Origin of the sequence: Alloalcanivorax balearicus MACL04 (assembly GCF_025532145.1) — a bacterium.
Classification (GTDB): Bacteria; Pseudomonadota; Gammaproteobacteria; order Pseudomonadales; family Alcanivoracaceae; genus Alloalcanivorax; species Alloalcanivorax balearicus.
On sequence record NZ_ARXS01000005.1, the window covers coordinates 114,846 to 172,186 of the forward strand.

A 57,341-nucleotide genomic window follows, 5' to 3' on the forward strand; every position below is an offset into this window, starting at 1 on the left:
TTGGTGGAGAACTCCATGCGCACGCGCGCATAGTTGCCACGGCGGTCTTCCTCGCGCAAAGGCAGGACTTTCATCTTCTGGCCGTCGTACAAGGTCACACCGGAGGCATAGGTGTTGACCAGGCTGTTCTCGAACACCTCCAGGAAACGGTATTTCTGATCCCGGGAGGCCTGATCGAAATAATCGCCCATCACCACCCGGGTAATCCGTTTGAAATCCACCAGATCACCCAGTTCCTCACGCACCAGTTCGCGGGCGTATTGAGGATCGTTATTCAGCTTCTGGCGTTCCGCGTCGATACGCTTGGTCATGCGCTCGACGGTCTGCTCCACCAGCTGGCGGGGATCCTGTTCCGCTTGCGCCAGACCGGCGGTCAACAGCAGCAACACGGCCGCCATCATGGAAAACAGCTGTTTCGGATAAGTCATGCACTCGCTCCCTGGTCGTTTGGTGATCCGGTTATCCGGTTGATGGCCCCGGCAAACTCACCGCATCCTACACGCGCGGGTTCCGCGCGCGCCACGGCTCTTGCACGATTTGACGGCTTTTGACAACGGAGGTTCCATGTTTGCTGCCCTTTTGACCAGCCTGATCGCCCTGGCAGTACTTTCCTGGAGCGCCGACCGTTTCGTCACCGGCGCTGCTGGCCTGGCCCTGGATTTTGGCTTGTCTCGGGCACTGGTGGGCCTGACGCTGGTCGCCTTCGGCACTTCGGCGCCGGAAATTCTGGTCTCCGCCACCGCTGCCCTGGGGGGCAGTTCCGCCCTTGGCGTGGCCAATGCGCTTGGCTCAAACATTGCCAATCTGGGGCTGGTGCTGGCGCTGACCCTGCTGTGGCGTCCGGTACCCTGTCCTGATCACAGTCGCCGGCAGGTACTGAGCGCCTGCTTGCTGGTCACGGCCCTGGCCGGAGTGGTGCTGATCGACGGCCACCTGACCCGCACTGACGGTACCATCCTGCTTATTGGCCTGGCCACGCTGGCACTGATTACCTGGCATCGCAAAACGTCACCGCCGCAGCCGTCGCAGCCACCACCGGGCCGGAGCCGGCGCCACGACCTGCTGTTGTTCTTCGGGGGGCTGGCGCTGCTTCTGATCAGCGCCCGGGCGCTGGTCTGGGGCGCCACCGAGGTGGCCCGGCAGTTGGGTGTCGGCGAGGCCCTGATCGGTCTGACCCTGGTGGCGCTCGGCACCAGCCTGCCGGAACTGGCCACCTGCCTGGCGGCCACCCGTCGCGGACACGGCGACCTGGCCCTGGGCAATGTGCTTGGCTCCAACATCCTCAATTTGCTGATGGTGCTACCCATGCCCGCTCTGCTCGGCCCCGGCAGGCTGGCCGATCCGGCACTGCTGGATCGCGACTACGCCGCCATGGTGCTGCTGACCCTGGTCATGGCACTTGGCATGATGTTGGCGGCACGCCGCCCGCTGGGGCGTGGCACTGGTCTGGCACTGTTAGGCGGATACGCGGTCTATTTGCTGGTGCTCTGGCGAAGTCTTCAGACAACATCCGGTGTATAATCGGCGGCTTCATCAGGCCCCCGCCGACAAATCCCGGCAGCGGACCGGGCCGCGACCGTGAAGGGAGATTCTATGCCTTACAACTTCATCGCCACCGCGCGCCGTGTACTGGACGAGGAAGCCCAGGCGGTGGCCGCGCTCAGTGCGCGTGTGGATAAGGATTTCGAAAACGCCTGCGAGCGTCTGCTGGCCTGCACCGGCCGCATCATCGTCACCGGCATGGGCAAAAGCGGCCATATCGGCACCAAGCTGGCGGCCACTCTGGCCAGCACCGGCAGCCCGTCGTTCTTTGTCCACCCAGGGGAAGCGTCCCACGGTGATCTGGGCATGATCACCAGCGAGGACGTGGTGCTGGCGCTGTCCAATTCCGGCGAGACTCAGGAAATACTGACCATCATCCCGGTGATCAAACGCAAAGGCAGCGGGCTGATCAGCATGACCGGCCGTCCGGAATCTTCCCTGGCGCAATTATCCGATGTTCATCTGAACGTGGCGGTGAAGGAAGAAGCCTGCCCGCACAACCTGGCGCCCACCTCCTCCACCACCGCCGCCCTGGCCATGGGCGATGCCCTGGCCATAGCGCTGCTGGAAGCGCGCGGTTTCACCCCGGAGGATTTCGCCCTCAGCCATCCCGGCGGCAGCCTGGGACGCCGGTTACTGCTCAAAGTGGACGATGTCATGCACGGCGAGGAACAACTGCCGGTGGTCAGCGCCGACACACCACTGTCCGATGCTCTGCTGGAAATGACCCGCAAGGGCCTGGGCATGACCACGGTGGTGGATGAGGACGGCAAGCTGATCGGCATCTTCACCGACGGTGATCTGCGCCGCACCCTGGAGAAAGGCGTCGATGTTCGTGTCGCCGGCATTCGCGATGTAATGTCACCGCGCCCGGTCACCATCCAGCCCGGTCGCCTGGCGGCGGAGGCATTGCAACTGATGGAGACGCGCAAGGTGAACGGCCTGATCATTTGTGACGACCGGCAGCGCCCGATCGGCGCGCTCAACACCCAGGACCTGCTACGCGCGGGGGTAATGTAATGACGCTGGGGATAAAACCGGAACAGGCTCTGCGCCTGCGCCTGATGGCCTTCGACGTGGACGGCGTGATGACCGATGGCCGTCTCTATTACGGCCCGGACGGCGAGATGCTGAAAACATTCAGTACCCTGGACGGCCATGGGCTGAAAAAGCTGGCGGCCAGCGGCGTGACCCTGGCTATCATCACCGGCCGCAATTCCGCCATGGTGGCCCGCCGGGCCCGGGACCTGGGTATCGAGCACGTGATCCAGGGCCGTGAGGACAAAGGCGTGGCTCTGTCCGCGCTGGCAGAGCAGTTGGGACTGAGCGCCGCGGAGATCGGTTACATGGGCGACGACGAACCGGATGTGCCGGCACTGGAGTGGGCCGGACTGGGCTTCGCCCCGGCCAACGCCCACGCGGTGGCGCGCAGCGCCGCCATCCATGTCACCGAGGCCCGCGGCGGCGAAGGGGCGGTACGGGAAGTGTGCGACAGCCTGCTGCGGCTGCGGGGGGGCCAGTGAGACGGCCCGGCCTGCTCAGCGCCAGCGGTGTCATCCTGCTGGGGTTAATCGTGATGATGACCTTGCACGAATGGGGGAACCCGCTGGAAGGCGATAACGAAGCGTTCCTCAGTGCGCCGGCCATCACCGCGGAAAACATCGTCGCCCGCCAGTTCAACCGCGACAGTGGCGAAGTGGAATACCGGCTTCTGGCCAACAATCTGGAACAGTACGAACGCGAAGCGCTGACGTTGCTCGATCACCCGGACCTGAGCCTGAACAACGGCAACAACCAGTGGACCATCCAGGCCGACAATGGTGAAGTACGCGACAACGGCGATCTGATCGTCTTCGAAAACAACGTCGAGGCGGTCAGCAAGAACAACGGCGTCACCCTCGACACCCGGGAGCTGCACTACCTGAGTGGCGATCGCCAGGTTTCCGCCCCGGACACCGTCAATATGCGACACAGTGAAGGCAGCACCCGGGCGGGCAGCATGGATGCGGACCTGGACACCGGGCGCATGACTCTCAAGCAAGGAGTAGTAAGTGAATTCAAAGGACCCAAGCCATAACGGTCCGGTGCATGGGCCGCTGCGCCGCTGGCGCGCGGTAATGGCCGCCGCCATTCTGGTTCCAGCGCTGGCCGTGGCCCAATCCGGCGCCGAAGGCGAGGTGGTGGTCAGCGCCAACCAGGCCGTGTTCGAACGGGACGCCGGCACTGGCGTATACCGGGGTAACGCCGAACTGATTCAGGGTAACCGTCAGCTCAACGCCGATGTCTTGCGGCTGTTCACCGAGAACGAGCAACTGGTGCGGGTGGAAGCCACCGGCAGTCCGGTGCGCATGCGTGAAGGCAAGGATCTGAACGCCCACGCCGACAAGCTGGTCTACGATCTCAAGCGCCGCCGTCTGATCCTCACCGGCAACGCCTACGTGCAACATCAGGGCAACACCTTCGAAGGGGCCCGGGTGGAATATGATCTCAACTCCCGGCGCATGGACGCCAGCAGCGAGGGCGACAAACGGGTGCGGCTGGTGATTCCGGCCGCCAATGCCTCCCAGGCTCAGAACGGCGACAGCGGCGACGAGGAGTCGCAAACAGACGAAGGCAACCAAAGCGAGGACAGCAGCTCGCCACAATCGCCCGTCAACAGCACCCCGGCCACCACGCCGGAGAACGCCCCCCCCAATGACGCGGAGACCCCCTGACCATGGCGAAACTGAATGCCCGCCAACTGGCCAAAAGTTACAAGGGGCGCCGCGTCATCGAGGATGTCTCCCTGGAAGTGGAAGCGGGCCAGATCGTGGGCCTGCTGGGCCCCAACGGCGCCGGCAAGACCACCTGCTTTTACATGATCGTCGGGCTGGTGGAAGCGGACGCCGGGCGCATCGAGATCAACGGCGAGGACATCACCCACCTGCCCATGCACGGGCGCGCCAAGCGCGGTATCGGCTATCTGCCTCAGGAGGCGAGCATCTTCCGCCGCCTGACCGTGGAGCAGAACATCATGGCGATCCTCGAAACCCGCAAGGAACTGAGCAAAGCCGAGCGTGAGCAGGAGTTGAACAACCTGCTCGAGGAATTCCACATCACCCATATCCGCGACAGCATGGGCATGAGCTTGTCCGGTGGCGAGCGGCGGCGGGCGGAGATCGCCCGTGGCCTCGCCACGGACCCTGCGTTCATTTTGCTCGATGAACCGTTCGCCGGGGTGGACCCGATCTCGGTGAATGACATCAAAGGCATCATTCGCCATCTCAAGGATCGCGGCATCGGCGTGCTGATCACCGATCACAACGTGCGCGAGACACTGGATATCTGCGATACCGCCTATATCTGCAGCGCCGGCAACATCATCGCCGAGGGCGATTCCCAGACCATCCTTGGCAATCAGCAGGTCCGCGACGTCTATCTGGGCGCCGACTTCCGGCTGTAGCCCCTTGGAAATCGCGGTCAATGGAGCACCGCTGCCTCACAAATTCAGAAGCTAGAGGAGCAGGCTCCTGAATTTGTGAGGCAGCGGTGCTCTGTTGCCCCCCATCTCCCTTACTCTTTTTCAATTGCAATTTCAACATTGGCATATATATTGCTTAAATAAATTGCGAAGCGTTGAAAGACGCTGCTATTCTGCCGCCTTGGCGATTCACCGGACCACCAAGGCAGTATGAAACCGAGTCTACAACTCCAGATCGGCCAGCAACTCACCATGACGCCGCAGTTGCAGCAGGCGATTCGCTTGCTGCAACTGTCGACGCTGGACCTGCGCCAGGAAATCCAGCAGGCGGTGGAAACCAATCCCCTGCTGGAACTTGAAGAGGGAGCCGAGGCCTACACCGAGGACGACGCCCCCGCCGATGACGATTGGGAAGCGGAGGAAATGGACCTCGAACGCGACGAGGCCCTGGACGACCTGGTGGAAGGGCCGGTGGAGAGCGACAGCGAATGGGACGACCTCTATGTGGGGCAGTCCGGTTCCGGCTCGGGCGGCGGCGAGGACGATGACGCCGACGCCTGGCAACAGCGTCACGTCGCTCCGGTCACCCTCCAGGATCATCTGCTCTGGCAACTCAATCTCAGCCCGATGAGCGACCGGGACCGTGTCATCGCCGGCATCCTCATCGACGCCCTCGACCACCGTGGCTACCTGTCCCTGCCCCTGGATGATCTGCTCGACACCGCCGAGCGGCAGATCGCCGACGCCGATGATCCGGTGGAGGAAGACGAAGTGGTGGCGGTCCTGCATCGACTGCAGCAGTTCGACCCGATCGGCGTGGCCAGCCGTGATCTGGCCGAATGCCTGGGCGTGCAATTGCGCCAACAGCCCGCCGACACCCCGCACCGGGATACCGCGACCGCCCTACTCGAGCATCTCGCGCTACTGGAGAAGCACGACTACGCGGGTCTACGCCGGGCCATGGGGGTAACGGAAAACGACCTCCTTGACGCCCTGGCGTTGCTGCGCACCCTGGATCCCGCCCCGGGCGAACAAATCGGCGGCGAAGTGGCGGAATACGCGGTTCCCGACGTGGTGGTGCGCCCCTTCCGCGGCGGCTGGCGGGTGGAACTGAACGAGGAAGTCCTGCCCAAAGTCAACCTGAACGCCCAGTACGCCCGCCTGGCCCGCCGTACCGAGGGCGAGGACGGCCAGTACCTGCGTAACTGCATGCAGGAGGCGCGCTGGTTCCTGAAAAGCCTGCAAAGCCGTAATGACACCCTGCTGAAGGTGGCCCGGCGTATCGTCGAGGTACAACAGGACTTCTTCCACTATGGCGAGGAAGCCATGAAACCGCTGGTGCTGGCCGATATCGCCGAGGCGGTGGAGATGCACGAATCCACCATCAGCCGGGTCACCAATCAAAAGTTCATGCTCACGCCCCGAGGCGTGTTCGAACTGAAGTATTTCTTTTCCAGTCACGTGGACACGGAAGGCGGCGGTGAATGTTCTTCCACCGCCATTCGTGCCATCATTAAGAAGCTGGTCGCCGCCGAGAACCCTCGCAAGCCGCTCAGCGACAATAAGCTGGCCAGTTTGCTCAATGAGCAAGGGATCAAGGTGGCGCGCCGGACCGTCGCCAAGTATCGAGAGGCGATGCGAATCCCGTCTTCCAGCGCTCGCAAACGCCTGGTTTGACGACGCGGGAAACGGCTTATAACCCGGGCCAGAGGCCGGGGTTGAATAACGAGGCAAAGGAGCCAGCTATGCAAATCAACATCAGTGGCCATCACCTGGATATCACCGAAGCCCTTCGTGATTATGTGGACGACAAGTTTTCCAAGCTGGAACGGCATTTCGACCAGATCACCAGCATTCAGGTAATCCTGTCCCCGGAGCCGAACACCCACAAAGCGGAATCCACCATCCACATTTCCGGCGGCGAGGTATTCGCCACCGCCGAGGCCGGTGACATGTACGCGGCTATTGATGCCCTGACCAGCAAGCTGGATCGTCAGATTCTCAAACACAAGGAGAAGACCGTGAGCCGCAAGCACGGTCACTAAGCGGATCTATGCGAGTACGAGAACTTCTCACCGAGGACCGCACCCATAACGGTATCGAGGTGGGTAGCAAAAAACGCCTTCTGGACCAGGTTGCCGAGCTGGCCGCGGCCAGTTGCGGTAACCTCGGTGCCCAGGAAGTGTTCGATGCGCTGGTGGCCCGGGAGCGCCTGGGCTCCACCGGTATCGGTGAAGGTATCGCCATCCCCCACTGTCGGCTCGGACGCTGCGAGCAGGCGGTGGGCCTGCTGCTGAAACTGGCCGAACCGGTGGACTTCGATGCCGTGGATGGCCGTCCGGTGGATCTGGTGTTCGTTCTGCTGGTGCCCGAACAGAACCCCGAACAGCACCTCAAGACCCTGAGTCACCTGGCCAACCTGTTCAATGACGAGGATTACCGGCGTGAACTGCGCCAGGCCACGGACGATCATCAACTCTATATTACCGCCGTGGAGTCAGAGGCCGAATTGCGCCTGGCTTCATAAGCTACGACAGGGCCCATGCGGCCGGTTCTCCCCGGCCGGGGCGTCTTTTGGGGGAAGAAAGCGTCAATCGCCATGAAACTGACCATTCTCAGCGGCCGGTCCGGCTCCGGTAAGACCACGGCTCTGCAAGCACTGGAAGACCACGGTTATTACTGCGTGGACAATCTGCCTCTGGGCCTGTTGCCGCAACTGGCCGGACAGCTGGATGACGAGGACCGGGTGCTGGAGCGGGTGGCAGTGGGAATCGATGCCCGCAACCTGCCAAGGCAATTGCTGGCCTTTCCCTCCACCCTGGCGGAACTGCGCAAGTTGCAGGTGGAAACGGAAATCATCTTTCTCGACGCCGATCACGGCACCCTGCTCAAACGCTTCAGCGCCACCCGGCGCCCCCACCCACTCAGCGGCGATGATCGCACCCTGGCCGATGCCATCGCCTACGAAGCCGAGCTGCTCTCCGATATCCGCATGCGCGCGGATCTGGTGATCGACACCAGCACTCTGGATGTCCACTCCCTGCGCAACCAGATCCGCCAGCGGGTAGCCGGCCGCAACGTCAAACTGTCGCTGTTGATCCAATCGTTCGGATTCAAGAACGGTCTGCCCAACGACGCCGACCTGGTCTACGACGTACGCATGCTGCCCAACCCCCACTGGCATGGCGATCTGCGGGCCCTGACCGGTCGCGACGACAAGGTGGCGGCCTTCCTGCAATCTCATCAGGAAACCGAAGATTTGATCGACGATATTTTCCAGTTTCTGGTCCGCTGGCTACCCAGCTACGCCGCCAACGACCGCAGTTACGTTACCGTTGCCATCGGCTGCACCGGTGGCCGCCATCGCTCCGTCTATCTGGCCGAGCAGTTGGCCCAGCGCCTGCGCAATAAAGCCATTCCCTTGCATGTGCGGCATCGGGAGCTGGAGGGATGATCGAGAGGGAACTCACCATCATCAACAAACTGGGACTGCATGCCCGCGCCGCCGCCAAAGTGGTCAGCGTGGCATCCCGTTACAGCTGCACCATTCAAGTGCTTCACAACGAGCGTCAGGTCGACGCCAAGAGCATCATGGGCCTGCTTACGCTCGGCGCCGCCAAGGGCACCAGCCTCAGAGTACGAGTGGATGGAGACGACGAGCAGCCGGCCATGGAGGAACTGGCCGACCTGTTCGCACGACGCTTCGACGAAGAAGAATAAAGAGCTGACATCACGCCCCGTTCTGGCAGAGCTCGCTACAAGGCCGCTGTGGGAGCTTGTCCGGGCGGCGGGCCGCTGCAAGCGAATGCGCAACGTTGCAAGAATTCGCTTGCAGGCAAGCTCCCACAGCGGCTTCGTAGTCCGGTCCACGGGGAGCTCCGTCACTGCCCGTCGTTCTCCTCCCTCTGGCTGCGTGCCCAGTTGATGACATGACTGCGGCTGACGCGATCGTGCAGGAGGTTCCCTTTCAGGAACAGGTTCACCAGGATTACCACTTTACTGGTCAGCGCATTGACCACTACGAACGCCATGACTCGCCATAAATTGTGCAGGAATGACAGCCGCTGAAACTCCAGATTCGTTACCCTGAGCCCCAGCATCCGTTTCCCCGGGGTTGCCTGCTTGGGTCCCGCCTCCATTACCAGCGCCATTAGCAAATAGGCCGGCACGGCGAGCACCAGAAAGAAGCCCATGAACGCCTCAATACTGATGTCGCCACCTGTTCCGTTGAAATCCGCCACCATGATGCTCACCACCCATATCGGCATGACCAGCAGTGCCGCCACCACCAGCAGATCGATGACGATAGCGGCCATACGCAGGGTCATGCCGGTGAAATAAAGGGTTTCGGGTTCCGGCTCGGCGGTGGTCTGGCGCGACGGCGGCACCGTCTCCTTACCACCACGCAGCCCCTGCAATAAGGCCTGATCGCCGGAAGAATTCGCATCCAGAGGGGCCAACACCTGATCCATGGTGGTATCGCCAAAACGGGCCGCCAGCAAGCCACGACGCCCTTCCCAATCGAACAGGCTGTTCAAATAGCCCAGCGTCACCGCATCCAGGGGCGGCTTGTTATCCTGCTGTCGAAGCCGCTCCACCAGCCGTGCCATCAGGGCATCGCCCAAACCATGGTGGAAGGTGCTGTCCAGCATCCAGGAACTGTTGGCGAGAAAACGCCATTCCTGCTCCGCAACCGGTTGCCCCTCCCGCTCCAGCAGAGCCTGGCATTGGATCAGCAGCCGTTCGTGTTCACGACTGGCCGCCAGCCACTCATCTTCTTCCGGCTCCTGGTCTTCCAGCTCCCGTGCCACGGCCCAGGCCGGCTCCGGGTCCCGCGCCGGCGGGGGAGGCTGATCCTGGAACGCCGGCTCAGGTTCCACTGGTGCCACCAGCGGATCATCCGGAACCACCGGCGCGCTCCATTCCGGCGTCTTTAGCGGGGGCGCCTGCGTCTCGGCGGCAGTGGATTCTTTTTTCGTTTGCTCCCCGGTTTCCGTTTCCGGCTCCGTATCACCGGCAACAGCGGTACGGGCACGCTGCTCGGCAAGGGCCAGGGCACGCTTGTAGGCGGCGTGCAAAGCCTGAAACTGCTGCGGATGTTCATCCGGGCGGGTGCTTTTCAGCAAGCGCGCGTAGGCACGCTTGACCGCCCGGGTATCCTCGGTGGCCTCAAGCCCCAGGACGCGCCAGGGATCCATCAGAACCAGTCCTCACTCTCCAGACTGTCCAATGCCTCCTTGAACTCCTTTTGGACCCGGGCGATGTCCAGAGGGTTTTGCCGGTCCAGAACCTGCTCGAACCGCCCCATCAGGTCCGCGATGAACTCCCGGCGGTCTCCCAGACTGGACTCATACAGTCGTTCGCCGCGGGCCAGAAGGGCACGGTTTTCCTCGCCGTCCCGGGGGTGAAACTTCAATGCCGCCAGACGTTGCAGAGATCTTGCCTTGTCGTCTTCGCTCAAGGCACCCGGCGTATGTTCGATCAACTGATAATAGGTCTTGCCGGTGGACTCCACCTTCACGTCCACTTCCAGAAGACCGTTCATGTCGTAGCTGTAACGGACAATCACGCTTTCCTGTCCACGTGGTCCCTTGGGCACCGTCACGCTCAACTCGCCCAGATAGACGTTCTTCTCCACCAGGCGGTTTTCGCCCTGATAGATCCGGATCTTCATCTTGGTTTGGTTGTTGGACGCGGTGGACAGATGGCGTTCCACACTGATCGGCACCACACTGTTGCGTTCGATGATGGGCAGAAAGTAATCGCCCAACCGAGGGTTGTCCTCGTTGATCACACCAGTACCGAGCGTGTAAGGGCAGACATCGGTAAGTACCACGTCGTCCAGCCCTTCCCCCCGCGCCAGCAGGCCGGCCTGGATAGTCGCGCCCACGGCGACCACCGTATCCGGATCCAGATGACAGGACGGCAGCCGGCCGAACATCTTGCCGACAGTGGAGCGGAACAATGCCAGACGGGTGGAACCGCCCACCAATACCACATCATCCACCTTATCAGGATGCAAATTGGCGTCCCGCAATGCCCTTTCGATGGGATGCTTCACTCTCAGCAACAAAGGCGTGACGACACGGGCGAACCACTCCGGCGTCACCTCGTGAGTCACCTCCCGGTCCCCCAGCTTCAGACTCAGAGTCTGGGCATTGCCCAACCGGCGCTTGGCGCCTTCCATTTGCAGATACAGATTCTGCATCACACTGGCCGGCAAGGCGTCCCGGCTCAGTTCATGCTCGGCCAGCACATCGTCGATCATGGCATCAACGAAATCCTCGCCGCCCAGGAAGTTATCGCCAGCGCTGGCGTGCACTTCCATCACACCGTCGAAGAATTCCAGCAACGACACATCGAAAGTGCCGCCCCCCAGGTCGAGGATCAAAAACAGCCCTTCCTGCTTCTCATGGAGACCATAGGCCATGGCCGCGGCGGTGGGCTCATTGATCAGCCGCCGAACCGTCAGCCCCGCCAGCTCCGCCGCCTGTTTGGTGGCGTGGCGCTGGTTGTCGTTGAAATAGGCGGGAACGCTGATCACCGCTTCCGTCACCGGCTCCCCCAGGTAGGTCTCGGCGTCTTCCTTGAGCGAGCGTAGAACCAGGGAGGACAGCTCGGTGGCGCTGAAGCGCTGGTCGCCAAGGGTAATCTTGTGGTCGGTGCCCATGAGACGTTTGAAGGCCGCCACCGTTCTATCACTATGATGAATCAGCCGTTGGCGGGCGGTGCGGCCCACCATGATTTCTCCGCTGGCATCCACGCCCACCACGGATGGCGTCAGCACATCGCCCAACCGATTGGAAATCAGCTCCACCCCTTGCCCGGTCCAGACACCACACGCACTGTTGGTGGTGCCCAGATCAATACCGATGATCGCCATGGCCTCTCCTTTCGCCATTCATAGCCCCAAACGAACACCGGGCGGTATCAAACCGCCCGGCGAGGATCCCGGCGCCAATTGGCATCGGGTAAGGTCATGCTGAGCGTATCAGACAGAGGCGGGCTGCCGCGGCGCGGCTTCACCCAACTCGAAGATATCGCGGAACGAGCAATAGATAGTGGCGGAGTACAGAGCCATCAGCACCAACATCACCAACAGCATCACCACACCGAACACGAACATCAGAATACCGCTGATCACGCCCTGTCCGAGCACTCCGGTAATCACTCCGACAATGATCGCCGCCGCGATACCCAGCACCAGGAAAATCAGGAAACCGATGATGCCGTACCACAGCATGGCCAGGAAATTGCGGAATACCGCGGTGAAGCTTTCCACCATGGCCGCGAACGCATTGCGCTGCCCGAAGAACACCAAAGGCACCTGGAACCAGATCGCCGCCATGTAGGGAATGATCAACAACAGAGAGACCAGGCCGAACAGGATCATCTTGGCGATGCCAAAGGCCGGGTTCATCATGGGCGCGGCGTAGGGGTCGGCAAAGGAGCTGAACATCATCATCAGCTCACTGCCAAAGAACAGTGCGCCAAGAATGCCGATCAAAACAAAAAAGACCAGCATCGCCACGATCTGCGCCAGACCGGCCATGAACAGCGGCCCGGTCTGATTGGAAAATCCGACGAAAAGGTCACCGAAGGAAAACGTGTTTTGCTCACGTACCCTGTGGGCAATGAAATACAAGCCGACGACGAATACCGGCGCGAACAGGGTGGGAATGAAAGTGCCAATAAAAGGAATAAACGCGGTGATCAGACCGATGGCCATGAAAATCAGCAGGAAGACGAAAGTGGCCAGTGCCCACATCAGCTTGTTCTGACTCACGATCTGCCACGCCTGCGCCCACCAGGCACCGCCGTTCCCCACCGGCCGCTTCTGCGCCTGCCCTACCGTCCCCGATCCCGCCTGAGTTACCAGCACATCCGCGCTGGGTCCCTGATATGGATTATTGGATTCCATAATGTATGCTCCTTGTCCTTGGTTAAGCCAAACAGTGAATAATCATTCTGAAAGACGAAAAACAGCTAGCGCCCGGCGACTTTCATGGGCGACAACAGTAACGAACCACAGTGGATATTCCCCCTTCGATCCACATCCGTGCCACTGCCCAGAACGCCTCCGAACATATCCTTCAGATTTCCAGCAATAGTAAACTCTTGCAACGGTCGCTGTATAACGCCGTTTTCCACCCAGAACCCCGCGGCGCCGCGAGAATAGTCGCCTGTGACGAGGTTCACACCTTGTCCCATCACTTCGGTGACCAGAATCCCCGTTCCCAGGCGGCGCAACAGGGCTTCCCGGCTTTCTCCCGTGTCACTCAGAATGACGTTATGTACTCCACCTCCGTTACCGGTGGGTGACATTCCCAGCCGGCGGGCCGCGTACAACCCCAGGGCATAGCCTTTGAGCTCGCCATCCTCGATGAAATCCTGGTCCCGGGTGGGCAGCCCATCGCCGTCGAAAGGGGTGGAACCGTTGCCGGCCGTCATCAACGGCCGCTCTCCCAAACGAAAACCCTCGGGTAATACCCGGGAGCCGAGTGCGTCACACAGGAAAGAGGCGCGCCGGTACAGCGAGCCGCCGCTGATGGCGCCGATCAAATGGCCAATCAGACCACTCGCCATTTCCGCCGAGAACAGCAGCGGAAACTCGCCGGTGGCGGGCACATCGGCCCCCAATCGGGCCAGCGTGCGCTCGCGGGCCTTTTCGCCAACCTGCTCCGGACTGGCCAGCCGTTCCGCGCGCCGGCCGCTGTCGTACCAGAATTGCCGCTGCATGCCGGCCTCATCCTGAGCCACCACCGCGCAACTGCGGCTGTGATGGGTGCCGGCGAAACCTTGCAGAAAACCAGCACTGGTGCCCAGCACGTACAGACTGGCGCCGGTGCTGAGCGAAGCACCCTCGGAATTGACGATGCGCGCATCGTCGCGAGCCACCGCCTCACACCGCTGCGCCTGTTCGATGGCCTGATCGGTGGTCAATGCCCAGGGGTGGTACAAATCCAGATCCGGTACCTGATGCGCCAGTAAACCGGCATCGGCGATACCCGAGTGGGGATCCTCCTCGGTATGCCGGGCGATGGCACAGGCCGCGCGCACCGCGTCGCAGAGGCTTTCGCGGCGGTCATCCGAGGTGCTGGCCTGTCCCTTGCGATGACCGAAGTAGACCGTCACCGACACACCCCGGTCGCGATGAAACTCCACCGTTTCCACCTCACCGAGGCGGACGTCCACCGACAACCCCTGAGACAGGGACAAGCCGGCTTCCGCATTGCTGGCGCCCTGCCGGCGCGCTTCTTCCAGTACAAAAGCCACGGTGTCCTTGGCCACATTCAACTGGTTTGGGCCGAGATCGGCTGACGGACGGGGGTGATCGGACATAAAATAGGGTTTCCTTCAGCTTGATGGCGGAGCGTTCGTGTCGCGGCGGACCGGCTCCCATAAACAATGACCGAGTATAACGAGCCCCTACCTCCCAGCAAAACGCAGCTCAAACAGGAAATGTCGGAGCTGCAGCAGACCGGGCTGGACATCATGGCGCTGAAACCGGCGCAACAGGCACGGCTGCCGCTCAACGACCCGCTGCGGCGGGCGCTGGAAGAGGCTCGCCGCATCACCAATGCCGATGCTCAACGCCGCCATGCGTTGTTTGTCGGTCGCCTGATCCGCGATGCCGAAACCGATGCCATTCTCTCCGCCCTGGCCGCGCTCAAGGACCCGGTACGACAGCAGCGCCTGCTGCAGTGGACCGAGCAGGTCATGGCAGCGGCCTCAGCCAAGGAAGCGGAACCGGTGATTCAGCAAATCCTTGAGTTCTATCCGCACGCGGACCGCCAGGCGCTGCGCAATCAGGCGCGCAACCTGATCAAGGCGCGCCTGGATGACCCCGGCGCCGCCGAACAGGAGCAACGTGAGCGCTTCAAGCGCGAGCGCAAGCGCTTTCTGAGCGCGCTCAACGATCTGGAGAGAAACGCGCCTTTGTATTGATTGGCTGGCACATCCACATCTTGATTCGCTGCCAGGGCAGCTTCCCGCAAAGAGAAGCTACGGAGCCGCTGTGGGAGCTGGCTTGCTGGCGATTACGGCTTCCGGCGTTGCCCCATTCGCTTGCAGGCAAGCTCCCACAGCGGCTTCGTAGCACAAACTGTGGGAGCCAGCCTGCTGGCGAATTCGACGTCAGCCGATCGGCTCGCCATCGGCGGACAGCACAGCGGCGACAAACTGCACCAGCAGCAGAGCCGACAGCAGCATCAGCGGTATCCGCCAGTTACCAGCGGTGTCGTGCAGCAATCCCAGAGTCACCGGCCCCAAAGCCGCCAGCAGATAGCCGACGGACTGACATAACCCGGACAGACCGGCGGCGGCCCGGGCATCCGCGCCGCGCAGTGCGATCAACGTCAAGCCGGTACTGATCATCGAACCTTGTCCGAGGCCAAGCAGCACCACCCACAGTACCGGCTGACTGGTTGGCGCGATCATCAGCGCCGGGACACTGATCAGCAGCGGCACGTGCAACAGCACCATGGCCAGACGCCGGTTTCGCATGCGGATAAAAAGCAGCGGCGCGCAGAAATTGGCGGGCATACCGGACAGATTGAACAGGGTCAGCAATTCCCCCGCCCGGGCCTCGCTCATGCCGGCATCGACGAACACCGTCGCCAGCCAGGCGGTAAGGCTGTAGTACAACAGGCTCTGCAAACCGAAGAAGACACTGAACACCCAGGCGCGGGGATTACGCCACAATCCCAACGATGGCGCCTTGCCGGACGCGGCGGGAGTCCGGTATGGCAGCATGAAGCACCAGCCGATAGCACCGGCCAAAGCCACCAGCGCGCAACCCGCCAGCGGATAACGCCAGTCACCACCGAAGGCATCCCGTACCGGTACCGCCATACCGGCGGCGGAAGCCGCTCCCAGGGTCATGGTAACCGAATAGAGCGCGGTCAGCGCCGCCACCTTGTGAGGGAAACGGCCGCGCACCAGACTCGGGATCAGCACATTCATGACGGCGATGGCGGTGCCCAACAACACCGTGCCCGCCAGCAGCCAAAAGTAGCTGCCGAACAGTCGCAGCACCAACCCCAGGAACAGCAGCCATAGCGCGGTCAGCAGTACTGTCTCCAGCCCCCAGCGCTCGGCGAAACGGGGCGAGAAAATCGACAGCGCGCCAAAGCACAGCAGCGGCAACGTGGTCAGCAGCCCCAAGGCCCCACCGCTGAGTGCCAGCTCCTCCCCCATGCCATTGGCCAGGGGGCCGATCACGACGATGCCCACCCGCAGATTCAGAGCGATCAGCAACAGGGCAGCGAGAAACAACGGTAACGGCAGACGGCGAGCCTGCCCGCTATTGAGCACGGTCATCCAATCTAACCCAATGGCAGCATGAAACGCGCCAGCCGGGACGAGGTCTGCCGCAAATGAGTGCACAACACCAAAGCGATGTTCTCCATGATCACCGCCGCCGCCCGGGGGCGCCGTCGGCGCAGCTGCTCAAACCCTTTGCGGGTTAGCACCACCAAAGCGGAGTTCTCCACCGCCCGTACGGTGGCGGAACGGGGCTGTTGATCCACCAGGGCCATTTCACCCAGCGAATCACCGGGCTTGAGCTGGGCGATGACCACTTCGCCCTGCTCGGCATGCTGTTTGATGATGTCGAGACGGCCGCTGGCGACGAAGCAGACAAAGTCGCTGTGATCCCCTTCCCGACACGCGGTTTCCCCCGCTTTTACCCGATTCACGAACACCAGTTTTTCCACCACGGCCAGTTCTTCGGCTTCCAGACCATCGAACAGCCGCATATGAGACAACAATTGCGACAATGGAATGCTCGGCATTCCCCTACTCCCTGCTGTACAACTCCACCAGCCCGGACGGGCTCTCTCCGCTTCTGTCTCTTATGTTCTTCTAGGCGGTACCGCCGACCGTCAGGGAGTCCACCCGCAAGGTCGGCTGCCCCACACCTACCGGTACTGACTGGCCTTCCTTACCGCATACGCCGATGCCGGTATCCAGGGCCAGGTCATTGCCCACCATGGAGATCCGGCTCATGACTTCCGCACCGCTGCCGATCAGCGTGGCGCCCTTGACCGGACAAACGATTTTTCCTTTCTCCACCAGATACGCTTCGCTGGTGGAGAACACGAACCGGCCGGAGGTGATGTCCACCTGACCGCCGCCGAAGTTCACCGCGTAAATGCCGCGATCCAGGCTCGCCAGTATTTCCTCGGGATCGGATTCGCCCGGCAGCATGTAAGTGTTGGTCATGCGGGGCATGGGCAGGTGGGCATAGGACTCCCGGCGGCCATTACCGGTGGGCGCCACGCCCATCAGGCGGGCATTGGTCTTGTCCTGCATGTAGCCGGTGAGCACGCCCTTCTCGATCAGCACGTTGTAGCCACTGGGCGTCCCTTCGTCGTCCACGGTGAGCGAGCCACGGCGATCCGGCAAGGTACCATCATCCACCACCGTGCACAGATCCGACGCCACTTTTTGTCCCATTCGACTGGCGAACATGGACGTTCCCTTACGATTGAAATCCCCTTCCAGGCCATGACCCACCGCCTCGTGCAGCAACACCCCGGGCCAGCCGGGACCCAGTACCACCGGCATGGTCCCGGCCGGCGCCGGCGCCGCTTCCAGATTGACCAGCGCCTGCCGTACCGCGTCACGTGCCCAGGATTCCATGCGCCCGTCCTGTTCCAGCCATTGGTAGGACACCCGGCCACCGCCGCCAGCGCTGCCCCGTTCGCGACGGCCATTGCGCTCGGCGATCACCGAAATATTGAAGCGCACCAGCGGCCGCACATCCGCCGCCAGGGTGCCATCGGTGGCGGCCACCAGAATCACGTCCTGCACACCGCTGAGGCTGACGGTGACCTCCTTTACCGCCGGATCCAGCGACCGCGCCAGCCGATCCATCTCCTGCAGCACCGCCACCTTGCGTTCGCTGCTCCAGACCGGCAACGGGTCCAGCGGCGCATAGCGTTCGGTCATGGCCCGGCCGCCTTTCACACGCACCGCTTTGCTGCTGCCCTGACGCCCGATCGCGGCGGCGGCATTACCCGCCTGAGTCAGGGTGTCCAGGGAAATATCATCGCTGTAGGCAAAACCGGTTTTATCGCCACTGACGATACGCACGCCGGCACCGCGTTCCAGATTGAAGCTGGCGTCGCGCACCAGCCCGTCCTCCAGCACCCAGGCCTCATGGCGGCTGTGCTGAAAGTAGATGTCGGCGTAATCCGCCTGTCCGGCCAGCTTCCCGCCCAGCAGGGCCTGCAACTGGTCAGGGGCCAGCTCCGCCGGCGTCAGCAGAATATCCGCCGCCAGGGTAAAGCGCTCATCGGAGATCATAGAAACTTTCCACCGTGAATCGTTGATGCTGGTGCACCGGCAACGCGGAACGCACTTGCGTAAGGATCGCGAGGTCCACGTCGCCCAGAACCACCGAGGGCTCGCCGCCAGCTTGGGCGACCACCCTACCCCATGGGTCCACCAGCATGGAATGACCAAAACTCGCCCGTTTCTCGCTGTGCTGTCCGCATTGGTTGGCGCCCAGCACGTAGCAACCGTTTTGCACCGCGCAAGCGCGCATCAGCAATTCCCAGTGCGCGGCACCGGTGGTGGCGGTGAACGCACTGGGGTAAATCAATAACTCGGCGCCGCGCGCCACCAGGGCCCGGGCCAGAAGCGGGAAACGCAGGTCGTAACAGATCGCCATGCCCAGGGTCAGGCCGGCGGACGGCGCCGTGACCACGGCATCGCCGGGTTCGAATACCTCCGACTCCCGGTAACGCCCCTGACTGTCCTGCACATCCACATCGAACAAATGCAGCTTGTCGTAACCGGCGATCACCTCGCCATCCGGTCCCAGCAACACACTGCGTGTGCGCACCCGCGGTGCCGGCACTTCACTGCCGTCAGGACGGTATCGCGCCGGCAGGCTGCCGGCCACCAGATACAATTGATGACGCCGCGCCTGCTCCCCCAGCCACGCCAGCAGATCGTCGTACCGTGTCGCCAGCTCGCGGTAATCCACGCCGTAACCAGCGAAGTTTTCCGGCAGCAGCGCCAGACGGGCCCCACCGGCAGCAGCCCGCTCCAGGCCCGCTTCCGCTTCGCGCAGGTTGTCCGTCAGCACCTTGCCGCTGGTCATCTGCACCGCGGCCACGGTGATCACGTTACTCATCGCCTCACTCCGCTTCCGTCACCCGGGGTTCCTTCCAGGGTCCCGAGACCTGGTATTCCATGGTGGTGGTCTTGTCCAGCTTATCACCCCATAGCCGCTCCACCACGAAAACCCCGGCACAAACCGCCGGACCGGCGAGGCAGCCGGCATACAGATTGCTGGAAATGGGCAAGGTCATGGCGACCCGGTTATTCAAGGTCTGTTCCGCCAGATTCACCTGCCCGGAAACCTGGAACGCCGCCGATGGCGAGTCGATGTGCAAATTCTGGGTGCTGACCCGAGGCCCCTGGAATTGGAAGTCGCCCTTGAGGGCATCGCAACTGAGGCCTTTTTTGTAGAGATCGGAGAAATCCAGTCGCAGGCGGCGCTGTAGCGTACCGATGTTAAACACACCGAGCACCCGCAAAATGGAAGTGCGCGAATCGGTATCCGGTATCCGGCACTCGCCGATGTCCACGTTCACCTGCCCCTGCAGTCCCAACGGCGGCGGTGACAACGGCCAGCCGTTCCAGGACAGATTCAGCGAAGCGCGGGCGTCCTTGCTTTCCACCAGCGGCGGCAGGCCCCAGGCGGACAACGCCTTGCCCAGGTCATCGGAAGACAACATGCCCTGGAAGCGGGTGTGCTGAGCACGATTGTCGCCGGTCCAGGTCAGGGCACCGTCCAGACTGACGCGGCGCCAGCCACCACGCAGGCCACTGATGTGCACGCCGCCGTCCACCGGACGCAGGTTGCCGCTCCAGTCCCCCAACTGCTGATCCCCCAGCCGTAAATCGCTGATCGTTGCGTCCAGCGGCGGCAGCGTGGAGGGGGCAATCGGCGCTTTACCGGTACCGCCATCGTTCCCACCGGTGGCACCCTCCGGCAGGTAAAGACGGGATACTGTCAACAGCAGAGGCCGTTGCCCCCGTGCCTGGAAGCCGTCGGGAACCTGCAACGAGGCCGCCACCTGATCCCCCAACAGCCCCAGCTCCCAGCCGGACCCCGCCGGCATGGCGGAAAAACGGACCTGCCGAAACGGCTGCCCCGCCAGCGTCAACTCGCCAACATTGAACACCGCTCTGTTGACCAGACTATTCTGTCCGCCACCGGAGCCGCTGCCGGCAAGGCTGCTGATAAACTCCATCCAGGCATTGGCATCGGCCCGGTCCACATGCCCCAGGAAAGTCACGCCCCGGGACGGCATGTTCGGCAGATCCCCCTCGCCCAGCCGGATCACCCCGGCCACCGGATCGCCGATACGGATCCGGCCACGGCCAACGCCGGCGTACTCCAAACGCAGATCCTGCCTTTCCGGATCCAGACTCAGCCACAGCCGGCGGCGGGTATCCGCCGATTTGCCCAGCGGCGCCGGCGCGTTCACGACCACCCCCTGCAGCGATGACGAAGCCTCCAGATGGAAGCCCCGCCCGCGCCAGGGCATGCTCATGGTGATATCCACTGGCACGGTCCCGGATACCGGGGAGAGCCAGTCGAACCCCAGCCATTGCCGCAACCGCGCCGCCGGCAAACCACCGCTCAGGACCAGACGGCTGTCAGCGTCTCGGGTGGTCCAGGCGCCGCTGAAGCGGCCTCCCAACCCTTCCCCCTTGAGATCCGGCAGATTCAATCCATTGCGGCTGTGAAAGTGCACCGGCGAGGCCACCCCGGTCAGGGTCAGCCGACGCGCCTCATTGGCCACGGTAACACCGCTCGCGCTGCCGTCCGCCACCACTGTGACCTGCCGCCCTTCACCTTTTTTGAGCGGCACATCCAGCAGCAGATGCCCCTGCACCTGGCCCTCACGGAAGCGCCAATCCAGCAGTTCCTTCGGCAGGGTCGCGGCCAGCGGCGTGTCATGGAAAATGCGATCAACATCCGCGGCCGGACCGCTGACCTTGCCCTGCACCACCAGTTGACCGCCCTGCTCGGGAATATCCACCGCCACTTGGCTGATCTGACTGTTGAGCAAAGTACCGCTGCCGGCGGTGGCCACCAGACGCCGTCCGTCCACCAGCACGTCCGCGTCCGCGGCGGTGGCCACCGGCCAGTCGGGCAGAAATGACAGGGCGACATCGCGGGCCTGATAGCGCATCTGGAAGGTGCGGTCCTGTTGGCACTCGCGATCGATCTTCACCGGCCCCTGGTACAGGAACTGGCCATGATCCAGGTGACCGCCCCGGAACGCCTGGCCCAACCAGTCGCCAAGACCGTCGGGCAGACGCCCAAGCGGAATATAATGACTGGCGCGAGCACCGTCGCCGTCGAACAGATCCGCCAGCAGCCGCAATTCAGGGATTTGTTCCGCCCCGCCCCGCACCCGGGCCATGGCCACGCCCCGGGCATCCGGATTGCGGGCGCGTATGGCGCCGCTGTCCAACGTCCAGGATTGATCTTCCAGCGACCAGCGCAGCGCACCGGTGAAAGCCGCTTCCAGGGCATGGTCATAGAATTCCGGCAGCATCAGGCCAACCGTGTCGCCCCGCAGATCCACCAAGCCGCCCTCCGGCGTGGCCGTCAGCCAGCCATTGAGGCCCGAGACGCCAGGCAGTTTACCCACCGCCTGTACCGCCAGATCGCTGAAGCGGGCCTGGAGCGAGCGCCAATCCGTCCCCTCGCCGGTCAGATACAGGCTCTGCAACTGGCCCTGGGGTTGAAATGCCTCGAGCTTTTGCTGGATCGGCGAGATCGATGCCGGCCACGCGAATGGCCACTGCGCCAGTTGCCGCGCCAGAGCCTGTAAACGCAGCCGTTCACCACGGGCCGCCCATAACGAGGACTGGCCTTCTCCGGGCTCGCGCCAGGATGCCGCCAGCGGCCCCGGAGCCAAATCGCCGGCCGGCGTTTCACCCCGCACGCTGGAGAGCACCACCTCTCCCCCCTGTTCCGGGTCATAACGGAAGCGCGCGTCCAGATTCAGGTCGCTGATCGCCCAGGGGTTTTCCCCATCGGTGAGTACCAACCGTGGCGCCGAAAGGCGGGCGCTGCCGCTGGTGGGGCGGCCGTCCCTGACATCCAGCCACAGCTGCGTCTTACCCTGCAGGTTCTCCAGGTCCAGGGGCCACTCACGGGTGTCCGGCAGCCACTCCTCCAGTCGCTCTCCATCCAACGACAAATAGGCGCCAGCATTCACCTGTTCCCAGCGCAGCGGATTGCCATCCAGACGCAGCCGTCCGTCCACGGAAAAAGGACGGTCACGGGCCTCCAGCTTCACCGCCAGACGATGCTGATCGCCATGGTTGACCAGCGCCAGACGCAAAGACGACGCCAGCGGTGGCAAATCCGGCCATTCCAGGGAAAAGCGGGCGTCGTCGATGACGATACGATATTGGTGATAGAGCAGGGACAACCAGCGGTCCCATTGCGGTTCACCGCCTTCGAAGGCCTCCAGGCCACGCAGATGGATCCGGCCCTGCTCGTCGCGAACCAGATGCAGATCCACGCCTTCGACACGCAGTTCGTTGAGGCGGGGCTCTCGGGTCAGTAGCGAGGCCAGAACCCGAACGCTGACTTCCACTCGGTCCAGGGTCAGCGGAGACCCGCCTTCCACCGCGGGCAGACTCAGCCCGAACAGCCGGATGCGCGGTGACAGCCCCTCCATCTCGCCTTCCAGGCGATCGATCTCGATGTCGGTGCCAAAGCGCTCCGCCACCAGCGTTTCCAATTGTGTCCGGTATTCCGGCAGTACCGCCATGAACTGCCGCATGGCGACCACGTACACCGCCAGCAACACCAGTGGAATGGCCACCAACCACCATAGCCAGTCGCGCCAGAAGGCATGTCCGTGCCTGTCGTTTTTTCTGCTCACCTTGGCCTCGTCACCACCTTCGCGCCCTATTCAGCGGGCACGGAGATACCGTAGGGAACCCCCGCCCATTCCAGCAGAGGAAGGGTCTGCTCCAGGGGCAGTCCCACCACCCCACTGTAACTGCCGGCCAGGGACGCCACCAGCGCGGCGCCCAGCCCCTGTATGCCATAGGCACCGGCTTTGTCCCGGCCTTCTCCGCAGGCCACATAGGCGCGCCGCTGAGCCGCGGTGAGCTCCCGGAACCTTACCCGGGTTGTCGACATGGCCGTGCGCGCCTCGCCCTGATGCAACACGCAGACCCCGCTGAGCACCCGATGTTCCCGGGCGCACAGGGCATCGATCATGGCCAGGGCATCTTCATCATCGACGGGCTTGCCGAGAATGCGCGCCTCCAGCACCACCGCGGTATCCGCGCCGAGCACCGCACCAGGCGACGTCCGCAGACCCTCACCGGCGCCGGCCTTGGCGCGGGCCAAACGGATCACGTATTGCTCGGGAGATTCATCGGGCAAGGGCGTTTCGTCCACGCCTGGAGCCGGCAGGCGAGTGAACCGGGCTCCCACCTGGGTCAATAACTCGGCTCGTCGGGGCGAACCGGAAGCGAGAAACAGCGGCGTCCCCCACTGAGGTAAAACAACGTCCGTCATGTCGTCCTGCCATCGGCCTGGTCGATCCGTTCTCAGCGCACCAGAAAACGCAACTGCACCCAGCGCAACGCGGCCACGACCGGCCGCCAGAGCACCGCGCTGGCCAGCGTACTGTAAAGGATCGTATAGGGAGGATAATAAGCGCGCCCCACGGATTCCTGCACCAGATAGGCTAGCAGATTCGAGGAGCCGACCAACAGGAACACCACCGCGGTTTGCTGCAAAGCCGGAAAGACACGCATACGCTTGTAGGCGGCCAACATGAAGTAGGCCCCCAGGCTATAGGCCAGAGCCCATTGACCCAGCGTGGTGCCCACCAGCACATCGTGATACAGCCCGACCACGAAGCCCCACAGCACGCCGACCCGATGCGGCAACGCCAGTACCCAGTACATCAACACCAGCAACAGCCAGTCCGGACGCAACCAGTTCAGGTCCTCGGGCAGCGGCACCACCTCCAGCAGACCGGCGAGGAACAGCGTCACCAGGATCACGCCGGTGCCGGCCGGTTTCTCCTTGCTCATTGGCCTTCCTCCTCCGCCATGTCCGGCGGCGCGTCCTCTTGTTCGTCCTGATCAGCGGGGGCGGGCTCCACCGGTTTGGATTCCACCAACAGCACGTGACTGGCACGATCAATCTGGGCCTTGGGGCGGGCCAGGATATCGGCGAAGGCGGCGCCGGACCGGTGATCCACACTGACCACCTCGGCCACCGGATAGCCACGGGGATAGAGCTGTCCCAGGCCGGTACTCACCAGCAAGTCGCCCTGCTGCACATCGGCGGTGTCCGGCACATACAGCAGACGCAGGGTATTGCCCTGGCCGGTACCGGCCAGAATCGCGCGCACCCCGTTGCGGTTAACCTGCACACTCATGGCATGGCTGGCGTCGGTGATCAGCAGCACCCGCGAAGCCAGCGGCCCCACTTCCACCACCTGACCGATCAACCCTTGGGCCTCCAGCACGCCCTGGCCACGGCGCACGCCCTCGCGGGCGCCCTTGTTGATCACGATTTCCTGGCGGTTGGGGTCCGGGTCCAGACCGATAATCTCCGCCACCAGCACCGACCCTTCCAGGCTCGCCGAGGAATTCAGCAGCTCGCGCAAGCGGGTGTTTTCCGCCTCCAGCACCGCCAGTTTCTGCACCCGCTGTTCCAGAATCAGCACCTGGCGGTTCAGACGTTCCTGGTCTTCCAGCAGTTCACCGCGGCTCTGGGTCTGGCGTGAAACGAAGCGGGCGGTGTCCACCGGCAGATGAGCCAGGTACTGGGCCGGCGCGGTGAGGTAGCCGAACACGTAGCGGATCGGCTGTGCCCACGGTGTGCGCTGGTCGAGCACCATCAGCACCACGGCGAGAACCAGCGCGATGAGAAGACGGTAAGTAGGATTGGAAGAGGACATGGCCGTCGGTTACCAGGACATTGGCGCCGTGAGGCGCCAATGTCTATCAACCCATGGCCAGCATATCAAGCCCGTGGGTATCCATCATTTCCAGGGCCTTGCCACCACCGCGCGCCACGCACGTCAGCGGATCATCCGCGATGATCACCGGCAGGCCGGTTTCCTCGCTGAGCAGCCGGTCGATATCACGCAGCAGCGCACCACCGCCAGTGATCACCAGGCCCCGTTCGGCGATATCGGAAGCCAACTCCGGGGGTGAAGCTTCCAGGGCATTGCGCACCACATTGACGATGGCGGCCAGCGGCTCCTTGAGCGCTTCCAGGATTTCTTCGGAATTGAGGGTGAACTGGCGCGGCACCCCTTCCGCCAGATTGCGCCCGCGAACGTCGATTTCCAGCACCTCGCCACCGGGATAGGCGGTGCCGATTTCGTGCTTGATACGTTCCGCGGTGGATTCACCGATCAGCGAACCATACTCCTTGCGCACATAGGCGACGATGGCCTCATCGAAACGGTCACCGCCAATACGCACGGACTCGGAGTAGACCACGCCGTTCAGGGAAATCAGGGCAATTTCGGTGGTGCCCCCGCCGATATCCACCACCATGGAGCCACGCGCTTCTTCCACCGGCAGGCCGGCACCGATGGCGGCGGCCATGGGCTCTTCGATCAGAAACACATCGCGAGCCCCGGCGCCGTAGGCGGAGTCCTGAATTGCCCGTCGCTCCACTTGCGTGGATTTGCAAGGTACACAGACCAGCACCCGGGGCGCCGGCGGGAAAAAGCCGGTGTCATGCACCTTTTTGATAAAGTACTGGAGCATTTTCTCGGTGACGTCGAAGTCGGCGATCACCCCGTCCTTCATCGGACGAATGGCGGTAATGTTGCCGGGGGTACGACCCAACATCCGTTTTGCGTCGGCGCCAACCGCGGCCACGCTCTTTTGGGCACCGTGATGACGAATCGCCACCACCGAGGGCTCATCGAGGACAATACCCCGACCACGCACATAGATCAGCGTGTTGGCGGTCCCCAAATCAATAGAAAGATCGGTGGAAAACATCCCCCGAATACGTTTGATAACGGACATCCTGGCCAGTTTCCTGAAGTCTCGTCGAGAGGAAAGCGCCGTCTTGATCCCGTTTTCACAGGCGACGGCAAGATGGCGCAACTCTAGCAACGGCGGGCCCATCCGGCAAGGCCGACGGATCGGCGCAAGCGCCAACGGCGCCCCTCTTTTGGTCGTATCGGGAGGCGATCATCCGCAATCACCGGGGCAAGCACCCGGATTTACCCCCCTCGGATACCGGTTCAGTGGCTCCCCGAGGCCGGTCTGTGGTACTTTTTGCGCCTTCCTGAAGCCGATTTCCGATCCCGTGCCGACGCCACGGCGTACTGATGCCACGGGGTGTGCCAATTCTACGGAGAGAACGGAGAGAACCATGGCCATTGATTCCAAGGTGGTTGCTCAAGTCGCCCACCTGGCGTGCCTGCAAGTGGACGACAACGAGACCGCGGCGCTGAGCGAACGGCTCAACGACATCCTCGCCATGGTGGACCAGTTGCAGCAGGCCGATGTGGAAGGCGTCGCGCCTCTGGCCCATCCCCTGGATGTGAGTCAGCCGCTACGCGACGACCAAGTTACCGAACCGGACGTGCGCGAACGGGTCATGCCGATCGCCCCAGCCATCGAAGAGGGCTGCTTCCTGGTGCCCCGAGTCATTGAATAAGACGCCATGCATACCAAGACCCTGACCGAACTCAGAGCCGGCCTGGCCGCCCGGGAATTTTCCTCCCGCGAGCTGACCGAACACTTTCTGCGCCGTATCCGGCAATTCGACGGTGAACTCAACAGTCTGATCACCGTCACCGAGGAGCAGGCCCTGGCCCAGGCCGACGCCGCCGACGCCACCCTCGCCCGGGGTGAAGGCGGACTGCTCACCGGCCTGCCCGTGGCCCACAAGGACATCTTCTGTACCGAAGGCGTCCGAACCAGTTGCGGTTCACGCATGCTGGACAACTTCATCGCCCCCTACACCGCCACCGTGGTGGAAAAAATGGCGGCGCAAGGCGCGGTGATGCTGGGCAAGACCAATATGGACGAGTTCGCCATGGGCTCCTCCAACGAAACCAGCTTTTATGGCCCGGTGAAAAACCCCTGGGACCAGGAGCGGGTGCCCGGCGGTTCTTCCGGCGGCGCCGCCGCCACTCTGGCCGCGCGCCTGACTCCGGCCGCCACCGGTACCGACACCGGCGGTTCCATCCGCCAGCCGGCGGCACTGAACGGCGTCACCGGTCTGAAACCCACTTATGGACGGGTATCCCGCTGGGGCATGATCGCTTTCGCCTCCAGCCTCGACCAGGCCGGCCCGATGGGCCTGAGCGCCGCCGACTGCGCGCTGATGCTGGGCGCCATGGCCGGCCACGACGACAAGGATTCCACCAGCCTCGACGAGCCGGTGGGTGATTATCTCAACGACCTGAACCAGAATCTGGAGGGTCTCAGGATCGGCGTTCCGGAAGAATTTTTCCCGGATACCCTGGATGGCGCCATTGCCGAAAGCAGCCGCGAAGCTCTGCGGGAGCTGGAAAAACAGGGCGCCAAACTGGTGCCGCTGTCGCTGCCGAGTATCAAACTGTCGGTGCCGGCGTACTACGTGATCGCGCCGGCGGAGGCCAGTTCCAATCTGTCCCGCTTCGACGGCGTGCGCTACGGTCACCGCTGTGACGATCCCGTGGATCTGCTGGATCTGTACAAACGTTCCCGTTCCGAAGGCTTCGGCGAGGAGGTCAAACGCCGTATTCTGGTCGGCACCTATGCTCTGTCCGCCGGCTACTACGACGCCTATTACCGCCGCGCCCAGCAAGTCCGCCGCCTGATCCGTGACGACTTCGCCCGCGCCTTCGCCGAGGTGGACGTGATCATGGGGCCGACCAGCCCGGAAACCGCGTTCAAGATCGGCGCCAAGGTGGATGATCCGATCAACATGTACATGGCCGATGTCTTCACTATCGCCGTCAACCTGGCGGGGCTGCCGGCGCTGTCCATGCCCAGCGGTTTCGTCAACGGCTTGCCGGTGGGCACTCAGGTCATCGGCAACTACTTCCAGGAGGGCCGCATCCTCAACGTGGCCCATCGTTATCAACTGGCCACCGACTGGCACCAACGGATTCCGGGAGCGTTCGCATGAGTTGGGAAACCGTTATCGGCCTGGAAGTGCACGTGCAACTGGCCACCGCCTCCAAACTGTTCTCCGCCAGCAGCACCCGCACCGGCGACGAACCGAACAGCAACGCCAGTCTGATCGATCTGGCCATGCCCGGCACTCTGCCGGTGGTCAACCGTGAAGCCATCCGTCACGCGATTCGCTTCGGCCTGGCCATTGACGCGGAAATCGGCCGCCGGTCCGTGTTCGAACGGAAAAATTATTTTTATCCGGATTTGCCCAAGGGCTATCAGACCACTCAACTGGCCGAACCCATCGTCGGCGCCGGCGTGGTCGATCTGCAACTGGAGGACGGTACTCGCAAGAGTGTGCGCATCCACCACGCCCACCTGGAAGAAGACGCCGGCAAATCCCTGCATGAAGCGTTCTCCGACGAAACCGGGCGGGCCATGACTGGCATCGACCTGAACCGCGCCGGCACGCCGCTGATCGAGATCGTCTCCGAACCGGACATGAGCAACGCGGAAGAAGCCGTGGCCTTCGCCCGCAAGCTGCACGCCATCGTCACCTCCCTGGGCATCAGCGACGGCGATATGTCCCAGGGCAACATGCGTTTCGATGTGAACATCTCCGTACGCCGTCCCGGCGAACCACTGGGTACGCGCACCGAAACCAAGAACCTGAACTCGTTCCGGTTCATGGAAAAAGCCATCAAGTTGGAAGTGGAACGGCAGATCGATGTGCTCGAGAACGGCGGCGAAGTGGTGCAGGAAACACGCCTGTACAACGGCGAAACCAACACTGCCCGCGCCATGCGCAGCAAGGAAGACGCCAACGATTACCGCTACTTCCCCTGCCCGGACCTGCTGCCGGTACTGGTCAGTGAAGAGGAAATCAACGAGTTGCGCGACGCGCTGCCGGAACTGCCGGACGCCCGCAAAGCGCGCTTCGTTGAAGCCTACGCGCTCTCCGAATACGACGCCGAACTGCTCTGCGCCGATCTCGCCACCGCTGCCTACTTCGAAGCGGCGGCCAAACAGGGCGGCGACGCCAAGCTGGCGGCCAACTGGGTGATGGGAGAACTGACCGCGCGTCTCAACGCCGACGACATCGGCATCGCGCAAAGTCCGGTGAGCGCCGAACATCTTGGTGAACTGATCCAGCGCATCAAGGACGGCACTATCAGTTCCAAAATCGCCAAGCAGGTGTTTGACGCCTGCTGGGCCGGCGAGGGCAGCCCGGATCAAATCATCGAGAGCAAAGGCCTCAAGCAGATGAGCGACACCGGCGAGCTGGAAAAGATCGTCGATGACATCATCGCCAACCACCCGGCACAGGTAGAGGATTACCGTGGCTCCGATGACGCCAAACGGAAGAAAAAGATCGGCTTCTTCGTCGGTCAGGCCATGAAGGCCACGCAGGGCAAGGCGAATCCCCAGCAACTGAACCAGTTGCTGCAACAAAAACTGAACGGTTAATCAAACCGTCACAGGAGCCGGTTTACGCTGCGGCCCGGGATGGGCCGCCCCGGCGCCCGCATACAACACGATAATAAGGAAATCACCATGGAAGGTTTTCGTCACGCCACACTATTGTCTGCTCTCGTCCTTCTTTCCGCGTGCGGAGGAGGTGGCGGTGGCGGCTCAAGCAGCCCGGCAACCACCTGGCAAGCCGGCCAGTTCGCCGACGCCGGACAATTCGCCAATCAGTGCCTCAGGCCACGCAGCGGCAACCAGTACCCCGATGTGGCGGGATTAGTGCTGGATGAAAACAACTGGTTGCGCGCCTGGAGCCACGAGACCTACCTCTGGTACGACGAGATCCTGGATCGCAATCCCGGCAATCATGATAACCCGCTGGCTTATTTCGACCTGTTGAAAACGGAAGCCATCACCGCCAGCGGCACGCCGAAGGATCAATTTCATTTCACCATACCCAGTGACGAATGGAACGCGCAATCCCAATCCGGCGTGGCACTGGGTTACGGCATGCAGTGGGTGATCGTCGATCCTTCTCTGCCACGGGACGTGCGGGTGGCCTATCACGATCAGCAAGACCGCCCCGACCTGCCGCCACGAGGCGCCCGGCTTTTGTCCGTCGACGGCGTCAGCATGGAATGGAGCAATGATGTGGATACGCTGAACGCGGGCTTGTTTCCCACCCAAGAAGACGAGCAACATAAGTTCGAGTTCAAATATCCCGATGACAGTCGGCATATCATCACGCTCGCCGCCGAAGCCATCACCTCCGAGCCGGTACAGAAAGTACAAGTGCTGACCAGCGCCGGCGGCAAACGGGTGGGCTACATGCTGTTCAACGACCACATCGCCACCGCAGAAAAAGCGCTACTGGAAGCGGTGGAGCAATTACAGCAAGGCAATGACATCGACGAACTGGTACTGGATCTGCGCTACAACGGCGGGGGTTATCTCGCGCTGGCCAGTCAGCTTTCATACATGATCGCCGGCCCTGCGCGGACCGCCGGTCAAGCTTTCGAAATCTCCCGGTTCAATGATCAGCATCCGCAAATCAACCCGGTCACTGACCAGCCCCTGACTCCGACGCCGTTCTACAACGCCACCCTGGGCTTCTCGGTTCCGGCCAGCGAGCCATTGCCCAATCTGAACCTGTCGCGAGTGTTCGTACTCACCGGCGCCACCACCTGCTCCGCCAGTGAATCCATCATCAACGGGCTACGCGGTGTGGATGTGGAGGTGATTCAGATCGGCGATCGCACCTGCGGAAAACCCTACGGGTTCTATCCCACCGACAACTGCGGCACCACTTACTTCACGATCCAGTTCCAGGGCGTCAACGCCAAGGGCTTCGGCGATTACCCGGATGGCTTCGTGCCCGGCGCCGACGATGGCCAGGCCGGAGTGCAGGGCTGCCAGGTGGCGGACGACTATGATCATGACCTCGGCAACATCGATGAAGCGCGCCTGGCCACGGCTCTGCACTACATCGACAATGGATACTGCCCATCGACGGTGAGCCGTCATGCCTTAGGCCGATCGTTGACCGCGCCGCCCATCGACGATGGCCGTGTCCACAAAGCACTGTGGCGGGAAAACCGCATAATGACTCCAACCCGGTGACACTATGAGCCCTACGAAAACAGCTCTGGCGCTGGGCATCCTGGTACTGCTGGGCGCCTGCCAGTCGCAACCGGCGGGCGGCGACACTCCGGCGCTGCTGTCCGGCACGGAAGCGGACCAAAAGGAACTGCGGGAAAAGATCCGGGACGCCCTGCCGGCGGACAAACCGGTCCTGCTGGCCCATGACGCGCTCACGCGCGACAGCCTGCTGGTGATCGAGCGTGCTCCGCCTCGGGACCTGAGACGACCCGCGCTCAATGGCCGGGACCTGCAACGGCCGGAGGCCTTCCGACTGTTGCTCAATAATCAACGCTGCTGGCTGGAACGGCTTGGCGACGGCAAACGATGGGAGATGGTGGAAGCCTCCTGCATCCCTGCCCCCGGCCGCTGACCAGCGATAGGAGAGCACCACCATGACCGATACTTTTCGGGATCGCCTGACCCTGGACATCGCTGATCACGTCGCCACCGTCACGCTGGCGCGGGCGGAAAAGTACAATGCCCTGGATCTGGAGATGCTTCAGGCCCTGGTCGATTGTGCGAAAAAACTGAGGAAGAACCGCCAGGTGCGGGTGGTAATTCTCAGAGGGGAAGGGAAAGCGTTCTGCGCCGGCCTGGATTTTGGCCGCGTCACCAAGACCCCGATGAAGATGCTGCTCGCCTTCACCCGTTTCGGCATCAAGAAAACCAATCTGTTCCAGCAAGCCTGCTGGGCCTGGCGGCAATTGCCCATGCCGGTCATCGCGGTGACGCATGGCTACTGCTACGGCGGCGGCCTGCAATTGGCGCTGGCGGCGGACTTCCGTATCGCCACGCCGGATTGCGAATTCTCGGTAATGGAAATCAAATGGGGGCTGATCCCGGACATGACCGGCACCGTCACCCTGCGCGAGCTGTTGCCCCTGGACGTGGCCAAGGAACTGACCATGACCGGCCGCCGCTTCGACGCCCATGAAGCGGAACGCCTGCACCTGGTCACCCGGGTGTCCGAAACGCCTGAGCAAGCCGCCCGGGAACTGGCCGAGGCGCTGCTGGAACGGTCCCCGGATGCCGTCAGTGCCGCCAAGGCCTTGTTCCATGACACCTGGAATGCCCCGGAAGAGCAGGCCTTTCTGCGCGAATCCCGGCTTCAGTTCAAACTGCTGCGCAGCCGTAATCAGCGCACGGCAATGAACGCCAATTTCAAGAAGGAAGCACCACGGTTCGGGCCGCGGCAGCGGGATTACTGAGAACCGGGGGGCGCGCCGTTATCCGTCACACCGTGACGGAAGCCGCCACCCGGGCCACTGCATCGATGACGAAACGACGAACATCGTTACTATCGTAGCTACTCTGGTGGTCGTGCCCCGCTGTCACGCATAGAACCTTTGGATTGGCCCGGGACACGCCGGCCGCGCCCTGATCAGCAGGTACCGTACCGTCGCCCGGATCGGCAGCGGGCTCGATCTCACATCGAACCCGTTCGTTGAGCCCATCGTCCACACTGCGGGTAGGCCGGCCGCCCCATTGGTAGTCCACGGACCAGTTGGCCGGGTCTCCGGCGATCGGCAGAGACGGACGCTTCTGCCAAGCCTGGGGCAGATTGCCCGGACCGCCTCTTATCCCCTCCATGGCCGTCGCCGTCCAGGTTACCGTACCCCAGATTCTCTCCCCATCGTCACGACCGTAATGGGCATAGGTTTCGGGATGAAACCCTGCATTTCCCAAGGTGAGGTGGTACCCCTGCGCCTTGGCCAGAGCTTTGACATGGTTGGGTAATGAATCGGGTAGTTGAGCGGGATTGAGCCAATCCAGATTGATGGCACGCCACCATTCCCGGCCCGCCCGATATATCTCGTTATAGGGGTTCCCCGACTCCGGCAGGCTCTTCATGGTACCGCCAGCAGCAGCGTTGATGAAAAGCCAGGGGCGCCCGCCGTTGTACAATTGGTTGGGCGCCAGTTCCAGCGGGCCCGGTGCATGCCCCAGAACCGGGGTGGTTTCCTGTGCCGTCGCCCCGAGAACCTGGGCCGTCATATAGCCCACGACGCCTCCCCCTTCGCCAAATCCGCCGCCGATGAGCCTCTTATAGAACAAGGCCGCGCCGTCGGTGGGCATCACTCCATGAATCACGGCAAGAATGTTGTCTCTGGCGCCAGAGGCCTCCGATGCCGCACGGGCCACCAGCCCCCCCATGGAATGGGTCACCACTATCACTTTTTCACAGACATGGCGTTCCTGATACTGCTGGATAATAGCCTCAATCCCCCGTGCGACCTCTTCGCCGGAATCCAGGTTGGAGTTAAGCCAGTTGTAACCCAGGGCATGGACGGGAAAGTAAATATCGAGCAGTTTTGTTATCTGTTCCTCGCGCAAAGCGTCAACACTTCCCGCAACGCCTGGCGGGGTGGCTCCGGACAATTGCAGCAGTTCATTCAGCACCGCATTCGGACCACTGGATTCCATTGCGCCACCGTTCAATTGCTCCTCAAGCCAGTCCACGAACGGCCCGTACGAATACCAGCTGATCTGCCCCCAGCCACGCGCGCGCGCCTTTGCCAACGGCAGTTCAGAATGCTCCGTCCGTCCGGACGGTGTGGAATAGGTCGAGCCCATCGCGCCCGGCCGCTGATCCTGCCCTTCAGCGATCATCCCCCTGTCATCAACTTCCACGTTTTCACGATTCAGCAAAAGCTGCCGTTCCGCGGGGCCCCGTCCCAACCAATCCAGGGGCCCTTCACTCAGGCTCATCTTTGCGGCCTTATCCACGTCCCAGATGCGATCCCCTGCCCTGGCCAGTTGGCGTCTGACCGGTTTCCCCCTGACCACGGCGTTCAGGTGGATATCCCGCTTGGCGCGCAGGTTGGAGCCCATGACACCGGGTAAAAAGACAATGGGTACCGCCACGGCGGGAGGCGCCACCACCTCATCGGCGGTGTCATCCGATGCGGATGACATGGAGTGGGACGATGACGTTACGCCATCCTCATCCAGAGAAGTTTGAACCCGACGCGTCTCTACCATAGTCAACATTCCCTGTTTTCAGCACAAACCAGCATGCGGCCATCAAGGCCCTCAAAATTCCACGGACGCCAGCACGGCATCCCACAATGCGTACATCCGCTCTTCCGATGACGCCGTACCCTCCTTGTCCCTGGTGTTCATCTCCACCATCGCACTCTGGCCGGACAGCGATTCATCCATCCAAAGAAAGGTGTAGAGCACCTCGCCATTATTCAGTTCCTTCTTCCAGACCGCTTCCCCTCCCTTCACCTTCGCCAGCTCGCGGCTCCCTTTCCTCAGCACCTCGAAATGCTTTGGATAATCCGGCTCTTTTCTGATATCCGGGTACGCTTCAGCCTGTCGCTGATATTTCTCTTGCTCCAGCTCCAGACTGCCCGTCGCCGTGGAGAATCGTGCATCCAGGCCTTCCGTGTCCTGGACGCCATTCTGGCCCGCCAATTTCGCATAGCTCGCATACAGGTCCCAGCCCGACTGTCCGGGAATGGACACCGTCACGTCCGCCGCCACATCAATGCCGTCATCAGTGAGAGAAGCGCCATCGACGCAAAAGGCGTTCGTGGTGGATTCCCCCGGTCGCCGCAAGGAGAATTTCGAGAATACGCGGGAGAAGGTTTCCAGTTCCCGCTCCACTTTCCCGAAGTGGGAGCCGGAATCGAGAAAATATCCCCGGCCGCCCCCTTCACCATCTTCCACCCACAGGTAGCGTTCCATTTCCACTACCTCCGTTTGGAACGCATCCTCCCGATACAACAGGATGGTGCCGTTATCTCCGAAGGGACGGAACGTTACCAGACGGTTGGGTTCAACGTTATGAGGTAAGGAGGCAAGCTGCTCTTTTCTGCTTTTCACATAAGCGTCAAAAGCCTTTCTATCCAGCCCTTTCAAAAGCTCCAGCCCGGCGCCGTCCACCGTTGCGCTCCATGCCCTGCCCCCTTTGTCCGGCAGTCCGATACGCATATAACCCACACATTCGGTAGTCAGGGGAATCTGGTTCATAAGCGCGTAATCCTTTGTGTCGTTCCCGGGTGAGTCACAACCGATCAATATCAAAGCCAGGGCCGCCGATACCAGCGAAAAAAAAAGGTTCATCGCGGAATGACGGGAATGAGCGTCTCCATCGGGGCACGGGTCTGCTGTCCCTGATGGAGGGTAAGGCCGTTTCCCTCTAAACCGCGATGAACCAAAAAAAGTCTACTCACCGATCCCTCCGCACTTTCTCTCCCCTCCGGACTATCAGCCTTTACTCGGCCCAAGAAGACGCATGCTGTATTTCTCAAGCGCGTTCGCGTTCTGTACCTCGGCCCAACCATCCGCATCGGTCACGCCCTGTATCCTGGCACCGTCGGCGCGCACTATTTCGTAGCGGTAGTTCTTCGCAGGGGCCCCGCTTGGCATGCTGACACGCACCTTCTTGTTAAATTGGGTGTTGGGCCAACTGTTCATCTCCCGGCTCAATTGAGTGCCCCCCAGGAACGACTTCTTGCCCGCCTCCACCTTAATTTCGCCGGGGCAGCTGACGATCAGATCGCCGCCTTCCAGGGTCAGTCGGGCACCGGCGCTGGTGGCCAGATGCAGGGACTGGCCGGCAACCAGTTCCAGCGGGCCGTTGGCGCTGGTGATGTTGAGGTCGTCGCGGCTTTGCACGCGCAGGCGTTCATGCTGGGCTTCGAAACGGACCTCGCCTTCGGCGCTGACCAGCGTCAGCGCATCGCCATCGGCACCCTCGGCGGCGGCGAGCAGCCCCAGGGACTGGCCGCTGTGCAGACGCAAGTCACCGCCCACCGCCAGGTTGCTGTCCTGCCCGCTGGCCAGGGCCAGGGTCTCGGCGCTGCTCCAGGTCAGACTCTGGCCTGCCAGCAACCCGATGCCGGCAGGGGCCGTTAACCCCAACAAGGCATGGCTGCTGTGGGGCACCCGGTCATTGCCGCCGCTGGTGTTGTGCTGGGGCGCCTCTCCCAGAGCCGCGCCGCAATCGACGCCGGTAACCCGGGTTGAAGTGCTGGTATAAAGGGCGTTCAGAGGCGCTTCCTGATCGATCAGCCAGGAGGCGCCGGAACGGTCGGAGCCTTCGGCGGCGGCCAGCACCGCGGTGCCGTGGCGGGCACAGGCCTGAGACAGGGTTTGTCCGAGTTGCCGCAGGTGATCCAGCAGAGCGGCGGCTTCTTCCATATCGCCGGCGGGAGCATCGGGGTCATTCCGCCCCCAAGCGCTGAGCCACAATCCCCGCTCGGCCCGGACCGCTCCCCACTCATCGGTTCTCAACTCCAGCCCTTCGCCCCGGAAGCTGCCGCGATAATTACCGGCCTGGTGGATCAGGTGACCGAGGTTGAGTTGGCTGTCGCCATGACTGCTGGCCAGTTGCAGCCGCAACTGATCATCGCTGTCGTCGAAGACCAGACGGTTATAGCCGTCTCCGCCCCACTCCTTGGACTGCATGCCCCACAAGGCGGCGGAGTTACCGTGACCGGCGGCATCGGGGCTGGCGCCATGCCAGGGCGGCGCGGCACCACCACCGCGATTGGCACGGGCGCTGGCGGCAAGATCATGGGCCCGGGCGAAAACGTCGGCGCTGTTCTCCCGCGCCCCGGTCCCGCCAGGCGTTGGCGCGATACCGCCTTCGCCCTGGCCGTTATAGAGCGCTCCGAGAATCACCGGCCGGTCGATGTCGCCGCCGATGAACCCGACCACCACTTCCTGGCCAATGCGCGGCACGAACTGCATTCCAGCACCAGGACCGGCCTGCCACTGTCCAACCCGCAGCCAGCAGGTGCCGCGATCGTCTTCGCTATCGCCGCGCTGCCAGTGAAAACGAACCTTGACCCGTCCGAGGCCATCGCTGAACACCTCCTCACCACCACTCACCCGGGGCTCACCATCCGGCCCCACCACCCGGGCGGTCTGATAGCCCCGCGCCACCGGACGGCCGCGCCAGCGGCCTTGCTCATCGGTGGCACGGGGCCGCCACGGACGCCCCTGATCCTGGGCATCAAAAAGATTCGCATAGCCCAGTTGCGCGGCCCGTTCCGCCAGTCGCTCGCTGGCCTCCTGTGCCTGGGCGTCGGGCCAGGGAGGCGTCTCTCCCAGGGTATGCGCCACCTGCTCCTGAGCCGTGGCCGGAAGATTGTTGATGCCCAGATGGCGGACCCGGGTCAGCAGCAAAGCATCCGGTACCGCCAGCCCTTGCGGCGGCTGCCGCAGCCGCAGGAAGGTGCCAGCCCGACAGGTGCGCACGGCGCCTTCGCCCTGCCAGTAGTCACGCACGCTCTCGGCATGGGCGGCACGCAATTCGGCGTAATGGCGGGCTTCCTCGGCGTCTTTCCAGGCGTATTGGCCCACGCTGTCGTACTGTTCCACCGGCTGATCGCGCTCACCGCCGGCAGCAAGCGTCACCTGTACCGGGGTGGCCTGACGGGTTTTGTAGTCCTCGCTGAGCAGGGTCAGTCGCTGAGCCCCGGGGCGACGACGACGCCCCAGGCGGTGCAGGCCATCGCCTTCCTCACTGGCATCACCACGATGTACCAGCACGCCACCCTGGGCCTCGGAGGTGACGTCTTCCGGTAACAGGCGGCTGTCGGAGAACAGTTCCAGGTGATGTCCGGCGGGGGCGTCTTGGGCTTCGATCAGACGGAATCCCAGCCCCTCCTCGGCGAGCAGACGATGGATAAAATCACCGTCCGTTTCCCGATACTGGGTGCAGTAGCTGCGCGGCCTGACGGCTTGCAGGAAAGGCGCCACGTCATCACGTTGCCGCCAACTGGCCCATTCTCCATAACGCTCGAAAACGGCGCCGGCGATATCGACCACGCTCTTGTCCTGGAATACCTGACTATGGCGGCCGTGGCTAAGCTGCCAGCTCCAGGGTCTCAAGGTGAAGCGGTAGCGGGCCAGGCCGCCATCGGCACCGAGCAGGGCCACTTCTTCCACCAGGCCGGTGCGGGGAGTCTCGCTGCCATCGCCGAGGCGGGTGAACAGGGTCGCCTTACGACCCAACCACTCCCCCAACGGGCATTGAGCATTACCGGTGAGGACATCCACCCACCACACCGAAGGGGTGGAAAGGGCTTCGTCACCGCACCAGCGCTCCACCAGCAAAGGGGTGGCGTCGTCGTCGAGGGCGAAGCGATAAAGGCGGCGATGGTCTTTTAGCGACAGCGCGGACGTCAACAGGTCTCGCAGCTCGTCAAAGGGGGGCATGGTCTGACTCCATTCAGTGCCGAAACATCCTTGATGACGGCCAAAATCATGGCACAGGCACGGTTTCAATGCCAGACAGCCCCCTGCACGAGGGTGCCAGGTGCGTATAATGCCAGGCTGATCACCGGGGGAGCATCACCTGTGAAGTCGCAATCCATAGCCATTATCGGCGCCGGCACCGCCGGACTGGCCAGCGCCCGGGTATTGGCCGCCCAGGGACATGAAATCACCCTGCTGGAGCAAGCACCGGCGCTGGCACCGGTGGGCGCCGGCATTTTGCTGCAGCCCACCGGCCTGTCGGTCCTTCGGGAGCTGGGTTGCTATAAGGCCCTTGCCGAACTGGGCGCTCCCATGGACGGCCTCCACGGGGTGACCCGCTCCGGGCGGGTGTTGATGGATACCCGGTATCACCTGCTGGGTCCCGGGGTACAAGGACTCGGAGTACATCGGGCCAGTCTTTGCCACGTTCTGAGCGACAGTCTGGACGCCTATGCCCATCAACGCTGGCTGGGCACCCGGGTGGACGCCCTGCGCCACGATCCTCAGGGGGTCACGGTGGTAGTGGGCGCCGGAGCCCACCAGGGCGAGCATCGCTTCGACGCTGCCTTGATTGCCAACGGCAGCAACAGCCACCTGCGTCCCGCCGACTGGGTGCGCTATGACCGCCAATACCCGTGGGGCGCACTGTGGGCGATTATGCCAATGGAAGCCGGCTTCGACGGCGCCTGGCTGCGCCAGTGTTACGAGGGAGCCCATCGCATGGCCGGGGTTTTGCCCACCGGCCGTACTCCGGACGCCCTCGACACGCCGCTGCTGAGTTTTTTCTGGAGCCTGCCGGTGGCCGACATGCCCCACTGGCGCAATGGCGCCCATCCGTTCGAACAATGGAAACAGGAAACCGCCGCGTTCTGGCCGGACCTGACACCGTTGCTCACACACCTGCCTTCTTCCGAGGATCTGCTCCAGGCTACCTATCGCGATGTGATTTTGCACCGTTGGGGCGAGGGCCGGCTGGGCATCATCGGCGACGCCGCCCATGCCATGAGCCCGCAACTGGGCCAGGGCGGCACCATGGCGCTGCTGGATGCCCAGGCTCTGGGCCAGGCGATGGCGGAGGCGGATCAGTGGTCCCAGGTGTGGGCTGGCTTCCGGCGACGGCGGTCCGGCTCGATCCGCTTCTACCAGAACATGAGTCGCTGGCTGACGCCCCTGTTCCAGTCTCATGGCACGTGGATCCCGGCGTTACGTGACATCGCCTTTCCGCTGATGTGTCGCATGCCCTGGCTGCCGCGGCAAATGGCGCTGACCGTGGCTGGCGCCAAGCGGGGTCTGTTGCGTTGATCACCTGTCCCCAGACCACGATTTTTGCGGGTTAAACCAGGACTGCCTATACTTTGACCAAGCATGGAGGGATCACCATGTCGATAAAACTGCAAAGGATGTACTCATGAGTATCAACGGAGATCTGCTCCGGCCCGTGTGCTTTTGCCTGGGAGCGATACTGGCGATGAGCGGCTGCGCGGATCGTGCCCCAAGGCTGGATCTGGATGCTCTGGACAGCGATACCGCCATCGCTCCACTGCTCGACGACAACCACATTCCCTATACCCGGGAACCTTCCAATGAGGTCATGAACCTGCAGGTGTTCCTTTTTGGTGAACAGTATCAGGCCAAGGACATCCTGCGAGGCAACTTCTCCATCGACTGGGAAGAGGAAACCGCCAGACCCAACGTCTACTTCCACGATATTCCCCTTTGGGCGCCCGCCTTTCTTACCGACCAGGACGACACCCTGTACATCATCACCTCGCGGGTCGGTAACTACGACGGCGTGAAAGGGGAAAAGCCCCTGGACGTGTTCGATGATGATCAGGTGATGACGCTCAAGACCCGCTTGGAGAAAGAATACGGTCCGGTCACCGCCAGTGGGGAAGACCATCGCGGCAAGGTCTATTTCTGGCGGCTCGAGGACGGCGCCGTGCGCCTCAGCGTCGAGAACGAATGTTTGTGCGAATTGGCATCGAGCTGGTCCGGCGACGAACGTCCCAAGGGAGGACGAGGGGGCATCCTCGCCCTCTACTACGCTCCGGGGTTACCGAGTTTTTATGATGAACGCCAAGAATACTAAAGCGGCTCTCTGGCTCTGCCTGCAAGCCACCCTGGTCACGACGCCGGGCATCGCGTTGGCGGAAAAAAGCTATTGGCGGGTGCAAGGCCCGGACGATACCAGGTTCGTTCTCAAGACCGCCATGCTGTCCCCTCTTTCCCTGGCGGGTCTCGGCAAGTCGAGTTTCTTCGTCTATGACGACGAAGACGGCAGCCTGGTCGCCTATGACGCTAAAAAACCGGACAAACCGCTCGCTCTGCTGCCCGAGCCGGACGACAAGCGCATGCAGCGTTTGAAGACACAATTGACGGCGAAGCTGATTGACGGCCAGTTGAAACTGCTGATGTCCGACGGCCGCGAAAACATCTTCTTCATCAAACCCCATCCGCTGGACGGCGAAGCCGAGTTCAAGAATGCTTTGAATGAGCGGCACCAGCACATCGAGACGATGAAACGGGAAGAAGCGGAAAAACACGCCGACCTGGCAATCCCGGCTCAGGCCGGCAACAGCGTGACTGTTGTTTTCCCCGAGGCCTTTACCCTGAATCTGCCGTCGGGGGATAACGGCTTTTATGTCCATCAGGAAGGGCCGAAGCAGTGGCGTTTATTCAGCCTGGCCAAGCCCAAGACCAACCAGCCTCTGTTCAATCAGGTGAACCCGGACCTGACGTTGACGATCAAGGACGCGCCTCCAAAGGACGTCGCGGAAGAAAGCCGCTGGCCCGGAACGCATCGTCTCTATGAACAGGACGGCTTGTTCGTCGATGCCTTCACCGAGTACGACGAAGCCGAGGATGAGGCCTATCTTGCCGGCTATGACCTGTATCGGACGGTTCCATTGAGCCAGGGGCGTACCCTGCTGATCACCGCCCGCACATTGAGGAATATGGACGAGGCCAAACGGTTCGGCGTCATCGCCAATAACGCCCGGACCACCGGCGCGGACGACAGCGTCAGTCTGAACAGCTACATGGACAACATCCTCGGCCTGTTCTCGCCGGCGCAATCCGTCTCCCTGTTCGAGGGCGCGAAAATGACACTCCCTCAGGGCTATACGGCCGAACACTGGTCCGGCAGCGGCTATTACATGCTGTCCCTCGGAAAAAACATGGTCTTCCAAAGCGACGATGGGAAAAGTGACTACATTAGAGTCAAGGTTCCGTTGCAACCGAGCCAGTCAGAATTTGAACGTCCATCCGGCGGGATCTATATGCGATATGATGATGGCTTCGTCTTCGACGCTGACAGAGTGTCTGGCGATCAAAGCGTTCTGATAGCCGACGACAGCGGGCTGATCTTTGAGTCCAAACAAGACTGGCATCTGGTGCGCTACGCCCGGCTTGGCCAAACCCACGTGGTCTACTATATGAACTACCGCAATAAGCGAACCGAGGCGTTGAAAGATTTTTACAGCTCCCGCCACGCCTTTCATTTCGAGCCATGACTGATGACCACACCCACCCACTCGCCTCAATCGGCTTGTCCCGAATTCTCCTGGTACTACGCGGGTTTCTGGCGGGTGGTGTTTTTCATCGCTCTGGCCGGCTGCGGCGGTTTCATGCTGACCGCAATCGTTGTTATCAGCTTCGCGCTGTATACCGGCACCTCCCTCGATGGTCTGAATCTGTTCATCGCCTGGCCACTCCCGGTCGTCGCGGCATTACTCTGGCTGGTTCACCGCATTGTCGACGACGGCAAGCTGCTGCTCTGCACTGAAGCTCGCTTGACGCTGTCATCCGATCGCACCGGATTGCTTTACGACATTCCCGTTGAACGGATAAAAGAAATAACCGTTCAGGACAATACTCTCAGCCTCAGGGCCTTGCCCATCAGACCCAACAAATTGATCGTGGTCACCGCCGAACGGGAATATACGATGAACATGTGGGGCGATTTCGTCTGGAACTTCGCCAAGCTGCAAAGTCATGTTCGGAGTCTCGATGCCTTTTTGCAGGAGTCTGCTAAAAAACGCCGGCGCTGATCCTCCAAAGAACGCTATCCAAGCCACTGCCTCGGGATGACCCCACCTCATGACACTCTCATCACCACTCTGTCTTTCGGTAACCGGCGGGAAACGCCGGCTGACGGCGCTTTTCAGCCTGATCCTGCTATTCGCCGCTCTCCAGGCCAGGGCATCCGAGGCCACGTCCCGGCCATTGGAGCCCGGCGACGAGACCGGAGACAGGTTGACGGCCGAAGCACCCATGAACTTCAACGACGGCAGTCGTTATCATCTCTACCGAGTTGAGCTTGCGGCCAACCAGGTGGCCAGGTTCGACGTCACCGGGGAACTCAACAGCTACCTTTCCCTGTTCGCCCCCGACGGGACCTTATTGCGGTATGAGAAAGACGATCAAAGCGACACCGCCCTGAACCGCTACCATGGTCATCTGAGCCACAAAATCGAAAAAGAAGGTTCTTATCTACTGGCCGTGGGTGGGAATTCACAGCGTTCCCTGGGGCAGTATACAGTGAGCTTCAAGACCACCGAGCTTCAGAGCATCGCCCCTCTGGTGCCCGGGGTCACCATCAAGGATTGGCTGCGGGGGCTCGATGCAAAGCACACCTTGCACGTCGACAAGATCGGACAATACCGGATTCGCTTCGGCTCCGACGATTTCAGCGCTTATCTTCTGGTCGACCATGGCAGCCACTATGAAGCCATCGACAGCGGTGACGACACCGATGCACACCTCGACGTCTTTTTAAGAGCACCAGGAGACTATGAACTCATCATTCGCTCTTCAGACGAAAGCCGGCAAGAGGGGTTATATATCCTTGGTGTCGAAGCCCTCTCCTGCTGCTAGACCGGGACACCGGGCCTGTTGGTTGGGCATGGCGGGTGCTCTCGTGCTCGCCGTCATGTCCGCGGTGTCCACCACGGCGCAAGCGCAGCCCCCCAGTCCCTGGCCAACCCGGCTGTCGGTGGCGGCGATCGCCGCCACGCACCCCGATCTGGAGACCACCTTCCGGTTTCCCTGGATCACCGGTTCCTCCTGTGGGCCCACCGCGCGTTGCAACATCGGATGGATCGCCTGGCGCATCAATGCCTGGCTGCAAGCCAGCGCGCTCGGTCAGCTTCCGGTCGATGGCCGCACCGCCTTTGAGCGGGTCTGGACCTCTTCCGGCAAACCCCATGGCTTCACCAGCCTGGATTTCACTGTCCTGGCCCACACCCGCGCTTTTCTTTCACTGACGGTTCATGGCACCCAACTGAATGGGTATCCTTCGTCCTTCTCCCACGCCTACAGCTTCGACACCGCCACCGGCCATCCATTGAGCTTGCAAGATCTGTTTACCAAACAGGGGCTGGCTTCACTGAATCAGGATGTACGTCGACAATGGCGCCCCAGGCTCGAGGCCGCCCTGAAAAATGAGACAGGGGCTTCCCGGGACTCCGACGAAATGCAATCGCGACAGGAGTATTACACCCAGTGTCTCGAGGCGCTTCTCAATGACCAGACCGTCGCGGACACCATGATCCTCGAGGCGGCTCAACTCACCCTCACCCGCGACTGTCCGTTCCCGCGCGTGGCACAGGCGCTGAATGATTTGGGCCGGCTCTCGGCACGCTATTCCCGGGATGCTTTACAGCCCTGGCTGAACGACTATGGCCGTTGTTTGTTTGAGCGTAAGTCTCTCTCCTCCTGCTCGTTGCCCAGGGGACGACACCCTCACCCGGGGATCTATCGCGCGCGGGCTGATCATGGTGATCTCGTCACTTTGGTTCTCGGCAGGAGCTCCGATGTCGATCAATCGTTCTACGCGGAATCCCAGGCCGGCCCGCTGCATCCTCTGGAAACGACTCAGGACAAGTCATTGAAACTGACCCGGCCGGATGGCAAAGCACAATTTCTGCTGGAGGTGGATCAACAGGGAAACCTGGAAGGCATCTGGCGGAGGGCAGATGTCACCTTCCCGGTACATTTCAGCTATTGACCGGGTACGGCGGAGGCCCGCCGGCGGGCCTCGTCATCATCTACAGTTAATCAACGGCTAATCAGCGGTTGTCCAGCTTGCGCAGCAAACCCACCGCCATGGCGACAACCAGGGCCGCGCCCAGGATCAGAATCCCCCACAATATCATCCGCCGTATCGGGGTTTGCTTCGGCGGAGCCTGCAAAGCCGCGTTGCCCCCCAGCTCGCGCCGTTGCTTCAATTCCGCCCGCGCCGCCGCGGGCTCATCGCCCAGAACCGCGCAATCCAACACTTGGGCGGGCGCGGACCGGCGGCTACCGTAGGCCAGCAGGAATGGCCCTTCCCCCTGGGCCAGGAACCCCAGCCGTATCGGCGGGTACCCCAGTTGCAACGAGGGCGGTTCCCCGGATAGAGCTTCCCCACCGGACAACACTTCCAGCCGCCATAACCCATCACTCGTCGAGGCCATGTCCTGAGCTTCGGTAGCCCCGGTCTCCGGCCCCGAGGTGACCGGGCCCTGAAAGCGTTGCCGCCAGGCGGCTGTTTCGTCGGCACGGGAACTCAACCGCACCTCGAGAACCCGATTCGGCCCCGGCAGGGTCAACCGCCATTGCCGCGCCGGCGCGGGGCGGGAACTCCGGAACCGGCTATCAAGGGCATCGGCCGCGCTCCGCTCCGTCTCCGCCCATATCAACGGAACGGATTCCACCTCGGTGCGCGTGGTCAGCACCTGTGCGTTTCGCAACCAGTCCCGGGCCCGTTCATCCTCGGGGATCAGGCGCAGAAACCGATAATGATGCTCCGGCAGTGCCACGGCAGCGGTCTCCAGCGCCTCCCCGTCCAGCCGCAACAGTGTGGTTCGCGTGACGACGGTTCTCCATTGATCCAGATCGTCGCTGGCGGCGATACGAATCGGCAGTTCCTGCCGTCCTTCCGGGGAGCGCCAGCGCCAGTCCAGGCGAATACCGGCGACCGGCTGTTCCACCCCACGCGCATCCACAATGTATTCAAAGGCACCGGCCTCCGCCGATGCGCCCTCCTCCGGCTCTGACCGCTGCCAGCGCATGCTCAGCCCATCCGCGGTGTCGATGGCCAGTTGACCGCCCAGGTGCTCGGCCGGGCGACGTCCGGGGGGCAGGCCGTACAACGCCGCCGGATGCGCCACGGTGTTTTGCTCGGTCTGATCCTCGATCTCGCAGAAGGCGTGCTGCACCACACCGCCGTCACGATTGAAGACCCTGACATCACCGAGATCGGCCCGGGTGCTGACCTGATAAACCGGTTCCGGCAAGGACAACTGATAGGCCCGCCCTTCCCCCACCGGCGTGATCGGAATGCCCTCGGCGAAATCATCCGGTAGCGGCACCGCCAGGGTAGCGGAACCGTAACCGAGCGCGGCGATGAAACAAGGCAGAATCCAGAGACGCATCAGGAAGACTCCTTTCCCCGGGGCGGCAACGGCGAGAAATAGCCGACAACCAGCAGTATCAGCCCGACGCCCAGGAACGAGACGATACGGGCCAGGGTTTCCGTGCCCGCCATATCGATAAGAAACAGTTTCACCACCACCACGCCCAACAAGGCCACTCCCAGAATCCACACGGGGCGCCATCCTTTGCGGGTGGCGGTGATCATGGCGGCCAGCCCCAAAAGGGCCCAGAACAGGGACAAGGCCATTTGCACCGTCACTGAATGTACCATCCCGGCGGCATCAAGCGGGGTGCCCACGCCGTAATGCAGAGCACGCACCAGGGCGGCGCTCAGCCACAGGAAAACCAGTGCCGCCAGCATCGATACAGCAAACACGGAATAGGGTCGTGGTGTCTCCCGCCACCAGCCAACAATGGCCATCATCGTCACAGCCACACTGAGATCCAGAGGGTTGAGCAACGGCCAATACGGCAATGGCGACGGTGCACCGTCGTGAGACAGATTGATCCAGATCAGCCAGCCGACGGCCAACGCCGCCAGGGGCAGGGCCCCTTGCCAGCGGTACGCCGGCGCATGCCGCCGCCAGGGCCAGACACCCGGTGAGCGGGCACACAGAGTGATGAGCGCCGCCGGGATCAGCCCCCAGGTGAGCACCGGCCAGACGCCATCAAGCACATTGCCGATCCGCCACGGCAACTCGGGCAACAGCACCAGTGCCAGACTCCATAGTCCCAGGGCGTGCAGCCACGGCGTCATTCCGGGCAGCAACGTTGCCTCTCTCCGGTCCCGCAGCCACAACGTGTGGTAGTACACCAGCCACAATGCCGGCCAGCCCCACAGAGCCCCATGCGCCAGCGGATGCGACAGGGTCAACAACGCCAGGCCGGCAATAGCGACAAAACCCGCGCCCAACAAAGGCGCGACGCGAACGCTGGTTTCCCAGGCCAGCCACCGTCCGGCCCAGGTCAGCAGTAGCATGATCAGGGTTGGCACCAGCAGTAACCAGCCCGCCTCGCTATGGAAGGGAGCGTACTCGCCCGCTTCCGCGCCACCGGCAAACAAAGCCCAGAACACCGCCCACGCCAACAGGATCCGGGCGCCCCCTCGTTCGTAGGAGGCCCGCGCCGCGCCCAGCCGGGACAGGAACACGCCGCTCGCATATCCGGCCACCGCCAATCCGAACGCCGCCATGAAGATCCCGTTGAAGAACGGCATGGTCGGTTGCAGGTAATCCGGCATGGCGAGCATCAGCTGTCCGGCCGCCAGCACTTGCAACAGGACCCCGAAAGCCCGCGCCAGCTTTCGCTTCTGGCGCACCCCGAGCCACAACAGCCCGGCGCCCTCCACGGCCCAGATCGCCGCGGTGGCACTTCCGGACAGCGCCAGGGGCACCGTCAGACTGCCGAATATCACCCCCAGAGCCGCAAAGGCCTCGGCCAGCAGGCGCCATTCCGATCGGCGCCGATAGAACAGAATCAGTGCCAGCCCCAGGTAAAACAGCGCGAAGGCCAAGGCGCTCCAGGCCAAGGCGTAGGGCAGATGCGAGACCAGGGAAGCGTGCAGACCGAAAGTGACCACCGGCAACCCGAACACCAGCGTCCCCGAGACATACCCCAGATCGGCCTTCGCCTGGCGCCGGGCAAACAACAGGGACACCGCCATATACATCAGGAAGAAAAGCCCCAGAAACAGATCCGTACTGATCAGATGCTCCGGCGAATAGCCCCCTCCACGCCACAGAGCACTGATGCCGAACGTGAACAGAAAGCCAACCAGATTGAGCTGACGCCAGGCCCGGAACCAGGCCACCAGAAAGACGCCCAGATTGAGCACGGTGTAATAGCTGAACAGCGAGATATGGCTGCCTGCGCCACTGGATGTCAGCAATGGCGCCAGGAAACCGCCGGCGAAGCCGATCACCGCCAGGATCAGCGCATTCTGCGCCACCGCCAGCATCGCCGCGGCCAACGCCACCACCACCATCAGTGAAAACGCGAGCCCGGAGGGGATCACAGCGAACAGGCGGAAAGCGGCGTACAGGGTCAGATACAGTATCGCCACGCCTCCGCCCTGCAGAATCAGCGCATAGCCAACATGCCGGATGCGCAGCCGCCAACCCAACCCCAGTAACGCCATCCCCAGCAACGCCACCGCCGCCAACCGGACCTCCAGCGGAAACAGGCCACTCTCCGCGGCGTACTTGGCCAGCAACGCGGCGCCGATGAACAGCACCAGAACACCCACGCGGGCAATGGTATTGCCGCCTTTCAGCCAGGCACCGATACGCTGGAAGCCCCGCGAAAACAGGGACGGAGCCGGCGGGGCAAGCGGCTTCCCGGGCGCCTGCTCCGGTTGCGGCTGCGTTGGAGGTTGCAATGGTCGTGGTGGTGGCGATTCCGGCGGGCGAGGTAGTGGCGGTTCCACGGAAGCCGGCTCCGGCGAAACCACCGGCGCTGCCGACTGCGATGTGGCGTGAGACGAAGGCCCCCTGTCAGCCGACGCGAGCGATGCCCGGATCCGTTGTTCGCTGGCCGTCACCCGGTCCCGGATCAGCACCAGCAGAACAATGGCGAAGCCGGTCAGTGCTCCCAAGGCACCTAACACCGCGCACAAGATGCCCGCCGCTACCCAGGAACCACTCAGGGCCCCCAGCAGCATCGCCACGAAGGCCATTACGGCGCCGCCCGCCAACGCTCCGGCCAGTGCCATGAAAGTCATCGAAGCCAACGGCCAGGTGTTCTCTCGCTGTGGGGTCATTACTTCTCCATCCCTTTCCGTGGCGGCACCTCAAAACCCGGGTCGCGTTCTTCACCCCAGTTGCCGCTCGCACTCCTCGAGCAGGTCACCGATCAGATTTTCCACCGTCATCTCCGGCTCGCCCTGAGCCTCGGCCTGCTCCTGCAAATCCGCCGGCAGCTCGTAGACCCGATCGATCATACGCCGAAACAGGGCCTCTTCCGCCGGGTCCTCGATGTCGTCCTCCGCCAGCAGTTCCAGTGCCTCCTCCTTGGAAAGACCTTCTTCATAGCGCAGGGAGGCGACCACGAAGAACCCCATCTCCAATCGGTCACATACCGGCCAGTCGCCGCCCTGAGGCGGAGGCTGGGTGGCCTGAACTGTGGAACCCAAGGTCGTAATGAAAGTGAAGACGATGAAAATCCGAATTTTTTTCATAATGCCTTTCCCTGGTTGCTCTCAGCAGCACCCTCGGCGAGAGCCTCTCTGGTATCCTACCCACCCCGGGGCGGCTGCGCGACGCTCAATTCTCCGCGACTGTGTTTCTATTCATTTTGAAGGTGGTTTTGAAATGGGTATTCCAATGCAGAAAATCCAAATGCCGTAACACCGTGGCGATAATATCGCTCTCCGGCTTGTTGACATAAATCAAACCCGGAATAGAAAAACCGCTAATACTAATCTCCTTGAAACAGGAGAGGACGCGATGGAACGAATCTGGAACCGATCCATACGATACCTGCACTGGTTGGTCGCGGTTTTATTGGTACTGGTCTGGGCGTTTGTGGAACTGCATGAGATGGCTGAGAAAGGCGGGGTCTGGCGCGACCGCTGGACCATGTTGCACTTTTCCCTCGGCGCACTCATTCTTGTGTTGATGCTTTATCGTCTTATTTTGCGCCGACGTCACGACGTTCCCCCTTTCACCGGCCCACGCTGGCAAAAAGGTCTGTCCAAACTGATCCACGCCGGCCTTTATCTGGTAGTGATTGCTCTGCCGATAATCGGTATGACGATGCGCCAATTCGCCGGTAAGCCCGTCATCCTGTTCGGTTCTTTGCAAATACCTCAGTGGCTACCGGTAAGGCCAGAACTGGCGGAAACACTGGCCTGGCTGCATAAGGATCTGCTCTGGTACGTCTTTCTGGTGCTGGTTAGCGTGCATGTGATCGGCGCACTCTGGCACCATTTCCTGAACCGGGACGACACGCTGCGGCGCATGATGCCTCTCCGGCGCTGAAGGCGACATCGCCGGACCGGCCATCCCTGGCCGGACCGGCGCGTTCTACGGTGTCGGGACAGTGAACTGCCGCTCGGTTTCCAAACCGTTGTACTCCAGGCGTAACGTCACCGTATCCCCCGGCTGCACCTGATCGGCATCAGCCAGAGTGGCCAGATACTGGAACACAATGCCGATCTGGATCGACTCGAATACGCGCAACAGCTCGGTTTCCGCACCATCGTCGCTCACCGAAACGAAATCTCCACCGGTTTCTTCGCCCAACTGGCGCAGTGCCTGTCCGCCTGTGCTGCTTTCATCCACCCCAAGCGCAATGGAAAATACCGGAATCGCCAGATTATTGGCGTGATCAATGACCTCCTGCAAGGAAATACCGTAGCTGTTATCTTCGCCATCGCCCATGGTCACCACCGCCTTTCGGGTCGGTGATTGCATGGCGACCTCGTCCAGTCCAAGAGCGACCGCGTGATACAAGGCAGTGCTGCTGGCCCAGGGATAATAGGAGGCCTGGATAGCCGCTGAATCCGGGTGTGGCTCCGTCTGCAGCCCGGAAGAAGGGAACTGATAGAGCTTACTATAGGGGCTGTACAGATCAGCCACCGTTCTCAAGCCAACCACCTCCGTGGTGAAGCCACTGACGGAGAAGGCGAACGAAGTGCTGTTTCCCTCACCATCGATGAAGTCGAAAGCCTGATCCAAAAAGGCGTCATTGATCAGGTTGACTTCATCGATCGCGGAAAAGATCACGATACCGGTCAGGTCATTCGCCCCTTTCTCATTGAGGAATAAATGCGTTGCCTCACGCGCCACGTGCCAACGTTTGATGGAATTACCATCCCCATCCTGGTAAACCTCGGTGCGCATGGAATCACTGGCATCCAGCACCAGGGATATCGCGGCCTGTTCCTGAGCCTGGGCCGCCACCGTCACGGAGTCCAGCGGCACATCGGTGCCAGCGATATCAAGGGAGAAGCGTCCCTCCGGAATGCCGATCACCGGCCGTCCGGATTCACTATCCGCCACGGTAAAGGCGAAACGACCGTCCGACTGCCGAAGCAGTGAGCGAATCTCATACTCGGCGCTATCGCTTATGGTACTCACTACGGTGGGTTCGGCGTCGTCGTCATCGACAACGAAAACAGCGATATCCGCCTCCATGGGCCGCAGTCCATTGCCCGGCTCCGCGCGTATCGACATCGCCTGCTCCGGGACGGTACCGTCGAAGATTCCGCACTCGTCAGTGGTCAGCGTCTCCGCCAGTGCGTTGCCATCCACGTCCAGCAGCGTCACGGTGACGTCAGCCAAACGGACATAGCCCGCCGGGATATCTCCCGGACACTCCACCGCCATTGTCGCCGCCATCGACATCACCGGCGATGCGTCGCTGCTGAAGCGGAGAGTGGTTTGAGAGTTGCTTTCGGGACTGATCAGGACGCCACTTACCTGGCGATCCGGTTCGGGGTTCGGATTCCCGCCACCGCCACCTGACGAGGAACTGTCGCTACCGCAGGCGGCCAGCAACGCCACCAGGGGTACAGTGAATAAAGAACGGAAGATAGCCATAATGAATCTCTCCTTGTCGCCGGCCCGCTTGTCTTCCCTGCTGATGCCGCCTTGATTGAATGGTATCCCCCCTCAAAACTTCACTTTTTTGCTGCTTATCCAACACTTTTGTCCAACAGCCTAGTGATCATGACGAGGGAAAGAACCCTACCTCGGTAGGGAATTGGCGGAAAAAGGGAGGACGATGGTGCAAAAAACAGCGCGGCGGAAGCAGAAGGGAAGCGAGGAAAAATTATCCCATTACAAAAACCGCCATCAGACACAGCGGCAATAACAGCGGCGTCAGCGCCCACCAGGAGGGCCAGCGCCAAAGCCACAGCGCGGTGACCAGCAACACCAGTGATGTCGGCAGCCAGATGATCACACCCAGCATGCGCCAGGCCAGACAATCGGAACGAGACGGGCAATCGTCCATCGTCATCATCCCCACGGCAATCAACCCCAGCCCCAGCAGGCCCAGGGTGGCCAGTAACACCACTGTCATTATGCGGATCCAGTATCCCACAGCACTCCTCCCTGACTTTTTTTGTCACTTTGCACAATATTGTGCCTGCCTTCACGTCTCTCGATAACGCCCAGAGGCCATGATTAAAGACGCCGGGGAATGGCACGCCCCCTGCTTGGTCAACGACACGTTACTTTTCGGCTACCGCGGACGACAGAACACCATGATGACACTTGGCGACCCTCTTCCCGGCTTTGCCGCACTGGCACGGGACTACAAGCGACTGGGCAGTGAACTGACCGTGGCTCTGGCGGATCTGGCCATCCCTCGCCCTCAGCCTCCGGCGGACAGGCTGCCGCTCCATGAAGAATGTCTGCATGTGGTACGTGGCGGCATGGTGGTGGCCCGTCACGGCGAAAGCCCCCTGTTCCTGTGTGATGAAGGGGATGTACTGCCACAGGATACGGAACTGAGCTACAAGGCGGATAGCGCCGTGTTACTGGCAGCCTATCCCTGGAAGATCGTGCTTCAGAGGTTGCAAAAAGAGTCCCATCTCGCGGCTTTATGGGAGCGCCTGCGGGATCTAAGGGAGCGTATTCTGCTGCACATGCTGGCGGCCAGGGTCGGTGAAGATCACCACGCTCACTCAGCCTTCGTCTACTTTCAACCCGGCGAGGTGCTGATCCGTCAGGGAGAGCATGCCACTGACGTCTACCATTTATTCGAAGGCGAAGCGGATGTGCTGGTGGATGATGTGGCCGTGGGTCAGGTCGGCGAGGGCGAGGTGCTGGGCGCCATCGCCGTGCTTACCGGCTCCTCACGCAGCGCCACGGTACGAGCGCGCACTCGTTGTTCCGCGGTGCGGGTGCCCGGTAGCCAGTTTCATCAACTGATCCGGGCCCATCCCACCCTGATTCAAAGGCTGATGACCGACATGGCGCGGCAAATCACCCGACTCAATCATCGTGTGGTGGCGCTATCCGGCTGACCCGGAACAATCGCTTTCGCTGGCCGCCTCTCCGGGTTCCAGCCATTGCGACAATACGGCGTGCAGTTGCGGCGGCTGCAGAGGTTTACGCAACACCAGATAGCCATCCCGTTCCGCCTGCTCCAGAACAGGAGAATGAAATTCACCGCTGACCATAGCTCCGCCGGATTCCGGGCATGCCTCCAGCAGAGCCTGGAAAACTTCGAAACCGCTCTCCCCGGAGCGCAGTCTTTGGTCGCAAAGAATCGCTTGAGGCAGGAACCCGTCTCGCAACAGACCAAACGCCTCGGTACCAGATGCGGCGCAGCGGACTTCTATGCCCCAGGCTTCCATCAGACTCTGCCAGGCCCTGGTCACCAGTGGGTCGTCGTCGATAACCAGGCAACTCCCGGTCAGCAACGTGAGCCGGTTCAAAGAGGTATTCATCGCATTACCCGAGGCCGCATGACCGGCTTTCAATTGTTTCATAGCCGGCAATGACAACCAGAACCGTGAGCCCCGCCCTTCCTTGGAATCCAGGCCGTAGCCAGCGCCCATTATCTTGGCGCTACGCGCCACCATCGCCAGCCCCAGGCCATGGCCGGCGCTGTCGATTCCCCAGGAATAGGCATTGCGATAAAACGGCGTGTAAATACTCTTTTGTTCCTCCAGCGCCACACCGATTCCGGTATCCCATACTTCCAGCAGCCAATTCCCCTGTCGGTGGCGTACCGACAGCAGGACACCACCATGGGCGGTATAACGCAGAGCATTGTGAGTGAGATTGATCAAACAGCGGCGAATCAGGCTGGCGTCGCCCAGAACCACCGCTTCTTTTCGGGCGATGCGGATACGCAGATCCAGGCCACGGCTGTTGGCTTCCTCGCGAAACGTGGTCGCCACATCCTCGACGATGGCGTCCAACAGCACCGGCGTGCGTTGCGCGGTAACCGCGCCAGTTTCCATCTTGGAGAGGTCCAGCAGCGAGTTGAACATCAGATCCACCGAACGCACGCTCTGTTGCAAATCCTGGATCGGATCTTTGAGCGTTTCATCGCGATTGCGATGCGCGATGGCCTGAATCAGAAAGCCCATGGCATGCACCGGTTGGCGCAGGTCATGACTGGCGGTGGTAAGAAACCGGTTCTTGTCCTGCAAGGCTCGTTCCGCTTCTTCCTTGGCCGCACGGAAACGTTTAGCCAAAGCAGCACTGTCCTCTTCCAGTTTCATTTGCTGCAGAAAGAAGCGGTGGGAGGTGATGCCATGGCGATACATGGCCACACCGAACAATACCCCCATCAGCAACACGAAATGCCAATGCTCGGGAACCGTCCAGGGCATCATTAAAACCACCGGCCCCCAGCAACACAGGAAAAAGCGCAGGAACACACCCCACACCGGCGTCTGGTGAGTGGCGTTGGCGGCGATGGTACCGGCATAGGTAATATGCAGCACGGCGGCAAACTCAAAAGTCACCTTCCCCGCCGTCAGGAACACCACCAAGGCCAGTCCGAAGCCATGCAGAACGGCGATGCGCTTGACCACCGGCAGCCATTTTTCAAGCACCTTCTCACTATCAAGGGACGCTCTGTCCGCCAGATAACGCCGACGCAGAACGAACAGCCGCCAGACGCCCAGCAGGTACGCGGCCAACTCCACAAGCAACCAGGAAATATCCTGCCCCTGAAGATAAAACCAGACGATGAAGGCCATGCCCGCGAACGGCGTTACCGAAGCGCTATAAAACAGCCTGACACGAGTGATATCCAACAGGCGGGCGCGGCCGTCAGCACTCAAATCGGCCATGGAAGGTGCCACCACATTCCCTCTGGCAGGCGGGGTGTTCATAGCCGCAGGCGTCGCCCGTGCAGCAACGCGATCGCTTCCACCCGATTACTGGCACCGAGTTTCTGCAGGATGGACGAGACATGCTCCTTGACCGTTTGCTCGGTGACATTGAGCGCCATGGCAATCCGTTTATTAGGCAGTCCCTTAAGCATCATCGCCAACACCTCGCCCTGGCGCCGGGTCAATCCCAGATCCGCCGGACTGATCAGCAGCTCCCGACGGGACCGGAGTATTGCCGCTGACGCCGGGTCCACATCCGCAAACCAGGTTTTCCCTCGGCGCAACGCCGTCACGGCCCGGGCAAACGTCTCCGGCGATTCATTCTTATGAATGAAACCGTGAGCGCCGGCGTCCCGTGCCTGGGCATCGATACCAACACCATCATCACCGCTCATGACCAACAGCCGGGTGGCGGGGCAATGATCGGATAATGCCTTTACCAGAGGCGGCGCGGCACCATCGGCCAGCCAGAAATCAATAATGACCAGGTTGGGCGCTCCGTTATCGGCGATGAACGCCATACAGGCGTCGCCATCCGCGACGCTGTGCACCGAAGGGTAACCGCAGTGTGAGATCAGGTACTCCGCCACACCGCGCACTACCAAAGGGTGGTCATCCACCACCAGGGCATACTCGATGTTTCCCTTCCTTTCTTCCGGTTTCCCGTGAAGCCCAGCTTCCTCATTCATTCGCCGTTCCATCCTAGGTCATTGGCGACGGGTGAAAACCCTACCACGGTAGGGTGGTTCAGACCGGGCACTGGCGATAGCTTTGATTCACTCGGGTGACAACACTCTGAAAGCTGCGCCGGGAACACATCGATGGGCGTGTTCCCTTCCCCTCGAGCCATGGCAAAGCAACCCAGCGTTATTGTCCCCATTTTACGACACCCGGCGTCGGAATCGGTACGGGTTCTCTGCGTCGGTGCAATATTTTTGCCCGTTGTCTGGAGGGCATGCCCATTCCGGACCTCGTCAATGAACAACGGTTAACAGTACGGAGACCGACAATGACATTTAAAACCCTGATTATCGCCACTTCCGCCGCCTGCGCACTGGCTTTGTCCATGAATGCCCAGGCCGGCTTTCTCGACAAAATGAACGACGCCCTGGACAAGACCTCCAACGCCATCAACAAGGTGCAGGAAACCTCCGACAAGGCCACCAACACCGTGCAAGGCACGGTGAAGTCCGTTCAGGACACCGGACAGGCGGTCCAGGACACCAAGGATGACATGACTTCCATCGGCAAGAACGACGACTGATTGCCAATTCTGACGGATCGCTATTCGACCGACCCTCCCGGGAGCGCCGGATCGGGAAGCATCGTTTATTACTGTTTCTTTACCTTTCACCCCTGGTCTGACAACAGGGGTGCCCAACGCGATGCATGAACAGGGACGCTGTTATGTTCAAACGTACCTTCACATTCCTTTTCGTTACGTTGTTTTCCATCACTCTGGCCGCCTGCGGTGGCGGTGGCGGAAGTAGCGGCGGCAATAATAGCGGCGGCGGCGACAACGGCGGGGGAGATGGTGACGGCGGTGGTGATGGCGGCGCCAGCACATACCACTACGAATTCCTGCCCGGGACACAGTTCACCGACACGCAAATCATCAATATGGGCGCCGAAGGTTATGTGTTCCTGGGGCCGATGATTCTGGGTTCCAACGTGGATCAGGGGGGGCTGCTGTTCGGTCGCCACCAGGAAGCCACTTATGAGTACCGGATCAATCCGCAACAACCCACGCTGGACCAGTTCGTGGCCGAGGCCAATGCTCAGGGACAAGAGGGTTTTGCCCTGAGTGCTCCTTATATCAGTCTGTATGGCGACACCACCATTCAAACCGTCTACATGCACCAACAAGGCACTAATGCCACCTACGAAACCAAGGTGACGCCGGGCCTTGCAACCAGCGCCGCGGCTCTCATTGACGCGGCCAATGAGGAAGGAAAGGACGGTTACCTGCTCCTCGGCCCGATCGCGGACGACAGCGGCAATGCCGGTTACCTCTGGCAACGTGCCGTCAATGGCACGGCACGTTACAGCTACCGCTCGACGCCAGCCGACTTCGAAGAAACCGAAGAAGAGTTCCTGACCGCCATCTCCGAACAAGGCAATCAGGGTTACCTCTGGCTTTATCCCTTTGCGTTCGTCAATACCAACGGCGCTGAAGAATTCGCCAACTTCTACATCAAGGATGAAAACAGCCAGGCTACTTTCAGTTATGAGTTAACGCCGTCGGCGGACACCTATGCGGAAGTGGTGGCGGATGCCAATGCCAAAGGCGCGGACGGCATCTACTTCTTCGGCTTCGTGGCCTTCGTCAGCAATGATCCGGTCAACGACCCCACCGGCGAGCGACTGCTGTTTGTAACGACCGAAAACTGCTCCGGCAGTCCGCTGTGCGCCTTTCCCACCAAGGTGCTCTGATTCGTAGTCGTTGAGCACCCCCTCCATTCGCGGCCAAAGCCGCTTCCCACAGTGACTTTGCAGTTCCCGCTGTGGGAAGCGGCCTTGGCCGCGAAGACAACGCCAATCCATGTCTCCGGAGTCTGATCATCCGTCTTCCCCGGCGACGGGATCGCCGCACACCGGGCAATGCGGGTCCTTGCGCAGTGCCAATTGCCGCCAGCTCAGAGT

At 61.8% G+C, this 57,341-nt stretch carries 53 protein-coding genes (2 of these 53 cut by a window edge); 28 read left to right on the top strand and 25 right to left on the bottom strand.

The genetic code is table 11. The annotated features are described in order from the left end of the window. Positions 1 to 428, bottom strand: partial view of an MlaC/ttg2D family ABC transporter substrate-binding protein gene (locus MA04_RS06235; protein WP_262459809.1) — the 5' portion only. It extends 217 nt beyond the left edge of the window; the window shows 428 of its 645 coding nt (coding positions 1–428); it begins with the start codon at positions 426 to 428; its stop codon lies beyond the left edge, outside the window. Between the two features lie 136 nt (positions 429 to 564). Here MA04_RS06235 and MA04_RS06240 point away from each other — a divergent pair, with 136 nt between their 5' ends. The 11 genes from MA04_RS06240 to MA04_RS06290 all read left to right on the top strand — a co-directional run bounded on the left by MA04_RS06240 (position 565) and on the right by MA04_RS06290 (position 8,722). After that, positions 565 to 1,521 carry a calcium/sodium antiporter gene (locus tag MA04_RS06240; RefSeq protein ID WP_163126418.1) on the top strand — a complete coding sequence of 319 codons (957 nt, stop codon included), beginning with the start codon at positions 565 to 567 and terminating at the stop codon, positions 1,519 to 1,521. Positions 1,522 to 1,593: 72 nt separating this feature from the next. Then, the gene (locus MA04_RS06245; protein WP_163126419.1) at positions 1,594 to 2,562 is read left to right on the top strand and encodes a KpsF/GutQ family sugar-phosphate isomerase; all 969 of its coding nucleotides are present in this window, start codon (positions 1,594 to 1,596) and stop codon (positions 2,560 to 2,562) included. Continuing rightward, positions 2,562 to 3,065, top strand: a complete 504-nt coding sequence (locus MA04_RS06250) for a KdsC family phosphatase (RefSeq protein WP_163126420.1) — start codon at positions 2,562 to 2,564, stop codon at positions 3,063 to 3,065. The genes MA04_RS06245 and MA04_RS06250 overlap by 1 nt, the downstream gene beginning before the upstream one ends. Further along, positions 3,062 to 3,619 (top strand): LPS export ABC transporter periplasmic protein LptC, encoded by a 558-nt coding sequence (gene lptC / locus MA04_RS06255; protein ID WP_163126421.1) that lies wholly within the window; start codon positions 3,062 to 3,064, stop codon positions 3,617 to 3,619. Before MA04_RS06250 ends, lptC begins: the two co-directional genes overlap by 4 nt. After that, a complete protein-coding gene (gene lptA, locus MA04_RS06260; RefSeq protein WP_262459810.1) occupies positions 3,594 to 4,256 on the top strand; it encodes a lipopolysaccharide transport periplasmic protein LptA in 663 nt (220 codons plus the stop codon). The genes lptC and lptA overlap by 26 nt, the downstream gene beginning before the upstream one ends. Positions 4,257 to 4,258: 2 nt before the next feature. Beyond that, complete coding sequence (gene lptB, locus MA04_RS06265; protein ID WP_014995903.1) at positions 4,259 to 4,984, top strand: LPS export ABC transporter ATP-binding protein; 726 nt, start codon at positions 4,259 to 4,261, stop codon at positions 4,982 to 4,984. Positions 4,985 to 5,212: 228 nt separating this feature from the next. After that, on the top strand, positions 5,213 to 6,679 hold the full coding sequence (locus tag MA04_RS06270) for an RNA polymerase factor sigma-54 (RefSeq protein ID WP_163126423.1): 1,467 nt from the start codon (positions 5,213 to 5,215) through the stop codon (positions 6,677 to 6,679). 68 nt (positions 6,680 to 6,747) lie between these two features. Then, positions 6,748 to 7,047 (top strand): ribosome hibernation-promoting factor, HPF/YfiA family, encoded by a 300-nt coding sequence (gene hpf, locus MA04_RS06275; RefSeq protein WP_014995905.1) that lies wholly within the window; start codon positions 6,748 to 6,750, stop codon positions 7,045 to 7,047. Between the two features lie 8 nt (positions 7,048 to 7,055). Continuing rightward, on the top strand, positions 7,056 to 7,529 hold the full coding sequence (ptsN, locus tag MA04_RS06280; protein WP_163126424.1) for a PTS IIA-like nitrogen regulatory protein PtsN: 474 nt from the start codon (positions 7,056 to 7,058) through the stop codon (positions 7,527 to 7,529). Positions 7,530 to 7,601: 72 nt separating this feature from the next. Next, a complete protein-coding gene (rapZ, locus tag MA04_RS06285) occupies positions 7,602 to 8,456 on the top strand; it encodes an RNase adapter RapZ (RefSeq protein WP_022996264.1) in 855 nt (284 codons plus the stop codon). Then, positions 8,453 to 8,722 (top strand): HPr family phosphocarrier protein, encoded by a 270-nt coding sequence (locus tag MA04_RS06290; protein WP_163126425.1) that lies wholly within the window; start codon positions 8,453 to 8,455, stop codon positions 8,720 to 8,722. The genes rapZ and MA04_RS06290 overlap by 4 nt, the downstream gene beginning before the upstream one ends. A 161-nt stretch (positions 8,723 to 8,883) precedes the next feature. On the opposite strand, the gene MA04_RS06295 is transcribed toward MA04_RS06290, so the two are convergent. The 4 genes from MA04_RS06295 to pmbA form a co-directional block, all read right to left on the bottom strand. Continuing rightward, positions 8,884 to 10,200 (bottom strand): RDD family protein, encoded by a 1,317-nt coding sequence (locus tag MA04_RS06295; protein ID WP_262459813.1) that lies wholly within the window; start codon positions 10,198 to 10,200, stop codon positions 8,884 to 8,886. Then, positions 10,200 to 11,903, bottom strand: a complete 1,704-nt coding sequence (locus MA04_RS06300) for a molecular chaperone HscC (protein ID WP_262459814.1) — start codon at positions 11,901 to 11,903, stop codon at positions 10,200 to 10,202. The genes MA04_RS06295 and MA04_RS06300 overlap by 1 nt, the downstream gene beginning before the upstream one ends. A 90-nt stretch (positions 11,904 to 11,993) precedes the next feature. Continuing rightward, complete coding sequence (locus MA04_RS06305) at positions 11,994 to 12,923, bottom strand: BPSS1780 family membrane protein (protein ID WP_262459815.1); 930 nt, start codon at positions 12,921 to 12,923, stop codon at positions 11,994 to 11,996. Positions 12,924 to 12,988: 65 nt separating this feature from the next. After that, the gene (gene pmbA / locus MA04_RS06310) at positions 12,989 to 14,344 is read right to left on the bottom strand and encodes a metalloprotease PmbA (protein WP_163126428.1); all 1,356 of its coding nucleotides are present in this window, start codon (positions 14,342 to 14,344) and stop codon (positions 12,989 to 12,991) included. A gap of 66 nt (positions 14,345 to 14,410) precedes the next feature. Here pmbA and yjgA point away from each other — a divergent pair, with 66 nt between their 5' ends. Beyond that, complete coding sequence (gene yjgA / locus MA04_RS06315) at positions 14,411 to 14,950, top strand: ribosome biogenesis factor YjgA (RefSeq protein WP_163126429.1); 540 nt, start codon at positions 14,411 to 14,413, stop codon at positions 14,948 to 14,950. Positions 14,951 to 15,139: 189 nt separating this feature from the next. Here yjgA and MA04_RS06320 read toward each other — a convergent pair whose 3' ends face one another. The 9 genes from MA04_RS06320 to MA04_RS06360 all read right to left on the bottom strand — a co-directional run bounded on the left by MA04_RS06320 (position 15,140) and on the right by MA04_RS06360 (position 26,071). Then, positions 15,140 to 16,324 (bottom strand): MFS transporter, encoded by a 1,185-nt coding sequence (locus tag MA04_RS06320; protein ID WP_262459816.1) that lies wholly within the window; start codon positions 16,322 to 16,324, stop codon positions 15,140 to 15,142. A 5-nt stretch (positions 16,325 to 16,329) separates the two neighbouring features. Continuing rightward, complete coding sequence (locus MA04_RS06325; protein WP_262459817.1) at positions 16,330 to 16,797, bottom strand: cyclic nucleotide-binding domain-containing protein; 468 nt, start codon at positions 16,795 to 16,797, stop codon at positions 16,330 to 16,332. A gap of 70 nt (positions 16,798 to 16,867) precedes the next feature. After that, positions 16,868 to 18,313: a metalloprotease TldD gene (tldD, locus tag MA04_RS06330; protein ID WP_262459818.1), complete on the bottom strand. Its 1,446-nt coding sequence runs from the start codon at positions 18,311 to 18,313 to the stop codon at positions 16,868 to 16,870. Next, positions 18,300 to 19,148: a carbon-nitrogen hydrolase family protein gene (locus MA04_RS06335; protein ID WP_262459819.1), complete on the bottom strand. Its 849-nt coding sequence runs from the start codon at positions 19,146 to 19,148 to the stop codon at positions 18,300 to 18,302. The genes tldD and MA04_RS06335 overlap by 14 nt, the downstream gene beginning before the upstream one ends. A gap of 4 nt (positions 19,149 to 19,152) precedes the next feature. After that, on the bottom strand, positions 19,153 to 22,935 hold the full coding sequence (locus tag MA04_RS06340) for a YhdP family protein (protein ID WP_262459820.1): 3,783 nt from the start codon (positions 22,933 to 22,935) through the stop codon (positions 19,153 to 19,155). 26 nt (positions 22,936 to 22,961) lie between these two features. Next, complete coding sequence (locus MA04_RS06345) at positions 22,962 to 23,582, bottom strand: Maf family protein (protein ID WP_262459822.1); 621 nt, start codon at positions 23,580 to 23,582, stop codon at positions 22,962 to 22,964. 32 nt (positions 23,583 to 23,614) lie between these two features. Then, on the bottom strand, positions 23,615 to 24,106 hold the full coding sequence (mreD, locus tag MA04_RS06350) for a rod shape-determining protein MreD (protein ID WP_163126434.1): 492 nt from the start codon (positions 24,104 to 24,106) through the stop codon (positions 23,615 to 23,617). After that, positions 24,103 to 24,981 carry a rod shape-determining protein MreC gene (gene mreC, locus MA04_RS06355; RefSeq protein WP_262459824.1) on the bottom strand — a complete coding sequence of 293 codons (879 nt, stop codon included), beginning with the start codon at positions 24,979 to 24,981 and terminating at the stop codon, positions 24,103 to 24,105. The genes mreD and mreC overlap by 4 nt, the downstream gene beginning before the upstream one ends. A gap of 46 nt (positions 24,982 to 25,027) precedes the next feature. After that, positions 25,028 to 26,071, bottom strand: a complete 1,044-nt coding sequence (locus MA04_RS06360; protein ID WP_014995922.1) for a rod shape-determining protein — start codon at positions 26,069 to 26,071, stop codon at positions 25,028 to 25,030. Positions 26,072 to 26,423: 352 nt separating this feature from the next. On the opposite strand from MA04_RS06360, the gene gatC reads away from it, so the two are divergent. From gatC to MA04_RS06390, 6 genes are all read left to right on the top strand, one after another. Beyond that, the gene (gene gatC, locus MA04_RS06365) at positions 26,424 to 26,711 is read left to right on the top strand and encodes an Asp-tRNA(Asn)/Glu-tRNA(Gln) amidotransferase subunit GatC (protein ID WP_262459826.1); all 288 of its coding nucleotides are present in this window, start codon (positions 26,424 to 26,426) and stop codon (positions 26,709 to 26,711) included. 6 nt (positions 26,712 to 26,717) lie between these two features. Beyond that, positions 26,718 to 28,172 carry an Asp-tRNA(Asn)/Glu-tRNA(Gln) amidotransferase subunit GatA gene (gatA, locus tag MA04_RS06370; protein WP_262459828.1) on the top strand — a complete coding sequence of 485 codons (1,455 nt, stop codon included), beginning with the start codon at positions 26,718 to 26,720 and terminating at the stop codon, positions 28,170 to 28,172. After that, complete coding sequence (gatB, locus tag MA04_RS06375; protein WP_262459829.1) at positions 28,169 to 29,626, top strand: Asp-tRNA(Asn)/Glu-tRNA(Gln) amidotransferase subunit GatB; 1,458 nt, start codon at positions 28,169 to 28,171, stop codon at positions 29,624 to 29,626. The genes gatA and gatB overlap by 4 nt, the downstream gene beginning before the upstream one ends. Before the next feature lie 87 nt (positions 29,627 to 29,713). Next, positions 29,714 to 31,246: a S41 family peptidase gene (locus MA04_RS06380; protein WP_262459830.1), complete on the top strand. Its 1,533-nt coding sequence runs from the start codon at positions 29,714 to 29,716 to the stop codon at positions 31,244 to 31,246. A gap of 4 nt (positions 31,247 to 31,250) precedes the next feature. After that, a complete protein-coding gene (locus MA04_RS06385) occupies positions 31,251 to 31,637 on the top strand; it encodes a hypothetical protein (protein ID WP_262459831.1) in 387 nt (128 codons plus the stop codon). 22 nt (positions 31,638 to 31,659) lie between these two features. After that, a complete protein-coding gene (locus MA04_RS06390; RefSeq protein ID WP_262459832.1) occupies positions 31,660 to 32,475 on the top strand; it encodes a crotonase/enoyl-CoA hydratase family protein in 816 nt (271 codons plus the stop codon). A gap of 25 nt (positions 32,476 to 32,500) precedes the next feature. Here the strand turns inward: MA04_RS06390 and MA04_RS06395 are convergent, their stop codons facing one another. The 3 genes from MA04_RS06395 to MA04_RS06405 form a co-directional block, all read right to left on the bottom strand. Then, complete coding sequence (locus tag MA04_RS06395) at positions 32,501 to 34,249, bottom strand: esterase/lipase family protein (protein ID WP_262459833.1); 1,749 nt, start codon at positions 34,247 to 34,249, stop codon at positions 32,501 to 32,503. Between the two features lie 51 nt (positions 34,250 to 34,300). Next, positions 34,301 to 35,245, bottom strand: coding sequence for a T6SS immunity protein Tli4 family protein (locus MA04_RS06400; RefSeq protein WP_262459834.1), 945 nt, complete (start codon positions 35,243 to 35,245; stop codon positions 34,301 to 34,303). Between the two features lie 237 nt (positions 35,246 to 35,482). Further along, on the bottom strand, positions 35,483 to 38,443 hold the full coding sequence (locus MA04_RS06405) for a type VI secretion system Vgr family protein (protein ID WP_262459835.1): 2,961 nt from the start codon (positions 38,441 to 38,443) through the stop codon (positions 35,483 to 35,485). A gap of 141 nt (positions 38,444 to 38,584) precedes the next feature. Here MA04_RS06405 and MA04_RS06410 point away from each other — a divergent pair, with 141 nt between their 5' ends. From MA04_RS06410 to MA04_RS06435, 6 genes are all read left to right on the top strand, one after another. Further along, positions 38,585 to 39,784, top strand: coding sequence for an FAD-dependent oxidoreductase (locus MA04_RS06410; protein WP_262459836.1), 1,200 nt, complete (start codon positions 38,585 to 38,587; stop codon positions 39,782 to 39,784). 106 nt (positions 39,785 to 39,890) lie between these two features. Next, positions 39,891 to 40,571: a hypothetical protein gene (locus MA04_RS06415; RefSeq protein ID WP_262459837.1), complete on the top strand. Its 681-nt coding sequence runs from the start codon at positions 39,891 to 39,893 to the stop codon at positions 40,569 to 40,571. Next, positions 40,549 to 41,994 carry a hypothetical protein gene (locus MA04_RS06420; RefSeq protein WP_262459838.1) on the top strand — a complete coding sequence of 482 codons (1,446 nt, stop codon included), beginning with the start codon at positions 40,549 to 40,551 and terminating at the stop codon, positions 41,992 to 41,994. Before MA04_RS06415 ends, MA04_RS06420 begins: the two co-directional genes overlap by 23 nt. Positions 41,995 to 41,997: 3 nt before the next feature. Then, the gene (locus MA04_RS06425) at positions 41,998 to 42,531 is read left to right on the top strand and encodes a hypothetical protein (RefSeq protein WP_163126446.1); all 534 of its coding nucleotides are present in this window, start codon (positions 41,998 to 42,000) and stop codon (positions 42,529 to 42,531) included. 49 nt (positions 42,532 to 42,580) lie between these two features. Further along, positions 42,581 to 43,357, top strand: a complete 777-nt coding sequence (locus tag MA04_RS06430; protein ID WP_262459839.1) for a hypothetical protein — start codon at positions 42,581 to 42,583, stop codon at positions 43,355 to 43,357. Between the two features lie 28 nt (positions 43,358 to 43,385). Further along, on the top strand, positions 43,386 to 44,489 hold the full coding sequence (locus tag MA04_RS06435) for a hypothetical protein (RefSeq protein WP_262459840.1): 1,104 nt from the start codon (positions 43,386 to 43,388) through the stop codon (positions 44,487 to 44,489). A gap of 61 nt (positions 44,490 to 44,550) precedes the next feature. On the opposite strand, the gene MA04_RS06440 is transcribed toward MA04_RS06435, so the two are convergent. Genes MA04_RS06440 through MA04_RS06450 form a run of 3 tightly spaced genes read right to left on the bottom strand, consistent with a single transcriptional unit; the run spans position 44,551 to position 49,073 of the window. Beyond that, positions 44,551 to 45,897, bottom strand: coding sequence for a DUF3999 domain-containing protein (locus MA04_RS06440; protein ID WP_262459841.1), 1,347 nt, complete (start codon positions 45,895 to 45,897; stop codon positions 44,551 to 44,553). Then, on the bottom strand, positions 45,897 to 48,656 hold the full coding sequence (locus MA04_RS06445; protein ID WP_262459843.1) for a DUF2339 domain-containing protein: 2,760 nt from the start codon (positions 48,654 to 48,656) through the stop codon (positions 45,897 to 45,899). Before MA04_RS06445 ends, MA04_RS06440 begins: the two co-directional genes overlap by 1 nt. A 51-nt stretch (positions 48,657 to 48,707) precedes the next feature. Next, positions 48,708 to 49,073 carry a hypothetical protein gene (locus MA04_RS06450; RefSeq protein ID WP_163126451.1) on the bottom strand — a complete coding sequence of 122 codons (366 nt, stop codon included), beginning with the start codon at positions 49,071 to 49,073 and terminating at the stop codon, positions 48,708 to 48,710. Positions 49,074 to 49,341: 268 nt separating this feature from the next. Between MA04_RS06450 and MA04_RS06455 the strand changes: the two genes are divergently transcribed. Continuing rightward, positions 49,342 to 49,875, top strand: coding sequence for a cytochrome b (locus tag MA04_RS06455; protein ID WP_163126452.1), 534 nt, complete (start codon positions 49,342 to 49,344; stop codon positions 49,873 to 49,875). 45 nt (positions 49,876 to 49,920) lie between these two features. On the opposite strand, the gene MA04_RS06460 is transcribed toward MA04_RS06455, so the two are convergent. Further along, positions 49,921 to 51,438 (bottom strand): vWA domain-containing protein, encoded by a 1,518-nt coding sequence (locus MA04_RS06460; RefSeq protein ID WP_163126453.1) that lies wholly within the window; start codon positions 51,436 to 51,438, stop codon positions 49,921 to 49,923. Positions 51,439 to 51,670: 232 nt separating this feature from the next. Next, a complete protein-coding gene (locus MA04_RS06465) occupies positions 51,671 to 51,922 on the bottom strand; it encodes a hypothetical protein (protein ID WP_163126454.1) in 252 nt (83 codons plus the stop codon). 184 nt (positions 51,923 to 52,106) lie between these two features. On the opposite strand from MA04_RS06465, the gene MA04_RS06470 reads away from it, so the two are divergent. Further along, positions 52,107 to 52,871 carry a cyclic nucleotide-binding domain-containing protein gene (locus MA04_RS06470; RefSeq protein ID WP_163126455.1) on the top strand — a complete coding sequence of 255 codons (765 nt, stop codon included), beginning with the start codon at positions 52,107 to 52,109 and terminating at the stop codon, positions 52,869 to 52,871. Here MA04_RS06470 and MA04_RS06475 read toward each other — a convergent pair. Further along, entirely contained in the window at positions 52,860 to 54,656 is a 1,797-nt protein-coding gene (locus tag MA04_RS06475; protein WP_262459845.1) for a hybrid sensor histidine kinase/response regulator, read from the bottom strand. The two genes, MA04_RS06470 and MA04_RS06475, sit on opposite strands and share 12 nt — an antisense overlap. Before the next feature lie 38 nt (positions 54,657 to 54,694). Then, on the bottom strand, positions 54,695 to 55,387 hold the full coding sequence (locus tag MA04_RS06480) for a response regulator transcription factor (RefSeq protein WP_262459846.1): 693 nt from the start codon (positions 55,385 to 55,387) through the stop codon (positions 54,695 to 54,697). A gap of 320 nt (positions 55,388 to 55,707) precedes the next feature. Between MA04_RS06480 and MA04_RS06485 the strand changes: the two genes are divergently transcribed. Then, complete coding sequence (locus tag MA04_RS06485) at positions 55,708 to 55,962, top strand: hypothetical protein (RefSeq protein WP_262459847.1); 255 nt, start codon at positions 55,708 to 55,710, stop codon at positions 55,960 to 55,962. 143 nt (positions 55,963 to 56,105) lie between these two features. Next, positions 56,106 to 57,131, top strand: coding sequence for a hypothetical protein (locus tag MA04_RS06490; protein WP_262459849.1), 1,026 nt, complete (start codon positions 56,106 to 56,108; stop codon positions 57,129 to 57,131). 126 nt (positions 57,132 to 57,257) lie between these two features. On the opposite strand, the gene MA04_RS06495 is transcribed toward MA04_RS06490, so the two are convergent. Beyond that, positions 57,258 to 57,341, bottom strand: the 3' portion of a protein-coding gene (locus MA04_RS06495; protein ID WP_262459850.1) for a HesA/MoeB/ThiF family protein. The gene runs 678 nt beyond the window's last position; 84 of the gene's 762 nt are visible here — the last part of the coding sequence; the start codon falls outside the window, past its right edge — the gene reads right to left on this strand; its stop codon occupies positions 57,258 to 57,260.

Excerpts from the sequence above, each read along its gene's own strand:
- MA04_RS06320 (WP_262459816.1), bottom strand. The coding sequence starts at position 16,324 with ATGACCGTGCTCAATAGCGGGCAGGCTCGCCGTCTGCCGTTACCGTTG.
- MA04_RS06250 (WP_163126420.1), top strand. The coding sequence starts at position 2,562 with ATGACGCTGGGGATAAAACCGGAACAGGCTCTGCGCCTGCGCCTGATG.
- MA04_RS06470 (WP_163126455.1), top strand. The coding sequence starts at position 52,107 with ATGATGACACTTGGCGACCCTCTTCCCGGCTTTGCCGCACTGGCACGG.
- gatC (WP_262459826.1), top strand. The coding sequence starts at position 26,424 with ATGGCCATTGATTCCAAGGTGGTTGCTCAAGTCGCCCACCTGGCGTGC.
- gatA (WP_262459828.1), top strand. The coding sequence starts at position 26,718 with ATGCATACCAAGACCCTGACCGAACTCAGAGCCGGCCTGGCCGCCCGG.
- MA04_RS06425 (WP_163126446.1), top strand. The coding sequence starts at position 41,998 with ATGACCACACCCACCCACTCGCCTCAATCGGCTTGTCCCGAATTCTCC.
- lptB (WP_014995903.1), top strand. The coding sequence starts at position 4,259 with ATGGCGAAACTGAATGCCCGCCAACTGGCCAAAAGTTACAAGGGGCGC.
- MA04_RS06380 (WP_262459830.1), top strand. The coding sequence starts at position 29,714 with ATGGAAGGTTTTCGTCACGCCACACTATTGTCTGCTCTCGTCCTTCTT.
- hpf (WP_014995905.1), top strand. The coding sequence starts at position 6,748 with ATGCAAATCAACATCAGTGGCCATCACCTGGATATCACCGAAGCCCTT.
- MA04_RS06445 (WP_262459843.1), bottom strand. The coding sequence starts at position 48,656 with ATGACCCCACAGCGAGAGAACACCTGGCCGTTGGCTTCGATGACTTTC.
- MA04_RS06335 (WP_262459819.1), bottom strand. The coding sequence starts at position 19,148 with ATGAGTAACGTGATCACCGTGGCCGCGGTGCAGATGACCAGCGGCAAG.
- MA04_RS06270 (WP_163126423.1), top strand. The coding sequence starts at position 5,213 with ATGAAACCGAGTCTACAACTCCAGATCGGCCAGCAACTCACCATGACG.
- rapZ (WP_022996264.1), top strand. The coding sequence starts at position 7,602 with ATGAAACTGACCATTCTCAGCGGCCGGTCCGGCTCCGGTAAGACCACG.
- MA04_RS06460 (WP_163126453.1), bottom strand. The coding sequence starts at position 51,438 with ATGGCTATCTTCCGTTCTTTATTCACTGTACCCCTGGTGGCGTTGCTG.
- MA04_RS06395 (WP_262459833.1), bottom strand. The coding sequence starts at position 34,249 with ATGGTAGAGACGCGTCGGGTTCAAACTTCTCTGGATGAGGATGGCGTA.
- MA04_RS06480 (WP_262459846.1), bottom strand. The coding sequence starts at position 55,387 with ATGAATGAGGAAGCTGGGCTTCACGGGAAACCGGAAGAAAGGAAGGGA.
- MA04_RS06400 (WP_262459834.1), bottom strand. The coding sequence starts at position 35,245 with ATGAACCAGATTCCCCTGACTACCGAATGTGTGGGTTATATGCGTATC.
- MA04_RS06420 (WP_262459838.1), top strand. The coding sequence starts at position 40,549 with ATGATGAACGCCAAGAATACTAAAGCGGCTCTCTGGCTCTGCCTGCAA.
- MA04_RS06415 (WP_262459837.1), top strand. The coding sequence starts at position 39,891 with ATGAGTATCAACGGAGATCTGCTCCGGCCCGTGTGCTTTTGCCTGGGA.
- MA04_RS06300 (WP_262459814.1), bottom strand. The coding sequence starts at position 11,903 with ATGGCGAAAGGAGAGGCCATGGCGATCATCGGTATTGATCTGGGCACC.
- gatB (WP_262459829.1), top strand. The coding sequence starts at position 28,169 with ATGAGTTGGGAAACCGTTATCGGCCTGGAAGTGCACGTGCAACTGGCC.
- MA04_RS06360 (WP_014995922.1), bottom strand. The coding sequence starts at position 26,071 with ATGTCCGTTATCAAACGTATTCGGGGGATGTTTTCCACCGATCTTTCT.
- MA04_RS06385 (WP_262459831.1), top strand. The coding sequence starts at position 31,251 with ATGAGCCCTACGAAAACAGCTCTGGCGCTGGGCATCCTGGTACTGCTG.
- pmbA (WP_163126428.1), bottom strand. The coding sequence starts at position 14,344 with ATGTCCGATCACCCCCGTCCGTCAGCCGATCTCGGCCCAAACCAGTTG.
- mreD (WP_163126434.1), bottom strand. The coding sequence starts at position 24,106 with ATGAGCAAGGAGAAACCGGCCGGCACCGGCGTGATCCTGGTGACGCTG.
- MA04_RS06240 (WP_163126418.1), top strand. The coding sequence starts at position 565 with ATGTTTGCTGCCCTTTTGACCAGCCTGATCGCCCTGGCAGTACTTTCC.
- MA04_RS06295 (WP_262459813.1), bottom strand. The coding sequence starts at position 10,200 with ATGGATCCCTGGCGCGTCCTGGGGCTTGAGGCCACCGAGGATACCCGG.
- MA04_RS06440 (WP_262459841.1), bottom strand. The coding sequence starts at position 45,897 with ATGCGTCTCTGGATTCTGCCTTGTTTCATCGCCGCGCTCGGTTACGGT.
- MA04_RS06245 (WP_163126419.1), top strand. The coding sequence starts at position 1,594 with ATGCCTTACAACTTCATCGCCACCGCGCGCCGTGTACTGGACGAGGAA.
- MA04_RS06465 (WP_163126454.1), bottom strand. The coding sequence starts at position 51,922 with ATGACAGTGGTGTTACTGGCCACCCTGGGCCTGCTGGGGCTGGGGTTG.
- yjgA (WP_163126429.1), top strand. The coding sequence starts at position 14,411 with ATGACCGAGTATAACGAGCCCCTACCTCCCAGCAAAACGCAGCTCAAA.
- MA04_RS06435 (WP_262459840.1), top strand. The coding sequence starts at position 43,386 with ATGGCGGGTGCTCTCGTGCTCGCCGTCATGTCCGCGGTGTCCACCACG.
- MA04_RS06390 (WP_262459832.1), top strand. The coding sequence starts at position 31,660 with ATGACCGATACTTTTCGGGATCGCCTGACCCTGGACATCGCTGATCAC.
- ptsN (WP_163126424.1), top strand. The coding sequence starts at position 7,056 with ATGCGAGTACGAGAACTTCTCACCGAGGACCGCACCCATAACGGTATC.
- MA04_RS06475 (WP_262459845.1), bottom strand. The coding sequence starts at position 54,656 with ATGGCCGATTTGAGTGCTGACGGCCGCGCCCGCCTGTTGGATATCACT.
- MA04_RS06345 (WP_262459822.1), bottom strand. The coding sequence starts at position 23,582 with ATGACGGACGTTGTTTTACCTCAGTGGGGGACGCCGCTGTTTCTCGCT.
- MA04_RS06305 (WP_262459815.1), bottom strand. The coding sequence starts at position 12,923 with ATGGAATCCAATAATCCATATCAGGGACCCAGCGCGGATGTGCTGGTA.
- MA04_RS06290 (WP_163126425.1), top strand. The coding sequence starts at position 8,453 with ATGATCGAGAGGGAACTCACCATCATCAACAAACTGGGACTGCATGCC.
- MA04_RS06405 (WP_262459835.1), bottom strand. The coding sequence starts at position 38,443 with ATGCCCCCCTTTGACGAGCTGCGAGACCTGTTGACGTCCGCGCTGTCG.
- MA04_RS06455 (WP_163126452.1), top strand. The coding sequence starts at position 49,342 with ATGGAACGAATCTGGAACCGATCCATACGATACCTGCACTGGTTGGTC.
- tldD (WP_262459818.1), bottom strand. The coding sequence starts at position 18,313 with ATGATCTCCGATGAGCGCTTTACCCTGGCGGCGGATATTCTGCTGACG.
- MA04_RS06490 (WP_262459849.1), top strand. The coding sequence starts at position 56,106 with ATGTTCAAACGTACCTTCACATTCCTTTTCGTTACGTTGTTTTCCATC.
- mreC (WP_262459824.1), bottom strand. The coding sequence starts at position 24,981 with ATGTCCTCTTCCAATCCTACTTACCGTCTTCTCATCGCGCTGGTTCTC.
- MA04_RS06485 (WP_262459847.1), top strand. The coding sequence starts at position 55,708 with ATGACATTTAAAACCCTGATTATCGCCACTTCCGCCGCCTGCGCACTG.
- MA04_RS06325 (WP_262459817.1), bottom strand. The coding sequence starts at position 16,797 with ATGCCGAGCATTCCATTGTCGCAATTGTTGTCTCATATGCGGCTGTTC.
- MA04_RS06430 (WP_262459839.1), top strand. The coding sequence starts at position 42,581 with ATGACACTCTCATCACCACTCTGTCTTTCGGTAACCGGCGGGAAACGC.
- MA04_RS06450 (WP_163126451.1), bottom strand. The coding sequence starts at position 49,073 with ATGAAAAAAATTCGGATTTTCATCGTCTTCACTTTCATTACGACCTTG.